The organism is Mammaliicoccus sp. RAM2 (genome assembly GCF_045897195.1).
Taxonomy (GTDB): domain Bacteria; phylum Bacillota; class Bacilli; order Staphylococcales; family Staphylococcaceae; genus Mammaliicoccus; species Mammaliicoccus sciuri.
Genome location: NZ_JBJNWI010000001.1, coordinates 288357 through 346027 on the forward strand (window position 1 = coordinate 288357; position 57671 = coordinate 346027).

68 protein-coding genes, 1 pseudogene and 1 riboswitch (2 of these 70 cut by a window edge) are annotated in these 57671 nt (G+C 31.7%); of the genes and pseudogenes, 12 read left to right on the forward strand and 57 right to left on the reverse strand.

Annotation, left to right across the window (positions count from 1 at the left end; translation table 11 throughout):
* The 8 genes from ACJTHF_RS01375 to ACJTHF_RS01410 all read right to left on the reverse strand — a co-directional run.
* On the reverse strand, positions 1-514 hold the 5' portion of the coding sequence (locus ACJTHF_RS01375) for an SDR family oxidoreductase (RefSeq protein WP_058591483.1). Its footprint begins 368 nt before the window's first position; only the first 514 of its 882 coding nucleotides appear in the window; the start codon lies at positions 512-514; its stop codon lies beyond the left edge, outside the window.
* Between the two features lie 129 nt (positions 515-643).
* On the reverse strand, positions 644-1012 hold the full coding sequence (locus tag ACJTHF_RS01380; protein WP_058591484.1) for a PaaI family thioesterase: 369 nt from the start codon (positions 1010-1012) through the stop codon (positions 644-646).
* A 23-nt stretch (positions 1013-1035) separates the two neighbouring features.
* The gene (locus tag ACJTHF_RS01385; RefSeq protein ID WP_256891563.1) at positions 1036-2349 is read right to left on the reverse strand and encodes a Na+/H+ antiporter family protein; all 1314 of its coding nucleotides are present in this window, start codon (positions 2347-2349) and stop codon (positions 1036-1038) included.
* Between the two features lie 205 nt (positions 2350-2554).
* On the reverse strand, positions 2555-4030 hold the full coding sequence (locus ACJTHF_RS01390; protein WP_106417857.1) for a M17 family metallopeptidase: 1476 nt from the start codon (positions 4028-4030) through the stop codon (positions 2555-2557).
* Between the two features lie 17 nt (positions 4031-4047).
* Complete coding sequence (locus tag ACJTHF_RS01395) at positions 4048-4368, reverse strand: YuiB family protein (RefSeq protein WP_025904686.1); 321 nt, start codon at positions 4366-4368, stop codon at positions 4048-4050.
* 65 nt (positions 4369-4433) lie between these two features.
* Positions 4434-5648, reverse strand: a complete 1215-nt coding sequence (locus ACJTHF_RS01400) for an NAD(P)/FAD-dependent oxidoreductase (RefSeq protein ID WP_048540146.1) — start codon at positions 5646-5648, stop codon at positions 4434-4436.
* A gap of 153 nt (positions 5649-5801) precedes the next feature.
* Positions 5802-6161 (reverse strand): HesB/IscA family protein, encoded by a 360-nt coding sequence (locus ACJTHF_RS01405; RefSeq protein WP_048540148.1) that lies wholly within the window; start codon positions 6159-6161, stop codon positions 5802-5804.
* An 11-nt stretch (positions 6162-6172) separates the two neighbouring features.
* Positions 6173-6409 (reverse strand): YuzB family protein, encoded by a 237-nt coding sequence (locus ACJTHF_RS01410; RefSeq protein WP_025904683.1) that lies wholly within the window; start codon positions 6407-6409, stop codon positions 6173-6175.
* A gap of 153 nt (positions 6410-6562) precedes the next feature.
* Between ACJTHF_RS01410 and ACJTHF_RS01415 the strand changes: the two genes are divergently transcribed.
* The gene (locus ACJTHF_RS01415; RefSeq protein ID WP_058591486.1) at positions 6563-7627 is read left to right on the forward strand and encodes an NAD(P)/FAD-dependent oxidoreductase; all 1065 of its coding nucleotides are present in this window, start codon (positions 6563-6565) and stop codon (positions 7625-7627) included.
* 208 nt (positions 7628-7835) lie between these two features.
* On the opposite strand, the gene ACJTHF_RS01420 is transcribed toward ACJTHF_RS01415, so the two are convergent.
* Positions 7836-8162, reverse strand: a complete 327-nt coding sequence (locus ACJTHF_RS01420; protein WP_048540152.1) for a YuzD family protein — start codon at positions 8160-8162, stop codon at positions 7836-7838.
* Between the two features lie 109 nt (positions 8163-8271).
* Between ACJTHF_RS01420 and ACJTHF_RS01425 the strand changes: the two genes are divergently transcribed.
* On the forward strand, positions 8272-8514 hold the full coding sequence (locus ACJTHF_RS01425; RefSeq protein ID WP_025904405.1) for a NifU family protein: 243 nt from the start codon (positions 8272-8274) through the stop codon (positions 8512-8514).
* Positions 8515-8582: 68 nt separating this feature from the next.
* On the opposite strand, the gene dltD is transcribed toward ACJTHF_RS01425, so the two are convergent.
* From dltD to ACJTHF_RS01465, 8 genes are all read right to left on the reverse strand, one after another.
* On the reverse strand, positions 8583-9764 hold the full coding sequence (dltD, locus tag ACJTHF_RS01430) for a D-alanyl-lipoteichoic acid biosynthesis protein DltD (RefSeq protein ID WP_106417856.1): 1182 nt from the start codon (positions 9762-9764) through the stop codon (positions 8583-8585).
* Positions 9761-9997: a D-alanine--poly(phosphoribitol) ligase subunit 2 gene (gene dltC, locus ACJTHF_RS01435; protein WP_048540156.1), complete on the reverse strand. Its 237-nt coding sequence runs from the start codon at positions 9995-9997 to the stop codon at positions 9761-9763. Before dltC ends, dltD begins: the two co-directional genes overlap by 4 nt.
* Positions 9998-10013: 16 nt before the next feature.
* Positions 10014-11234: a D-alanyl-lipoteichoic acid biosynthesis protein DltB gene (gene dltB, locus ACJTHF_RS01440; protein WP_232156544.1), complete on the reverse strand. Its 1221-nt coding sequence runs from the start codon at positions 11232-11234 to the stop codon at positions 10014-10016.
* Positions 11231-12691, reverse strand: coding sequence for a D-alanine--poly(phosphoribitol) ligase subunit DltA (gene dltA, locus ACJTHF_RS01445; protein ID WP_078355587.1), 1461 nt, complete (start codon positions 12689-12691; stop codon positions 11231-11233). The genes dltB and dltA overlap by 4 nt, the downstream gene beginning before the upstream one ends.
* A 15-nt stretch (positions 12692-12706) precedes the next feature.
* On the reverse strand, positions 12707-12850 hold the full coding sequence (locus ACJTHF_RS01450; protein WP_075577785.1) for a teichoic acid D-Ala incorporation-associated protein DltX: 144 nt from the start codon (positions 12848-12850) through the stop codon (positions 12707-12709).
* A gap of 241 nt (positions 12851-13091) precedes the next feature.
* Positions 13092-14060, reverse strand: a complete 969-nt coding sequence (locus ACJTHF_RS01455; RefSeq protein WP_084754941.1) for a 2-hydroxyacid dehydrogenase — start codon at positions 14058-14060, stop codon at positions 13092-13094.
* A 22-nt stretch (positions 14061-14082) separates the two neighbouring features.
* On the reverse strand, positions 14083-14850 hold the full coding sequence (locus tag ACJTHF_RS01460; RefSeq protein WP_025904399.1) for a TIGR01457 family HAD-type hydrolase: 768 nt from the start codon (positions 14848-14850) through the stop codon (positions 14083-14085).
* Positions 14837-15280: a DUF86 domain-containing protein gene (locus tag ACJTHF_RS01465; RefSeq protein WP_078355585.1), complete on the reverse strand. Its 444-nt coding sequence runs from the start codon at positions 15278-15280 to the stop codon at positions 14837-14839. Before ACJTHF_RS01465 ends, ACJTHF_RS01460 begins: the two co-directional genes overlap by 14 nt.
* Positions 15281-15388: 108 nt before the next feature.
* Here ACJTHF_RS01465 and ACJTHF_RS01470 point away from each other — a divergent pair, with 108 nt between their 5' ends.
* Positions 15389-15658, forward strand: a complete 270-nt coding sequence (locus ACJTHF_RS01470) for a DUF3055 domain-containing protein (RefSeq protein ID WP_048540166.1) — start codon at positions 15389-15391, stop codon at positions 15656-15658.
* Positions 15659-16007: 349 nt separating this feature from the next.
* Here ACJTHF_RS01470 and ACJTHF_RS01475 read toward each other — a convergent pair.
* The 11 genes and pseudogenes from ACJTHF_RS01475 to ACJTHF_RS01525 all read right to left on the reverse strand — a co-directional run.
* Positions 16008-16385, reverse strand: a pseudogene (locus tag ACJTHF_RS01475) (YutD family protein); the annotation flags it as partial.
* A gap of 12 nt (positions 16386-16397) precedes the next feature.
* Positions 16398-17315: a lipoyl synthase gene (gene lipA / locus ACJTHF_RS01480; protein ID WP_048540168.1), complete on the reverse strand. Its 918-nt coding sequence runs from the start codon at positions 17313-17315 to the stop codon at positions 16398-16400.
* A gap of 76 nt (positions 17316-17391) precedes the next feature.
* Positions 17392-18723: a bifunctional metallophosphatase/5'-nucleotidase gene (locus tag ACJTHF_RS01485; RefSeq protein WP_078355583.1), complete on the reverse strand. Its 1332-nt coding sequence runs from the start codon at positions 18721-18723 to the stop codon at positions 17392-17394.
* Positions 18724-18735: 12 nt separating this feature from the next.
* On the reverse strand, positions 18736-19557 hold the full coding sequence (locus ACJTHF_RS01490; protein ID WP_058591495.1) for a sulfite exporter TauE/SafE family protein: 822 nt from the start codon (positions 19555-19557) through the stop codon (positions 18736-18738).
* An 11-nt stretch (positions 19558-19568) separates the two neighbouring features.
* The gene (locus ACJTHF_RS01495) at positions 19569-20417 is read right to left on the reverse strand and encodes a DUF72 domain-containing protein (RefSeq protein ID WP_058591496.1); all 849 of its coding nucleotides are present in this window, start codon (positions 20415-20417) and stop codon (positions 19569-19571) included.
* A 299-nt stretch (positions 20418-20716) separates the two neighbouring features.
* Positions 20717-21349: an ATP-binding cassette domain-containing protein gene (locus ACJTHF_RS01500; protein ID WP_084754949.1), complete on the reverse strand. Its 633-nt coding sequence runs from the start codon at positions 21347-21349 to the stop codon at positions 20717-20719.
* Positions 21346-21708, reverse strand: a complete 363-nt coding sequence (locus tag ACJTHF_RS01505; RefSeq protein WP_084754951.1) for a YxeA family protein — start codon at positions 21706-21708, stop codon at positions 21346-21348. Before ACJTHF_RS01505 ends, ACJTHF_RS01500 begins: the two co-directional genes overlap by 4 nt.
* Positions 21708-23711 carry a hypothetical protein gene (locus ACJTHF_RS01510; protein WP_232156546.1) on the reverse strand — a complete coding sequence of 668 codons (2004 nt, stop codon included), beginning with the start codon at positions 23709-23711 and terminating at the stop codon, positions 21708-21710. Before ACJTHF_RS01510 ends, ACJTHF_RS01505 begins: the two co-directional genes overlap by 1 nt.
* 25 nt (positions 23712-23736) lie before the next feature.
* Positions 23737-24030, reverse strand: coding sequence for a lactococcin 972 family bacteriocin (locus ACJTHF_RS01515; RefSeq protein ID WP_058591500.1), 294 nt, complete (start codon positions 24028-24030; stop codon positions 23737-23739).
* Between the two features lie 254 nt (positions 24031-24284).
* Entirely contained in the window at positions 24285-25538 is a 1254-nt protein-coding gene (locus ACJTHF_RS01520; protein ID WP_084754953.1) for an N-acetylmuramoyl-L-alanine amidase, read from the reverse strand.
* A gap of 20 nt (positions 25539-25558) precedes the next feature.
* Entirely contained in the window at positions 25559-25879 is a 321-nt protein-coding gene (locus tag ACJTHF_RS01525; protein ID WP_078355576.1) for a phage holin, read from the reverse strand.
* A 142-nt stretch (positions 25880-26021) separates the two neighbouring features.
* Between ACJTHF_RS01525 and ACJTHF_RS01530 the strand changes: the two genes are divergently transcribed.
* Complete coding sequence (locus ACJTHF_RS01530) at positions 26022-26351, forward strand: helix-turn-helix transcriptional regulator (protein WP_025904388.1); 330 nt, start codon at positions 26022-26024, stop codon at positions 26349-26351.
* Positions 26352-26382: 31 nt separating this feature from the next.
* Positions 26383-26847, forward strand: a complete 465-nt coding sequence (locus ACJTHF_RS01535; RefSeq protein ID WP_025904387.1) for an ImmA/IrrE family metallo-endopeptidase — start codon at positions 26383-26385, stop codon at positions 26845-26847.
* Between the two features lie 54 nt (positions 26848-26901).
* Here ACJTHF_RS01535 and dgoD read toward each other — a convergent pair whose 3' ends face one another.
* The 5 genes from dgoD to ACJTHF_RS01560 are packed head-to-tail and all read right to left on the reverse strand — an operon-like array spanning position 26902 to position 31705.
* Complete coding sequence (dgoD, locus tag ACJTHF_RS01540; protein WP_232156547.1) at positions 26902-28050, reverse strand: galactonate dehydratase; 1149 nt, start codon at positions 28048-28050, stop codon at positions 26902-26904.
* A 14-nt stretch (positions 28051-28064) separates the two neighbouring features.
* Positions 28065-28691 carry a bifunctional 4-hydroxy-2-oxoglutarate aldolase/2-dehydro-3-deoxy-phosphogluconate aldolase gene (locus tag ACJTHF_RS01545; RefSeq protein ID WP_078355574.1) on the reverse strand — a complete coding sequence of 209 codons (627 nt, stop codon included), beginning with the start codon at positions 28689-28691 and terminating at the stop codon, positions 28065-28067.
* A gap of 13 nt (positions 28692-28704) precedes the next feature.
* Entirely contained in the window at positions 28705-29658 is a 954-nt protein-coding gene (locus ACJTHF_RS01550; RefSeq protein WP_078355573.1) for a sugar kinase, read from the reverse strand.
* A gap of 21 nt (positions 29659-29679) precedes the next feature.
* Positions 29680-30465 (reverse strand): SDR family NAD(P)-dependent oxidoreductase, encoded by a 786-nt coding sequence (locus ACJTHF_RS01555; RefSeq protein ID WP_058591505.1) that lies wholly within the window; start codon positions 30463-30465, stop codon positions 29680-29682.
* Between the two features lie 19 nt (positions 30466-30484).
* Complete coding sequence (locus tag ACJTHF_RS01560; protein ID WP_078355572.1) at positions 30485-31705, reverse strand: ROK family transcriptional regulator; 1221 nt, start codon at positions 31703-31705, stop codon at positions 30485-30487.
* 231 nt (positions 31706-31936) lie between these two features.
* Here ACJTHF_RS01560 and ACJTHF_RS01565 point away from each other — a divergent pair, with 231 nt between their 5' ends.
* Positions 31937-33304: a sugar porter family MFS transporter gene (locus ACJTHF_RS01565; protein ID WP_048540197.1), complete on the forward strand. Its 1368-nt coding sequence runs from the start codon at positions 31937-31939 to the stop codon at positions 33302-33304.
* Positions 33305-33371: 67 nt separating this feature from the next.
* On the opposite strand, the gene ACJTHF_RS01570 is transcribed toward ACJTHF_RS01565, so the two are convergent.
* Together ACJTHF_RS01570 and ACJTHF_RS01575 are read right to left on the reverse strand one after the other, a co-directional pair.
* Positions 33372-33671: a hypothetical protein gene (locus ACJTHF_RS01570; protein ID WP_232156548.1), complete on the reverse strand. Its 300-nt coding sequence runs from the start codon at positions 33669-33671 to the stop codon at positions 33372-33374.
* Between the two features lie 68 nt (positions 33672-33739).
* Positions 33740-34348, reverse strand: a complete 609-nt coding sequence (locus ACJTHF_RS01575; RefSeq protein ID WP_153653792.1) for a DUF3885 domain-containing protein — start codon at positions 34346-34348, stop codon at positions 33740-33742.
* 237 nt (positions 34349-34585) lie between these two features.
* On the opposite strand from ACJTHF_RS01575, the gene ACJTHF_RS01580 reads away from it, so the two are divergent.
* Positions 34586-34996, forward strand: a complete 411-nt coding sequence (locus ACJTHF_RS01580; protein ID WP_232156549.1) for an AAA family ATPase — start codon at positions 34586-34588, stop codon at positions 34994-34996.
* 163 nt (positions 34997-35159) lie between these two features.
* Here the strand turns inward: ACJTHF_RS01580 and ACJTHF_RS01585 are convergent, their stop codons facing one another.
* The gene (locus ACJTHF_RS01585; protein ID WP_232156550.1) at positions 35160-36053 is read right to left on the reverse strand and encodes a DMT family transporter; all 894 of its coding nucleotides are present in this window, start codon (positions 36051-36053) and stop codon (positions 35160-35162) included.
* Between the two features lie 109 nt (positions 36054-36162).
* Here ACJTHF_RS01585 and ACJTHF_RS01590 point away from each other — a divergent pair, with 109 nt between their 5' ends.
* Positions 36163-37572 carry a PLP-dependent aminotransferase family protein gene (locus ACJTHF_RS01590; protein ID WP_325878630.1) on the forward strand — a complete coding sequence of 470 codons (1410 nt, stop codon included), beginning with the start codon at positions 36163-36165 and terminating at the stop codon, positions 37570-37572.
* Positions 37573-37690: 118 nt separating this feature from the next.
* Here the strand turns inward: ACJTHF_RS01590 and sufB are convergent, their stop codons facing one another.
* The 5 genes from sufB to sufC are packed head-to-tail and all read right to left on the reverse strand — an operon-like array spanning position 37691 to position 42963.
* Positions 37691-39088 (reverse strand): Fe-S cluster assembly protein SufB, encoded by a 1398-nt coding sequence (sufB, locus tag ACJTHF_RS01595; protein WP_025904379.1) that lies wholly within the window; start codon positions 39086-39088, stop codon positions 37691-37693.
* Between the two features lie 46 nt (positions 39089-39134).
* Positions 39135-39575: a Fe-S cluster assembly sulfur transfer protein SufU gene (gene sufU, locus ACJTHF_RS01600; RefSeq protein WP_048540200.1), complete on the reverse strand. Its 441-nt coding sequence runs from the start codon at positions 39573-39575 to the stop codon at positions 39135-39137.
* On the reverse strand, positions 39565-40806 hold the full coding sequence (locus ACJTHF_RS01605; protein WP_078355570.1) for a cysteine desulfurase: 1242 nt from the start codon (positions 40804-40806) through the stop codon (positions 39565-39567). The genes sufU and ACJTHF_RS01605 overlap by 11 nt, the downstream gene beginning before the upstream one ends.
* Positions 40807-40831: 25 nt before the next feature.
* Positions 40832-42148: a Fe-S cluster assembly protein SufD gene (gene sufD / locus ACJTHF_RS01610; RefSeq protein ID WP_058591560.1), complete on the reverse strand. Its 1317-nt coding sequence runs from the start codon at positions 42146-42148 to the stop codon at positions 40832-40834.
* Between the two features lie 35 nt (positions 42149-42183).
* Positions 42184-42963 carry a Fe-S cluster assembly ATPase SufC gene (gene sufC / locus ACJTHF_RS01615; RefSeq protein WP_048540204.1) on the reverse strand — a complete coding sequence of 260 codons (780 nt, stop codon included), beginning with the start codon at positions 42961-42963 and terminating at the stop codon, positions 42184-42186.
* Positions 42964-43302: 339 nt separating this feature from the next.
* On the opposite strand from sufC, the gene ACJTHF_RS01620 reads away from it, so the two are divergent.
* Positions 43303-43536, forward strand: a complete 234-nt coding sequence (locus ACJTHF_RS01620) for a hypothetical protein (RefSeq protein WP_048540205.1) — start codon at positions 43303-43305, stop codon at positions 43534-43536.
* Positions 43537-43813: 277 nt separating this feature from the next.
* Here ACJTHF_RS01620 and ACJTHF_RS01625 read toward each other — a convergent pair whose 3' ends face one another.
* The 8 genes from ACJTHF_RS01625 to ACJTHF_RS01660 all read right to left on the reverse strand — a co-directional run bounded on the left by ACJTHF_RS01625 (position 43814) and on the right by ACJTHF_RS01660 (position 48899).
* Complete coding sequence (locus tag ACJTHF_RS01625; protein ID WP_058591561.1) at positions 43814-44419, reverse strand: short chain dehydrogenase; 606 nt, start codon at positions 44417-44419, stop codon at positions 43814-43816.
* Between the two features lie 130 nt (positions 44420-44549).
* The gene (locus ACJTHF_RS01630; RefSeq protein ID WP_048540210.1) at positions 44550-45371 is read right to left on the reverse strand and encodes a MetQ/NlpA family ABC transporter substrate-binding protein; all 822 of its coding nucleotides are present in this window, start codon (positions 45369-45371) and stop codon (positions 44550-44552) included.
* Positions 45372-45383: 12 nt separating this feature from the next.
* The gene (locus ACJTHF_RS01635) at positions 45384-46079 is read right to left on the reverse strand and encodes a methionine ABC transporter permease (protein WP_025904371.1); all 696 of its coding nucleotides are present in this window, start codon (positions 46077-46079) and stop codon (positions 45384-45386) included.
* Positions 46072-47097: a methionine ABC transporter ATP-binding protein gene (locus tag ACJTHF_RS01640; RefSeq protein ID WP_058591562.1), complete on the reverse strand. Its 1026-nt coding sequence runs from the start codon at positions 47095-47097 to the stop codon at positions 46072-46074. Before ACJTHF_RS01640 ends, ACJTHF_RS01635 begins: the two co-directional genes overlap by 8 nt.
* Before the next feature lie 76 nt (positions 47098-47173).
* A riboswitch (SAM riboswitch) is annotated at positions 47174-47280 on the reverse strand.
* A 29-nt stretch (positions 47281-47309) separates the two neighbouring features.
* The gene (locus ACJTHF_RS01645; protein WP_048540213.1) at positions 47310-47633 is read right to left on the reverse strand and encodes a thioredoxin family protein; all 324 of its coding nucleotides are present in this window, start codon (positions 47631-47633) and stop codon (positions 47310-47312) included.
* Positions 47590-47994 carry a toprim domain-containing protein gene (locus ACJTHF_RS01650; RefSeq protein ID WP_025904368.1) on the reverse strand — a complete coding sequence of 135 codons (405 nt, stop codon included), beginning with the start codon at positions 47992-47994 and terminating at the stop codon, positions 47590-47592. The genes ACJTHF_RS01645 and ACJTHF_RS01650 overlap by 44 nt, the downstream gene beginning before the upstream one ends.
* 103 nt (positions 47995-48097) lie before the next feature.
* Positions 48098-48478, reverse strand: a complete 381-nt coding sequence (gene gcvH / locus ACJTHF_RS01655) for a glycine cleavage system protein GcvH (RefSeq protein WP_025904367.1) — start codon at positions 48476-48478, stop codon at positions 48098-48100.
* 67 nt (positions 48479-48545) lie between these two features.
* Complete coding sequence (locus ACJTHF_RS01660) at positions 48546-48899, reverse strand: arsenate reductase family protein (protein WP_058612659.1); 354 nt, start codon at positions 48897-48899, stop codon at positions 48546-48548.
* Positions 48900-49040: 141 nt separating this feature from the next.
* Here ACJTHF_RS01660 and ACJTHF_RS01665 point away from each other — a divergent pair, with 141 nt between their 5' ends.
* Positions 49041-49361, forward strand: a complete 321-nt coding sequence (locus ACJTHF_RS01665; RefSeq protein ID WP_037588811.1) for a thioredoxin family protein — start codon at positions 49041-49043, stop codon at positions 49359-49361.
* Positions 49362-49412: 51 nt separating this feature from the next.
* Here the strand turns inward: ACJTHF_RS01665 and ACJTHF_RS01670 are convergent, their stop codons facing one another.
* The 3 genes from ACJTHF_RS01670 to ACJTHF_RS01680 form a co-directional block, all read right to left on the reverse strand.
* Entirely contained in the window at positions 49413-49952 is a 540-nt protein-coding gene (locus ACJTHF_RS01670) for a nitroreductase (protein ID WP_107609280.1), read from the reverse strand.
* A 129-nt stretch (positions 49953-50081) separates the two neighbouring features.
* Positions 50082-50819, reverse strand: coding sequence for a type I 3-dehydroquinate dehydratase (gene aroD, locus ACJTHF_RS01675; protein ID WP_058591564.1), 738 nt, complete (start codon positions 50817-50819; stop codon positions 50082-50084).
* Positions 50820-50931: 112 nt separating this feature from the next.
* Entirely contained in the window at positions 50932-51345 is a 414-nt protein-coding gene (locus ACJTHF_RS01680) for a universal stress protein (protein ID WP_048540223.1), read from the reverse strand.
* A gap of 271 nt (positions 51346-51616) precedes the next feature.
* On the opposite strand from ACJTHF_RS01680, the gene ACJTHF_RS01685 reads away from it, so the two are divergent.
* Positions 51617-52411, forward strand: a complete 795-nt coding sequence (locus ACJTHF_RS01685; protein WP_048540225.1) for a DUF4352 domain-containing protein — start codon at positions 51617-51619, stop codon at positions 52409-52411.
* A gap of 57 nt (positions 52412-52468) precedes the next feature.
* Here ACJTHF_RS01685 and ACJTHF_RS01690 read toward each other — a convergent pair whose 3' ends face one another.
* Positions 52469-52651, reverse strand: coding sequence for a CsbD family protein (locus tag ACJTHF_RS01690; protein WP_048540227.1), 183 nt, complete (start codon positions 52649-52651; stop codon positions 52469-52471).
* A gap of 86 nt (positions 52652-52737) precedes the next feature.
* Positions 52738-53700, reverse strand: coding sequence for a multidrug resistance efflux transporter family protein (locus ACJTHF_RS01695; RefSeq protein ID WP_232156552.1), 963 nt, complete (start codon positions 53698-53700; stop codon positions 52738-52740).
* Positions 53701-53839: 139 nt separating this feature from the next.
* Here ACJTHF_RS01695 and ACJTHF_RS01700 point away from each other — a divergent pair, with 139 nt between their 5' ends.
* Positions 53840-54256: an organic hydroperoxide resistance protein gene (locus ACJTHF_RS01700; RefSeq protein ID WP_025904358.1), complete on the forward strand. Its 417-nt coding sequence runs from the start codon at positions 53840-53842 to the stop codon at positions 54254-54256.
* A gap of 58 nt (positions 54257-54314) precedes the next feature.
* On the opposite strand, the gene ACJTHF_RS01705 is transcribed toward ACJTHF_RS01700, so the two are convergent.
* The 3 genes from ACJTHF_RS01705 to ACJTHF_RS01715 all read right to left on the reverse strand — a co-directional run.
* A complete protein-coding gene (locus ACJTHF_RS01705; protein ID WP_058591567.1) occupies positions 54315-55715 on the reverse strand; it encodes an MFS transporter in 1401 nt (466 codons plus the stop codon).
* 197 nt (positions 55716-55912) lie between these two features.
* Positions 55913-56845 carry a nucleoside hydrolase gene (locus ACJTHF_RS01710; RefSeq protein WP_232156555.1) on the reverse strand — a complete coding sequence of 311 codons (933 nt, stop codon included), beginning with the start codon at positions 56843-56845 and terminating at the stop codon, positions 55913-55915.
* 47 nt (positions 56846-56892) lie between these two features.
* Positions 56893-57671, reverse strand: the 3' portion of a protein-coding gene (locus tag ACJTHF_RS01715; protein WP_232156557.1) for a DUF4352 domain-containing protein. It continues 394 nt past the right edge of the window; only the last 779 of its 1173 coding nucleotides appear in the window; its start codon lies off the right edge, out of view; it ends in the stop codon at positions 56893-56895.

Consider the following 57671-nt stretch of genomic DNA (forward strand, 5'->3'; position numbering starts at 1 on the left):
GAAGCGATTCTTGTATTGTAGCTATACCAGAAAAAACATTCACTTCGAATGTATCTCTAAGATTATCTTCTGATAAATTTTGAATGTCATATTCATATTGTTGTATACCTGCGTTCAGTACAACTATGTCCAAGCCACCTAATTTATTTTGCGCTTCTTGGACGAGTTGCTTAGGGAAGTTTCGATTTCTTAAATCTCCAGGAATTAGTACACATTTTTGACCAGCTTTTTCTATAATACTTTTTACTTCTTCAGCATCTTCTTTTTCATCTTGAATATAATTAATCGCGACATCTGCACCTTCTTTACCATAAGCGATTGCAGCAGCACGACCTATTCCAGAATCTCCTCCAGTTACAAGTGCTTTCTTACCTTTCAATTTCTCTGAACCTAAATAGGACTCTTCACCACAATCTGGAACAGGATTCATATTTTTCTGAATACCTGGATAATTTTGTGGTTGTTTATCATATTGGTCATAATAGTAAGCTGTTAAAGGATTGTGCTTAGTCATAATATATCCTCCTTAAATTATATATACTATATGTATACCCTTTATTGAGATATTTAAAAATATATATACCAATAAGAATAAAAAGCGATCAATACAAATATATGATTGTTCGCTTTTTATATGATTAAATTATCTTTTTTGTTTAATTGCTATTGTTGCTCTTACTATGGAAATAAGTTGTTCTTTTTCGTCAATAACTTTAACATCCCATACTTGTGTTGTTCTTCCAATATGAAGTGCTTGACCTATTGCTCGAACTGTACCTGATCGAGTTGACTTTATATGATTTGCGTTGATTTCTAATCCTAACGGAATTTCGTCTTCACTTGAAGCGTAATGAGCACCCATTGATGCTGCTGTTTCTGCTAATGCTATTGTTGCACCGCCATGTAGGAATCCGAATGGTTGTTTAACTTTATCCGTTACTGGCATCGTCATTTCGATATAGCCATGTCTTGATTCGATTGTTTCTATTCCAAAGTTCTCTATTAAATCCATATGATTAATCCCCCTTAATCATACTATAATACCATTGCAGCAATAAATCCAAAAATAATTAACGGGATATTATATATTAAGAAGTTCGGTATACATGTATCTCTAATATGATCGTGTTCACCGTCAACATTTAAACCAGCTGTTGGTCCTAAAGTTGAATCACTTGCAGGACTACCTGAATCACCTAACGCGCCTGCTGTTCCGATAACTGCGATTAATGCCATAGTGCTAAGTCCAATTTCTTGTCCAAATGGAATAAATAAACTAGCAATAATTGGAATTGTCGCAAATGATGATCCTATGCCTAGTGTTACAACAAGACCAATAACGTACATCATTATAATACTGAATGCTTTATTATCTCCTGTAATTGATGCTAGACTTTCAACTAGTGAACCTACTTCATTTGTAGCGCTCATCACACCTGCAAATCCGTTTGCAGTTAAAATCACAACACCAATGTATGCCATGATTTGAATACCTTCAACTAATTTAGCATCTAATTCTCTCCAGTTATATAATCCTGAGAAGAAGAATATTAAGATCCCTGCTAATGCACCAAAAATCATAGATTCCGTTAATGTTTGAACAACGAATGTTCCTAAAATTGCTAAGCCCGTCACAATTAATGGATATGGCTTTAATGTCTTCGTTTCTTCGTCTTCTTCTACTTTAATTGTTTTATATGTTCTAGGTTTCCAGTACATAATAATCGCAACAATTAATCCAAATACATAGCCCATTGAAGGAATTAACATCGCTTTCCAAATACTATTGAATTCTATATCTACATTTGCTTTTCCAAATGCATCAAAGATAATAGATTGGAATATATGACCATAACCATAAGGGAATAAAATATAAGGGAAACATAGTCCGAAACCAATAACTGTAGCAATTAATCTTCTATCCATTTGTAGTTCATTAAATAAGCTTAGTAATGGTGGTATAAGAATAGGTATAAATGCGATATGGACAGGTATGATATTTTGACTGAGTACTGAAATTACTAGTAATACAGCTACTAATAATATTTTTATTTTTAATCTACTTTTCTGTGAATTTTCTTTTTTCATTGATGTAATGATTTTTCCTACGATGTAGTCAGTTATACCACTATAAGAAATCAGTGCTGCAAATCCACCTAATAATGCATAAGACAATGCAACTTCTGAACCATCAACGATTGTTTTACCAAATGTGGAAATGACTTTATCAACAGACATTCCACTTAATAAACCACCTGTTAATGCACCTATGAATATACTTAGTACAACATTTAAACGCATTAAACAAAGTATAATCATCACAATAACAGCTACTAATACTGCATTTATTTCCAAAAAGACCCTCTCCATTCTTTAGTTCTCTACCACGATAAAGTGAAATAATGAATTTATCATATCAGTTGAGAAATAGCATGTCAACATCTCAATAATTAGTCCGAATATTCAGAATCATATTTAGTCATAATTAAAGCGGGATCCAAACCTATCATAGTCCATAGATTTTTTATCCCGCTTTATATATGATTGACTGATTTTATTTATTTTTTAAGAAATGAAGTACTGTTGGTATCATAGCACCAGTCGCACCCTTTGAACCTTTGAATGAATCAGTCTCTGTTTCCCCTGAACCGGCAATATCAAAGTGTAAGTGTGGTATTTCATCACTAAAATGTGTTACAAATGCTGCTGCAAATAAAGCTTTACCGTTTTTATTTAAAATACAGTTAGTTAAATCTGCAACTTCTGAAGATTTAATATCTTGTTTCTCTTCATCTGTTATTGGTAATTCAAAACTTACTTCATTTGAATATTTTGCAGCTTGTTTCACATCATCAATGTATTGATCAGCATCGCTTGAGAATATCCCCGTTTTCCCTAAACCTAATGCTGCAACGACAGCTCCTGTTAATGTCGCAAAGTTCATAATAAGTTCTGGCTTATATTGTTTAACGAATGAAACAGCATCACCTAATACTAATCTTCCTTCAGCATCCGTATTTGTTATTTCAACTGTTTCTCCACTTAATGCAGTATATACATCATCTGGTTTCATTGCATTGCTTGAAATCATATTTTCAGCTAATGGTAATACTGCTACTACATGAATTGGTAATTGTAATTTGTTGATAGCATGCATCATACCTACTACGTTACTTGCACCACTCATGTCATATTTCATCGTTGGCATACCTGTTTTAGATTTAATTTGGTAACCACCTGAATCGTATGTTACACCTTTACCTACAAGCGCAATTGGATCTTGTGTTGAACCTTTATATTCAAGCACGACTAAACGAGGTGGATTTATAGATCCTTTACCAACTGCATCTAATAAACCAATACCTTCTTCTCTAATTTCATCTTCATTTTTAATCGTGACATTTACTTGTGAATCTTTAAAGTGTTGTTCAATTTCGTTTGCGAAATAATCTGGTGTTAAAATATTCGGTGGTGTTTGTGAATATGTTCTCGCTAAATTAACACTCTCTCCTAAAATTTCACCTTGATTAATAAATGTCGTGACATCTTCAGTTGTCGTTGTAACATAGTTAATAACTGTGTTAACATTTGCTGATTTGTTTGATTTATACGTATCAAATACAAATGTAGCTTGTGTGAATAACCAACCAAAACGATAAGCACGTTCTTGATTAGATACATTTTGTGATACAAACGTATCATCTAATAGATGTACTTCTTCAATTCTATTACTTTGTAAATATCTGCTTAAATTTCCGTACACAATTTGATAGTCATTTTCTTTAATTTCTTTTAAGTTACTTAACCCTACTGCAATTAATTTAACGACTTGTCCATTTATGATAATCGCTGTACTTGTGATTTTACCAAGCTCACTACTAATAATTTGTTGTTTTTTTAAATTTTCAAGTTGTCCGTCTAAAATTTGATTAATTTCATCAAAATTGTGCATTTGATTTAAGTGACTTGGACAACCGATTACAATCGGAAGTTCATTATAAGAATATGTTTCTTTAATTTTTATATTCATCATTATTATCCCCTTTGTTAAAACATTGAATAACCGCTTCTTCGTAAATTCCTTATAACAAATCCTGCGACAATAGCGCCAATCCATCCTGAACCAAGCATTAATATATCCGCAGTATGTATATGTGTTAAACCTGTAATAAGTTTTGAAAATGCAGTTGCTGGATCTGTAAAGTACATAGCAGTGGAAATTTTATCTACAATTGCAAAAATAACAAATGGATAAAGTACGACCATTAACCAAGTACCTTTTAATAGCATATTTAATATAAAAGCGATTCCAAAAAACAGAACAAAAAATAATGCCATAGATATAATAACTTGCGGTAAAGATATCATAGCTAACCTCCTTTAAAAAAAGAGACCCGCCTAATAGCAGGTCTCTACACTTAATAATGAATCAATTAGAATTTACCTTTTTTATAGGCTAATCCGATACCACCAATTTTGAAAATTGCACGAGTATCGATAACTTTTTTCATGAATGCTGCTTTTTTACCAGTAATTTCACGACCCATAACAACACCAACACCATCATGGCTACCTAATGAACATACAGTACCTTTGTCATCGTATGCGAATGGCTCTGTTTTCTCACCATTGAAGATGTTTTTAATGTTTTTAGCAAGGTGTTCACCTTGTTGCATAGCGATTTGTGCTGTTGTTGGAAGTGGACGCTTGTTGTCTCCTTCACCAGCCATAACAGCTGAACAGTCACCAATTACGAAGATATCATCATAGTTGTCGATTGATAAATCATCTTTAACTACGATACGACCACGTTTAACGCCGTCAAATGATTCTTCCATCAATTTACTACCTCTAACACCTGCAGCCCAAATAGCTGTGTTAGCTTCTAAAGTTTGTTCTTCGTCATTAACTTTAACTACGAAACCTTTTTCATTACAAGCAACGATTGGAGTAGAAATTTTGAATTCAACGCCACGTTCTTCTAAATATTTAACAACGTAGTTCACTAAGTTTTCAGAGAACATAGGTAACATTTTTGGAGCAGCTTCAACACAAGTGATTTTAACTTTAGATTGATCTACACCGTATTTTTTACATAATTCAGGAATACGTTCTGTTAATTCACCTAATAATTCAACACCAGTGAATCCAGCGCCACCTACTAAGATTGCTAAATCATTTTCATCTTTTTCTTTAGATGCAGCATAATTAGCAAATTTATCTTCGATATGTTTAGCAATACGACGAGAAGTGTTAATGTTTTCGATTTGTAAAGCATGTTCTTTCATACCTTCAATACCGAATGTTTCACTTTCAAATCCTAATGCAACAACAAGAATATCATATTCGAATACACCGTTAGATGTTTCAACTGTTTTAGCATCTTTGTTGATTTTTGTTACTTCTGCTTTAACGAAGTTTACTTTATTTCTGTCGATTACATTTGTAATTGGGTATAAAGCATCCTCATAGTTTAAAGTACCTGCAGAAGCTTCGTGTAACCATGTAGCTTCGTAGTGATAATCGTTTTTGTTGATTAATGTAACATCAACGTCTTGGTTTGAAACTAATTTTTGCAATTTAGTTACTGTTTGTAAGCCAGCGTATCCTGCCCCTAATACTAGAACTTTTTTACGTTCAAATCCCATTATTTTCACCTATACTTTCTAAATTTTGTTTGACACTTATAGGAAAGTTGTGTCACTTTGTGTTTTTCCTCACAAATAAAGATAATACTATTTACATACAAGTTTTATTGTATATTTTTATAAAGATAAATTCAAGTGTGACATATCAATTCCTTAGCATTGTTCTGGCGTACCTGAAACGTCTCTTGTCTTAAATGAACTTCCGCAACCACAAGCTGCAATAGCATTAGGGTTTTCAATCGCAAATCCGCCACCCATTAAAGATGTCTTAAAGTCAATTGTTGTACCATTTAAAATTGGTGCATCGTTTTTATCTACTAACACTTTCACACCATAAAACTCTAGAACTTCATCATTCTCAGCCGGTTCTTCTTCTGCTGACATTCCGTAAGAAAGTCCTGTACAACCGCCACCTTTAACAGATACTTTCAAATAACCATTTGGCATATCGTTATTTTTCATCATATCTTTAACTTCATAAGCTGCTGCTTCAGTTAATATAACAGTTGACATATTTATTCCTCCTAAAAAATCCAATTTTCTTCTATATGACTATATATATTTTCAAGTAATTCTTCTGGTGTTTCTCCCTTGACCATATCTCCATTGACTAATGCATATAACCCTCTAGCACATGGTCCACAATTTTGTAGACAACCGTATTCCAATACATCTACTTCTGGATCATTGTCGAGCTTGTTAAACACTACATCAGCACCTTTGGCCAAGTTTGAAATACAAAATTCGACAATTGGGTTCAATGTGTTCACCTACTCACTTTTTATTCATTAAACTATTTTAACATTCATTGTAGTTTATGCCAAAAACGATTATACTAAAAGTATACTTATATATTATAAAATATATACATACAAATTTGTAGAAATTTGATTTATGGACAAAGGAGAATAACGATGAAAAGCTTAGTATTATTAGGGGGCGGATACGGTAATATGCGCTTAATGAAAGAAATACTTCCTAGCACATTACCTTCCGATTATTCAATTACGCTGATTGATCGTATGCCATTTCACGGTTTAAAAACAGAGTTCTACGCATTAGCAGCAGGCACAAAACCAGATAAAGATATTCGTGTTCAATTTCCAAAAGATAAAAAAATTAATACAGTATACGGGGAAATTACTGATATTGATTTAGACAATCAAATTGTTTCAGTTGGAGATACACGAGTTGATTATGATGAACTTGTAATAGGTCTAGGTTGTGAAGACAAATATCACAACGTACCTGGCGCAAAAGAATATACCTATAGTATTCAAACTGTACAAAACGCACGCAAAACATACCAAGCAATATGTGACTTACCAAGTGATGCAACTGTAGGTATCGTCGGTGCAGGATTAAGTGGTATAGAACTTGCAAGTGAATTACGTGAAAGTAGACAAGATATTAAAATTAAACTTTTTGATAGAGGTTCACGAATTTTACCTGCATTCCCAGAGAAATTAAGTAAATACGTAAAAAAATGGTTTGATAAACATAATGTAGAAGTTGTACCAAATTCAAATATCACTAAAGTTGAACCCGGACAACTTTATAACAATGAAGATATTCATAACGTTGATTTAGTTGTATGGACTGCCGGTATACAACCAGTTGAAATCGTTAGAAATCTTCCAGTTGATACAAACGACGGTAGAAGGGTTATCGTAAATCAATATCATCAAATTCCAACATATCCAAATGTATATATTGTAGGCGATTGTGCAGCATTACCTCATGCACCAAGCGCATATTTAGCAGAAATACAAGCTGATCAAATCGCTGAAGTCATGAAATTACAATGGGCAAACAAACCATTACCTGAAAAGATGCCAGAATTGAAACCACAAGGATTTGTAGGTTCACTTGGTGAAAAACAAGGCTTCGCTTATTTAATGGAACAAACCGTAACAGGTCGTTTAGCAAGAGTCATTAAATCAGGTGTTCTATGGTTATATAAATATCATAACGGATAAGAAAAAAGTAGCAGATTACTCTGCTACTTTTTTTCTATTGTATGTGGGGGGGTGGTTGGAAGTGAAGATGTGAGTTAACTGCCTCTTTAACTCACATCTTTGGCGAGCTCTTGGCTTTATTCAGGAGTTAAGCCATGACTTGACTTTTCTCACATCTATACTCTACCCAACTCACCTGTCCCCAATTAACTCCCTAAATTATTCATTTTTATTGTTCTACTGCTACGTGTTCATCTATAAATTTTGTTACTGGCTTTAATTGAACATAACCATCTGCTACGTATTCATCATTGATTGTTACAAGTGGATAGAAAAGTTCGTCTTCGTTTATTCTTTCGATAAATTGTTGGTCGTGATCTGTTAAATTTTCTGTTTGTTTCATAATATCAATATATGTGTATTCAAGGTTTAACTCTGGATATTTTCTTCCTAAAATTGCTTGTAACCATTCAAATGTGTCTTTAGATGATGGTGCATTTACACAACTTGCACATACAACATCAGCTCCATAAATTACTATACTTGCCTTGGACATTTTAGCATCCCCCTAGTTTCATGAATAGATTTTTTACCTTATTTCTATTATAATAGATAAATAAGATTAATGTATCTAATAACACTTGATGAGAGGAGTATTAATATATATGGCTACCGAACAACAAACAATGTTTGATCAAGTTAGTGATGTACTCGAAAAGTTAAGACCATTCTTATTACGTGATGGTGGCGACTGTGAATTAGTAGATGTTGATGACGGGATTGTTAAATTACGTCTACTTGGTGCTTGTGGTACTTGCCCAAGTTCTACTATTACGCTAAAAGCTGGCATAGAACGTGCTTTATTAGAAGAAGTACCTGGCGTAGTGGAAGTAGAACAAGTATTCTAACTTCATAATTAATAAAAAACAGGACATCGTTTATAAACGATGTCCTGTTTTTTATTTCCTAGGTAATATTAATGATACTGTCTACTCACTTTTCCATCATATGTTCCATTGATATGTTGTATCATTTGTTCATTAATATATACCCAGCCTTTCCATCCTATATGAACGGCGTCTGTTATTACATACGGTTCATATTCTTTATCGGTTAAATCGTATACTTTCATATCATTCTTTTGAATCATGTGATTGATTTTCTCATATACCGCTTCACGTTTTTCTTTATCCACATGAATATGATCATACCATTTTCCATTTGCTGGAATCACAATAAACAATGGGTCTGCTTTAGCTTCTTTTAAAGTATCGATTAATAATTGTAAATCATCAAATTCTTTCGAATGCATATTAAACTCGTAATTACGATTATATCTTTTACGTTGCTGTTTTAATAAATGCCAATATTTATCATTCATACCAAATTTGTTTGTTCTTGAATGTTGTGCGCCATATTCTGATGCGTATAACTTCAAGTCATTCCAATTCATATGATTAAAATGATGGTGTTCTTTTCTATGTAACTTTGCTTTTTCTTGTCCAAAAATTGATTTCAAAGCGTCGTGTTTTTCATAGATATTTTTTTCAAAATCATTCATAAATGTACCTTCATCATAATGATGATTTTCTTTTCCTATGACTGATTTCAAGTATGGGTCTGATTTTAATTGTTTAAATTGCGCTAATCTTTTAGCAAAACGATCTTTAATTTCTGGACTTAACACTTTATTTTTAAATAAGTGATTAGCTTGTAATGGTGAAAAGCGAGCACTAAAGTTATCATTTGTCAGTCCATGATCTGTAAACCATTGTGGCGAAATAATAATCGCTATTTTTTTACCTTTTAGATTATGTGCTTGGCTTCCCATATTAATTGCATGAATTAAATCAGTTGATCCACCCGTACCTATTAGATATGGTTGCAATTTCGCTTTTTTGTCATTCAAGATATACGCTGGATGGAAGATGTCTTGTTTTTCCAATTCACTTGACCCAAAGATTGGATAGAAATTTTTACTTAATAACATTTCTTCTTGTGAGTGCACACCTTTTAGTACTGTATCATCTAAAGATATCGCTTCGTTATTAATACTGTCATACTTTGAAAATGATTTAATCCATTCTACTGGTACGAGTAAAAATAAACCGAATAATAAACCACTTATTAATAATGGTAACAATAACTTTAATTTCATTGTAATTCCTTAAGTACTGCTATAATTTTATTTGGTGTTGCCCACTCATCTCTATCAAAATCAGTAATTGTTACATCAATGCCTAAATTATTTTGAATTTCTAATAATAACCCTACTGTCGCAAATGAATCGATAATGCCTTCTTCAAATATTTCAATATCAGGATTTTCTTTAACGATATCATTTTCTGCAACTTCTGCTAAAATATTTAAAACACTCTCTTCAAAATTCATAATATAACTCCCTTATTTAATGTATTAACTTGCCTGAGAAAAGTAAAAATCCAAATGCTATACAATGGAATGTAATTAAAATTGCTACTATGTTCATAATGCTTGGATTCATCTTTATAGGATGTTTTTTACGCCATTGTTCGTAATAGCCATACCCAATAAATAGCAATGCATGATATAAACCATACAAAATATAATGCCATTCAATACCATGCCAAATACCCATAATAAAGAAATTCAAGAAAAATCCTAAATTAGATATTAATGATTTATCTTTTAATAATTTTTCTTTAGATACCCAAAATACAAATCGCATATATACGCAATCTCTAAACCAAAATGATAAACTCATATGCCATCTATTCCAGAAATCTTTAATATTTTTAGCTTTAAATGGTTGGTTAAAGTTAACAGGTGTTTGCACACCAAATAAATAACTAAATGCAATTGCAAATAAACTGTATCCTGCAAAATCAAAGAATAAATAGAAACTATAACCATACATATAATATAAGTAATTTAAAAATGTTGGATCCGTGTCTATTGGTACAACTTTTATTACATACTCATTTATGTAATAAGCAATGATATATTTATACAAGAATCCCATAAACACCATATGTATGGCTTTGATAAGCATGTCATAGTACTTTTCAGGTTCTATTGTCTTCTCTTCATCTTTAATAAAGCGTTTATATCGATCTATTGGACCAGATGAGATTGTTGGAAAGAATGTAATAAAATCGATTAATTTCATCGTATCAATAGACTTAATTCGACTATCACGAATTTCCATAATGAGTTGAATGCTCTTAAATGCAATATAAGAAATTCCTAAAAATCCAATAAATTCAATGACTCTATTACCATGTATTGTAAGTTGATGTGTTCCAAGCCAACTACTTTGTAATACTTTGACAATAATTAAAGGTAATATAGATAAAAATATTGCACTCACATATAACTTAAAGTTGTTTGTTTTCTTTACGAGCGTGTTATAAGTTCTAATCAAAACAACTTGATAACATACATACAGTGCAAAGAAAATGAGTTGATAACTTAAATATTGATTATCGAATAAATTTTTACTGTCATCCGAAAATATTAAAACAAGCATAATTAAGGTTATTACTCTATTGTATATAAGACTTTTCTTACCGATTAATCCTAAAATAATAACGGGTAACATTAAGATTAAACAGATGTAGAAATAAGTAAAATCTCCATATGGTGTCATGAATTTAACCTCTCTAATACTTTGTTGCGATCTAATTTACCGTTAGACGTTAAAGGTAGCTGTTTAGCATAGCTAAATTTTCTAGGAATCATGTATTCAGGTAAATGTAATTTCAATTCATGTTTCAAATGCATTGTCATATCATTTTCACTTTCTAACTCATCAGCTATCGGCACAATTGTTGCATGTAAATATTGGATTTTCTCACCCTGTTTGATTGGTGAAATGACAGCTTGTTTAACATCTGGTAAGTGTTCAAGTACGCTTTCAATTTCTTCAAGTTCCATACGATAACCATTGATCTTAATTTGAAAATCAATTCTTCCGTTAATGAACCAATAACCATCTCGATAAGTTGCTTTGTCACCTGTATGATAATTTAATTGGCCATCAATGATTTTAAACACTTTATTATGTTTTTCTTCATCTTTTAAGTAACCTTGGCTCACACTTTTGCCTATAATAATTAATTCACCTTCATCTGTTAACTTCAATTCACTATTTGGGCGTACTTTGCCTATTGGTAAAGGTTTAAATTGATCCAGTATTTCTTGCGTGATTTGTATACTCGTTACAGCAACTGTAGCTTCAGTTGGTCCATATGTATTATAAATAGTTGATGTCGTAAACAAATCATGTAATTTCTGTGCTGTTTTATGACTTAATATCTCTCCACAGAAGAAGAACTGCTTTAATTTCGGATGTTGTGTTTCATTAAAATTAGGCAATAACAGACACATTTCTAAAAATGAAGGTGTAGATACCCAGCTTTCTATTGCTTTATGTTCGAGTAATTCATATAATTGTTTAGGCTTTTCAATCATCTTCTTATCGACAAGTTGAAGTGTACCGCCAGTCATTAAACACGGATAAATGGCCATAACAGACAAGTCAAAAGAAAACGGCGCTTGATTTAACCACATTCTATGCTCGCCTATTTGATTTAATTCCAGCATCCATTCTGTAAAATCAACAAGACTTTCATATCTTATTTGTACACCTTTTGGTAATCCTGTAGATCCAGATGTAAATATTGTATAAACAATGTCTTTATCAATTATTCTCTTGAAGTCTTGATCCACTGATTCAACAGCAAGTATTTCTTCTATCGTTATTTGCTTTACATGTAAATTATTCAATAAATTTCCAGTTGTGTTCAAAATAAAAACAGGCTCAACCTTCTCAATGATATGCTCTATTCTTTCTAATGGAATAGAAGTATCAATTGGAACGTAACCAATGCCTGCTTTCATACTCGCGATCATTCCCACAATCATATAAGGTGACATATGACCATAAAGTACTATAGGCTTTTCAGAACTTTTAATTAAAGTAGCTAATTTATTAGAATAAAGATCTAATTCACCATAAGTCATTACTTCATCTCTATAGTTTATCGCAACCTTATCAGCATGCCACTTATTCATAAATGTTACTTTTTCTAAGATGTCCCTCATAAACTTTCTCCTTCATCAAAATTCATTATATATAAAATCATTACTTGCACTTCCACCAGCATAAATCCAAAATAACACAATCATGATTAGTAAATAGAAAATCGTCAAACCAATCAATTTAAAGTTTTCAGAGTTTATAATGTCCCTAATTTTTTCCATTGTTAATCTCCTTGTGTTTTAATTTTGTAATTATTCTATTTCATCATTATATTCTATACGTAATCGAATATCAAGAATTATATGTAAAATTTTAGCAATATATGGCAATAAAAAATGAGTGGAACAGAAATCTACTTTGTAAAAAAGATTTCGTAGTCTAGCCACGGCAAGGATGACTAGAGACTAAAACAGACTGAGACATTATGTCCCAGCCTGTTTTTTCTTTATTAATTTCGTTTGATTATTTTAACTTAACCGGCGTTATTGGATCTTGGTTAGACATAATTTGTTTAGCATTATCCACGCATAGCTGCACCATTTTATCTCGTGTTGCAATTGAACTACTGCCGATGTGTGGCACAACGATAACTTGATCCATTTTTAAAAATGGATGATCATCTGAAATAGGCTCATTTTCAACAACGTCTAATGCTGCACCTAAAATTTCTTGTTGTTCAATTGCTTCAATTAAATCAGATTCTACGATGTGACCACCACGTCCAATATTAATTAAAATTGCTGAGTTTTTCATTTTTTTAAAAGTTTCTCGATTGAATATACCTTTTGTTTCAGGTGTTAATGGCGCCGTACAAACTACGAAATCACTTTCATTAAGCAATTCATCCATTGTACGATATTCAACATTTAATTGCTGTTCAGCTTCTTCTTTTCGAGAACGATTATGATAAAGTACTTTACAATTAAAGCCTTTCAATCTTCTAGCAAAAGCTTCTCCAATTGAGCCCATTCCATAAATACCAACTGTTGAGCCGTGGACATCTTTTCCTGCTAAAAGATATGGACCCCAACTTTTCCATTCACCATTATGTACATATTGAACCGCTTCAACAATTCTTCTTGCTGCTGTTAACATTAACGTAAATCCTAATTCGGCAGTCGTTTCTGTTAAAACTTCTGGTGTATTTGTAACATCAACACCTTTTTCTTCAGCAAGTTCCACATCAATATTATCAAAGCCAACAGCTAAATTGACGACACCTTTTATGTGCGTTGCATTGTTAAAAAATGTTTCATCAATTTGCTCGCTTAATGTCGTAATGACAATTGTAGCGTCTTGAGAACGTTCTAAAAATGCTTCTCGAGGCATTGGTTCTAATTCGCTGTTCCAAACATCTACTTCTGCATATTCTTTAATCTGATTGATAAACTTTTCTGGTAATTGTCTTGCAACAAGTACTTTCTCATTCATGTTCTCAGCTCCTTATGTGAATTTACTTAATCACTTCAAATAAATTCTTAACGCTATATGTTGGTAATACTTCTTTTTTATTAATTTCTTCTAAAGAAGTTACACCAGTTTGTACATGTAATGTATCAATGCCACTATTGATTCCAGCTAAAATATCAGTGTCATATAAGTCACCAATCATGACACAATCTTCTTTAGCATGACCAATTTTTTCAATTGCTTGTTCCATAATTATTGTTTCTGGTTTACCGATGAATACTGGCGTCTGTCCAGTCGATACACTTACAACGCTTGTCAACGAACCATTTCCAGGTAAAAATCCTCTTTCATTTGGAATCGAAACATCTTTATTTGTAGATATGAATTTCGCACCATTTCTAACGGCTAAACATGCTACTGAAAGCTTTTCATAAGAAATATTCACATCTAAGCCCATTACGACATAATCAACATGTTCATCTTCTTTCACAACTAAGCCAGCATCTTTTAAAGAAGTTTCTAATCCACTTCCGCCTACCATATATACTGATGCGCCAGGAGAAGCTTCACTTATATATCCAGCAGTTGCCATTGCAGAAGTAATCACATGTTCACTTGAAGTATGAAAACCCATATTATTTAATTTTTCTGCTACTTCAGCAGGTGTTTTTGAAGAGTTATTCGTAACGAATAAATAATCTTTATTATTTTCATTTAAATAATTTATAAATTCGATTGCACCTTCAATAACTTCCGTACCTTTATACATTGTACCGTCTATATCAATAAAATAACCTTTATAATCTTTCATTTTTATCTCCTTCACCAAAAGCTGTTACGGGAACATTTTCATTTTCTAAAAAATGTTTTGTATCTTCAATTGCTTGTTTATAAAATGGCGTCGCAATTTCAAAAGCTTTTCTTAATTGATCATGATCAATATTTTCATAATTTCTAATAAGTTCTTTTCTGTAATCAATAGATGTTCTAATCGCTTCAGCAGATGAAGGTTGGAAGACTTTTTCAAGTTCCATAATATCAATCACATCTTTATAATTACCAGGATCTCTTAAAATAAATGCATCAATAATCAAATTCCCAATATCAACTACAGATTCAATCATCATATGTGCGATTCTTTCTAAAGCATATGGAGAATTTTTCTCGGTTTCAAAATCTACCGTTAATTTTTCTAAATAATTTAGTTTTAAAGTTAAAGTTTTGCTATCTACGAAATACATGTAGAAGACCTCCTATCCATATATCATCATATCATAATTTTGAATTGTAGGGCATTGCTCTGTATACTATACAAGTAAAGAAAGATTTTTAAAAAGGAGTCGCTAAACATGATAGATATGTTCTTATATGACGAGCAAGATGAAGCGAAAATACAATTTGTAGGATTTGTCGGTGAACACAGTCGCTATGACTTAACACTGATTTATACAGATAGACATTATGGAAAAACAATGGTACTTAATACCCAAAACAATACATTTGGTATTATCGGTAAGGATGACTTAGAAGAAGATGGCTATATAAGTCACATCCTCGGTTTAACAAAAGAAGAAGGCGAAGAAGTAACAGAATATTTACATGATGTTATAGATATATAAAATTGAATTGCGTTTGTAATTAATATAGTGTGAGCGTTATTTGCAGTTCTGGTCGAAAGTGCAAATAAGAAGTCCAGTAATTACAATTCTCAGTAGTTTTGTAAATAAGACACTTCATAGTTACACTTCGACCGATTTTTGTTACTAACGCACCTATATTATATAAACAACTTCATACAAAAATATTCACAATCTCGCTATAGCTCAATACAAAAGAGCCCGGAAAAATTCCGGGCTCTTTCGTTTATAAATAATCTTTTAAAGTATTTTTAGATGTAGGTTGTTCTTCAATTGCGTCTTCTTCTATTTCTACTGTTTCAGCTTCTTGTTGTTTGTTTTGTTGCTCTTGTTTAGTATTTTGCTGAATTGTTGGCTCTATTTTAACATCTTCTAATTTATGTTCTTCATCTATGAAAGTTGCTTCTTCTGCTGTTAATTTAGATATCTCAGATTTAGATAATCGTCTCAACACAAAATATTTACATCCAAAATTACAATACTCTAATATATAATCTTGAATAGCAGAGAATCGCTTATTTGCATCACTTTTTTTATTAGAATCATGATAAAAGCCTTTTAAACGAAGTTGCTCATAACCAAAGTCACCAACAATAAAATCATATTTATCTAGAATTTCAGAATAACGTGATGTAAATTGTTCTTCATTGAAAGATTTCTGATCATCTTTAATCACTTCAAAATAGTTATTTTCTATTTTAGTTAACATTCAATCACCTTATTAGTTATTAAGTGCTTGTTCACCTAGAATATGTTTTTGTTTAGCAGCTTCATTAACTTGTTCATCTGCGTGATAAGAACTACGTACCATTGGACCAGCTTGGCAATGTTTAAAGCCTTTTTCCATAGCTACTTTTCTTAATTTACCAAATTCTAAAGGTGTGTAGTATTTTTGCACATTTAAATGTTTACGTGATGGTTGTAAATATTGACCGATTGTCATAATATCTACGTCGTTTGCACGTAAATCATCCATTGTTTCATAAATTTCTTCAACTGTTTCACCAAGTCCAACCATTAAGCTAGATTTTGTAGGAATATCTGGGTACATTTCTTTAGATCTTCTTAAGAATTCTAATGTACGATCATATTTTGCACGTGCTCTAACTCTTGGTGTTAAGCGTCTAACTGTTTCGATATTGTGGTTTAAAATATCTGGTTTAGAAGCCATTAATGTTTCTAATGCTTCATAACTACCACCCATATCTGATGGTAAAATTTCAATCGTTGTATATGGATTTAACTCTCTTACTTTACGTACTGTTTCTGCATAAACGTTAGAACCAGCATCTTTCAAGTCATCTCTTGCTACTGCTGTAATAACAACGTGTTTTAAGTTCATAAGTTGAACTGATTCTGCTACACGTTGTGGTTCATCTAGATCTAACTCATTTGGAAGACCTGTTTTAACTGCACAGAAACGACATGCTCTCGTACAAACTGCACCTAAAATCATAAATGTAGCTGTACGTCTTTCTCCCCAACATTCGTGAATATTTGGACATTTAGCTTCTTCACAAACTGTATGAAGATTCTTCTCACGCATCATTTTTTTCAAGCCTGTGTAGTTCTTATTCGTGTTTAATTTTATTTTTAACCAGTCTGGTTTACGTAATATTTCTTCATTTTTAGTAGCCATATACGTGAACACCCTTCTATTATTAATTTTCATCTTTATATATTATAACGAATATACATATAAATTTAAATGCTCATTACACTTTCTTTTTATGTTGTAATAACTTTTGTTCAAAAATATTTCTTAAAAACTCTGGCATAATATAATTTACATTCATATCTTTCAATATTGGAAAGTATCTTCCGAATGTGTACATATCAATAGTACCGAGCTTATATTGTTCGTGATCTTCTATTTCTTTTCCATTCACAAAACATTGACCTGTAGACTCAATATAGCCGATATTTTTAAATACATATCCTCCAAAAATATCTCCTCTAAAGCCAAATCCAAATGCTACTTCATCCATATAGGACTGTTCCATCGCTTTATATATAATTTGTTTAAGTTCCGCGCCTCTTAAATCTACTGAAACAGTGTTTATAGGATGCGGTAACATTTGATGAATATCGTATTCTGTTAACTCATTACCCGTCTTACCTTTAACGATAAGACCTGCATTAATAATTGCACAGTCTGCTCCTGTAAAATCTAATACACTTTCGCATAATAAGTCCGTTGTATAACTTGCACTGTTAAGACGACGTGGTAATGAAAAAATACCTTTAAGTATCGGTTTATTTAATAATGCCTTACCTTTTTCTTCATAATCATTTGGTACTTCTTCAATTAAGTCAGAATTAATAATTTCCGCTTCTTTATGAATAACTTTTTGATTTTCAATAACTAAATCTACTTTACCAACATAATGCCCATATTTACCAGCTGCAGCCATCAACACACCATTTTGTTCTTCACCATTTTCAAAATAATGATGTGTATGTGCGCCGAAAATAATGTCTACTTCCGGACATTCTTTGCAAATTTGCTCATCAAAGAAGATACCGACATGACTTAAAACGAGCAGTACATCATATGCTTCTTTCACTTGTTCTATTTCGTTCTTTAGTGCAAGTAATGGTGACGTCACTTTCCAATCAAGTCTTTCATAAATATGATTAAAAGGTGCTGTCAAACCAATCATACATACTTTAATACCATTAATATCTTTAACAACATGAGAAGTTATATGATTCGGTAAATTGCCATCTAAATCAAATAAATTACAACAAGTAACATCGAACTGAGCTTCATCATATAAGTGATTCAAAGCATCATGAGATATCGTCATACCTTCATTATTACCTATTGTGACAACATCTACGTGACTATCATTTAAAATATTAACATTTTCTCTACCTTGTGATGCTTCTGTTAAAGGATGAAATAAATCTATATGATCACCTATATCAATATATAGTGTATCATGCTGACATCGACTTCTTTCATCTTTAATATACTGAGATATTTTGGCATATGTATTTAAATGACTGTGTATATCATTTGTATGAAATATCGTGAGCTTCACAAATCCAACTCCTTATAAAACACTTTTTATAATCAAATATATACCTAAGATTAACATTGTAAATCTTAAAATTAAAACGACAGTGTCTGACTTCATTCTACTATTTATTCTTACGCCAATTTTTGCACCAAAGTAACTTGAAATAATCAATACAATCGCATGTACCCAAAGTACATTACCTTGCACAATGTGGCTGACAGAACTTGATAAACTTGAGAAGAATATCATCATCATACTTGTACCAACAGCAACATGTGGTGGGAATCTAAATACAATAATCATTAAAGGTGTCATCAGTGCACCCCCACCGATACCGAATAAACCAGTCGTTATACCAACAATAAATGATGAAACAATAGCGACAAACGGTGGAACACCGTATTTATGATGTTCACCATATCTATCTGTAAATGATTTTAAATACTTTTCTCGTTGGAAGTACTTTATTGGTTTCACATGATTACGTATCATTAATACGATAGAAATAAAGATTAAGAAAATACCAAAGTACAAATTAAATGAATCTAAAGTAAAATACTTACTTAAATATGCACCAAGTAAAGCCCCTGGAATAATACCAATCAAGAATATTAATCCATTTTTTACATCAACTTGCTTCGTTTTCAAATAGCCTAATGTTGCTGTTAAACCCGTTGTAATTAATATAACAGATGATGTACCAATCGCTCTTTGTGGTGTCATACCAGACAATAATTGATGGTCTATACCAAAGTATACTAGTGAAGGAACAATAATAATTCCGCCACCAATTCCAACTAGCGCCCCTAATATTGCAGACGATACACCTATAATAATTAACACTAAATATGCCATACCTGTCACCTCTAAAATAATTTAAGTTGCTTAGGCGCTAAACCTTCGTATTCTATATCTAATAACTTTTGGTAAGTTTTGGCATTTTGTGCAGCATGTCCACCAGAATTATTATTAAATACTACATAAACATCTTTCGCTTTATGCTCTAAAATTTTAACTTTATCAGCTAACTCTTTAAGTTCTGCTTCATTATAATTATATAAATATCTGACATCACGCCACTCTTGATCTGTCATATCTTTCTTCGTCCATCCGTTTACATTTCTACCATGGTAACGGACGAAAGCAACATCATGCGTAATACGATTTATAAGTGGTATAGACCCTTCTCCACTCTGCGGTTCATCACAAACGCTATGAATAAATTTCATTTCGGTTAAAAATTCCAACGTATACTCTTTAACATCTTCTTTAAACCAAGTACGATTACGGAATTCGATACAAACATCAAAATCTTTTAATTGCTCACGTACATAACGTAAATAATTAATATTTTGAGGTTGTAAATCAAACCAAGGTGGAAACTGTACGAGAATCATCGCTAACTTTCCTGATGCTTTTAACGGTGCCATCGAATCTTTAAATAAATTAAACAATGTCATTTTGTCTTCAGCAAAATCAGTTACCTCAGCATGACCTGTTAACGCCTGATGAATCTTAACAACAAACTTAAAATTATTAGGCGTTTCCCGAATCCATTTTTCAATATTTCGTTGCGGTTGAATCGCATAATAAGTTGCATCTAATTCCACAATAGGAAAATGAGCAGCATATGCTTTTAACTTATCTTTTTTATTAGACAGGTCTTCATATAAAGAATCATGATCTCCCCATCCAGTTAGGCCAATTTTTATCATATCTCATCACCATACTCATCATACCACACAGAGTATTTTTAGTTCAGTTTGTTTGATTAAAATTATGTAAAACTATGAATGAGCAGTAAAGAATTGTATGTCGTTCGTTATACTTCTTATGCGTTTTGTAATTATAGGCTGTCTTAGTTACACTTCGTACGATTTTTGTTACTATGGACCTCCTTAGTTACACTTCCTACGACTTTTGTTACTAAACCCACCATTCTTTTCAATTCATAAAAAATAACGGCTATGACAAATAATAATGTCCTAGCCGTTTTATATGTGTATCAACTCATTCATGTAGCAAGTTGTATATTTCTATCACAATATTTCATAACTTCCTCGTCATGCGTAACAATTAATATAGTAGATTTACCTTTAAATTCTGATAAAAGTTCAAGTATTTTATATTTATTATCATTGTCTAAAGCACCTGTTGGCTCATCTGCAAAAATTATTAGAGGTTCTTTTAATAGTAACCTAGCAATTGCGACTCTTTGTTGTTCTCCTCCGCTTAACGTATAAATCTTAGTATTAAGTGGTTTATTTAATCCTACTTTTTTCATGACATCATTTTTCAATACTTTTTTCTGAGATTTACTCAATTTTTTATAAGTTAGTACGATGTCCAAATTATATTCAATCGTTTCATGTGTGATAAGTGCGTAGTTTTGAAACAAATAGCCTAACTTATTTCGATACAATAGCATCTTATGTTTACGTTTCATCTTAGTTATGTCATCACCATCAATATAAATAGTACCACCATCAATTTTTTCTAAGCCACACATACAACCCAATAAAGTAGATTTTCCCGAACCACTTCTCCCAGTTATGGCGACCATTTCACCTTTGTTAATATTCAAACTCAAATCACTAAATAAATTAACACCATTAAATTGTTTTCTTAAATTATTTAAACGGATCATTGTTTAATCATCTTCTCATACTCAGATTTACTGATATATTCTATAAAATAAACCCATTTACCTTTGTGATCAATTTTGACATATTGTTCAGAAGGGCTATAACCTTTAAAGTCCAATAAGTAGTTATTTTTACGACCATTTTCATCATAAGATTCAATATCTTTATAATCTTGGATATTTATAATTTCTTGCTTACTTAAATGTTCAGCATCGCTGCTATATGGAACCTTAGCATAACTCCAACCTCTTTTAACAAAGGGATTTACTACATCCAATTTTTCATCAATATTTTTCATCGTAAATAAAATTATACAAATTATCATAATGCTTGCTATTAATGTATAAATTAACTTTTTCATTATTGAGTCTCACCTCTTCTTGCATCTTTCAACAAATGATATTCATATCGATTAATAAAAATCATGACAGTAAGTAATTCGAATAGAATAATTGAAATCATTAATTTGAATGAAATTTCTACAATATCAAAAAAATTCACAATAAATAATGCTATAAAAGTAGAAACTAAACTATTTATCACAAAACTTATATGCTTTTTAAAAAAAGAATCTCCATGAATAGTTCTTACAAATATCACTTTTTTCTCTCTATCACAATAAATATTAATAATAAATAGATATACTGAAATTAATATTATGATTCCTAGTATAGAGGTAGTAACAGAAACAAATAGATTACGTTTTATTTTATTATATTCAGTCAATACACTACTATAAGCATTAGTCAAACCTTGAATTTCTGTATCAAACTTATTATGATCTAGTTTACTTTTAATTAGATCATAATCATTAAAGAGCAATAACCCTTGTGATGTAGCAGAACTATAGAAAGAAATTGGATAATAACCTTTAGGTAATATTATTATTACTGGATTATAAGATATAACCTCTTTACTATATACACCTGTACTATAGTTAAATAAATTATAATTATTTTTTATTTTATGAACTTTGATATCTAGATACCTTTGTTTATTAGGAACTTTCTCAATTTCATCATAAAATTCAATCTCTTCTTGTAAATCTTTTTTAATTTTATTTATATTCTCTTTGGAAAATCCTTTATCAGGAATTAGTGCTGTAATTTTTGAAAAATCTACTGATTCTTTGTTTTCTATACTAATTTTATTTCTATCAATAAAAGTCTTATTTACATAGATAGCATTATCTAAATCATATTTCTCCCCAGATTTTTTCCAATTATAATGTCTATGAAATGTAAGCATCCAATTCTTTTCAGGAATTTTGTTTAATAAATTTATCACTTCTTGATCTGAATATTTAAACTGTTTCTTACTTGTTTCTATTTCATTTGTTGTCAATTCAGCAATATATAAATCTTTATTCTTAAACCAATGCTTTTCACTGTTCACAATGTCAAACGCTTCTATGTAGTTATGTATTGAAATCGATATAACAATGAGTAAAGTTAAAGTTACTATTAACTTAATTATATTTGGCAAGTATTGAAACCTATTGCCGACACCTTCAAATTTTATATATTTTTGAATATTAAAAGTTTGTTTAGATACTAGCCAGTAAGACATTAGCGATACCATAATCAAAATAATATAAAAAATTACTACACAAATTAAATATGACCAAAAAATATATCTAATTTGTGCCAATTGATTATATAAATATAATCCAATAGTTACTATTAAAGTTATTATTATGAAATGTGAAACAAAGATTTTTGTAATTTTTAATAATTGTAAAGCTATAATTTTTGCCGATGTGAATCCATGTATTCGTTTAATAGACATTTCTTTCACTGAAGCAAGTTGATCATATAAAATAGCTATGAAAATTATTACTAATAAAATTATGAAAGTAGAAGGTAATTGATGGGTACTTATATATTCCAATATTATTAAATGTAATGGAAATTCATAATCTTTAGTAGTTAAACCTTTTTCTTCTAATGTTTCATAAAAATCACTCTTGGGATTCTCTTTTATAAAAAAAGTTGTTCCAACCAAATTTAATTTACCCAAAATTTTATTATCTGGTTTTATAATTTGATATTTCTTGTTACGATTAAATGCTTTTTCATTAAAATTAAGTTTCTCGTTCAAATTATATTGAGATAAATATTTAGTTTTACCATTATCATCATAATTCCCATTTACTCGAATCATCGAAATATTATGTTCAGTAGAAAGCTTAACTAATAACCTATTTATTTCTTCTTTATTATGTTTCTTGTCCCACTTTTCTATGACTAATGCCTTGTTGTATCCTGGCAATTTAATATCATCTATATAATTATAAAAATTTAAGAATATAAAAGTTATAATACAGAATATAAGAAATATAGTTATCTTTGTAATTTTCTTCATTTAATAGCCTCATTAATAAAATTCATTAATAGAAGCCGTAATATGCTTTATTTACTTTCCAAATTTGCCAACCTGGTCGTTTTTGAGCCGATACCTTAGACCATCTTCCTTTAGGTGTATAACCTGAAGTAGCCCAATAACGCCCTCTTACACTCGTATAATGTGTTTTCTTTCCATGGTAATAATTAGACCATACATATTGACTTGAAACACCATAATTCCATGTACCACCATCAACATTAACTTGGTATGCTTTAACAATCCCTGCACCAGAAGCAATTATAATTGTTAATAATAATGTTATAAAAAATTTTTTCATTAATAAACACTCCCATTTTTCAAAATTCACGACGTCTTAAGAATAATATATTTAATTCATAATATTCTGTCAATTACTTTTTATACAATTTTTTACATTTAAAACCCTCGCTATTTGTTTGTTGATAGCGAGGGTTTTGTGTTATATTTAATTTATTCGGATACCTTACATAATTTTATTTAATGATGGCCGTCATTGTATAAATTTTATGGTTAAGGTATTTTTTTCTGCTTTTTTATTCATCGTTTTGTCTCCTATTTTAACTTCAATACTTGTCCGATTTGTATGACATCTGATGTTAATCCGTTCAATTTCTTTAATGTTGCTACGGTAACGCCTGTTTTTTGACTGATACTCCATAGTGTATCTCCGGCTACGACTGTATAGGTTGTTGGATTCGTATTGATGGCTCCTCCATTGATGGCTTCTGCTAGTGATTTTGTATATGCATTTAAATTATTTTTAATGTAATTCATATCTTTTGTTGAGGTAATAAATCCTAACTCTACTAATCGATAATTGATATATTCTGCTTTAGCTACGTTGCAATGTAATAGGTCACTTCTTTCTGTAATGCCTCTAATAGTACCTACATGTTTTTTCACGGCTGCTTGTAATGCTTTATCAATACTGTCTGCTGCTAATCCACTTGGAATAATAACATGACCTCCTGTAGCTGATGCGGCTGCTGAATCTAAATGAAATTCTACTACAATTTCATAACCTTGTGATTTAACCCAGTATAATCCGTAATCTTTTTTATTTCCGACCTGATCACCGTATGCTGTATCTTGATACATATCTTGGTCTTTGCCGTATACTGCAACTTTATGGCCTGCTTGTTTTAAATAATTTGCTACTCTGTCTACGATATTCGTTCTAATAAAATCTCTTTCATTTGTTCCATTTCCTACTGCGCCTGGATCATTATACCCGTGCCCTGCTACAATCATAATTTTTCTACTCATTTTAACGGCTCCTTTATTGTTAGATTGATCTAATTTTTGATTGAGTTTGGATATGTCATAATTTTCAATTGGCATACCACTACACACTCTTGTTACTTCTTTAGAAATGTCTTCACCTTTTTGACGTAATTGGATATGCAAATGTTCACTCATCGGATTATTGTCATAATTACTATTGCCTTGTAATCCAATAATGTCACCTTGAATGACTTTATCACCTTTAGAAAATTGCAATGTATCTCTTTGCATATGCCCGTAAATCCAATCATTGCCATTATTATCTCTAATTTCAATTGTGCCTCCGAAATTACCAAATGGTTCACTTAATATAACTGTTCCACTAGTAACTGCTGGAATTTGATTCGTTTCATTACTATAGACATCAAATGCTCTATGATAACCACTACAATAGGCATCATAATTTATGCCATCTTCTGTGTAATTTCTATATCCATAGTTTTTTGGATATTGATTGTACGTTCTTGGGTCTGATGAAATTTCCCATCCTTTTTTAGTTAAATATGTTATAGCTGTTAACATTCAATCATCCTTTCTCATTTTTATTTTTTACCAGATTGTTTTAAGAACTTTTCTTGTTCACGTGATTGATTTGTAAAAATGAATGTGTTTTTCCAAATACCATAAAGCACAAATACAATAGGTATCCCTGTGTTTAATACGTTCATCCATGCATTTAACTTTTGAGGGTTCAACCATTCTACCGAAAAACCAGATGCATTCAATGCTAAATATAGTGCACCTAAGAACCCACCTATCATTGCGATAAATTGTTTAACTTTGTCTGGTTCAATTGGGATTCTGTTATCTTCTTCGGAATAATTCAAATTCACTTTATCTGTTTTGAAGTTCATTTTAACCATGTGTATCACCTCCTTGGTTACACTATAATATAACTTTCGGTTGACGTCAATAACTTTTAGTTATATTTTTCTGCAAAATTATTGATAAAATATAACTATAGGTTATAATAATAGTATCAATCATATAAGGAGCGGGAAACTTATGGTGTCTCAAAATAAACTCTCTGAACAAATAAGTTTATTAAGAACGAAAAATGGATGGACGCAACAAAAATTAGCAGATGCGTTACAAGTTTCAAAACAATCCATTTCATATTGGGAAACAGGAAGAAAAGCACCAAAGATGAAGAAAATAGAAGAAATGGCAAAGTTATTTGATGTAAGTGTCAGTTATATTTTAGACGGGGAAGCTAAACAAACTTATAACTCTACTGCAGAAACGATTGCCGCACATTTAGATGGAGAATTAACAGAAGAAGAATTGAAGAAAGTATTAGAATATGTTGATTTTCTAAAGCATCAAAACAAATGATTTATTAAACGGAAAATATGGTGGGGATAATTTGAATAGATATGAAAAAACACTTATCAATAATGAACACATCGTGATTAAAGAAACAAGTAACCTTCCGAATCAACTGAAAGGTTTATATGTAGATGGATTAATTTTATTGAAAGATGATTTATCTAACAAAGAAAAGTTAGAAGTGCTAGGAGAAGAGTTAGCCCATCATGATATATCTTATGGAGATATTCTCGATACAAGTGAATTATGGAAATGGAAATTTGAGCATAAAGCAAGAAGATTAGGATTTGAAAAAATTATACCTCTAAAAAGTATTGTGCAAGCGTACCAATCAGGCGTCCATAATAAATTTGAACTGAGTAATTATTTAGACGTATCTGAAGGCTATATAGATGAAGCTTTAGAACATTACAAACAAAAATATGGATTAAGTACATGGTATGATCATTATTTAATAAAGTTCAATCCACTTCAAGTTTATGAATATAGAGAAATCAATTAAAGGCTGAGACGTCATTGTCTCAGCCTTTAATCATGTTATGAACAAACGTTATATTTACCATTCTGCAATGCTTCCATCTTTATGTCTCCAAATTGGGTTATGCCAATCATGCCCGACTTCCGCCATTTTTCTAACATGTGCTTCATCAATTTCTACACCAAGGCCAGGCTTTTTAGGAATATCTACATATCCATCTTTAAACTCAAATACTTCTTTGTTCGTAATATAATCTAGAATATCACTGTCTTTATTATAATGAATGCCTAAGCTTTGTTCTTGTATAAAAGCATTGTGACAAGTTGCATCCACTTGTAAACATGATGCTAAAGCAATAGGTCCAAGTGGACAATGAGGTGCAGCACCTACATCATAAGCTTCTCCCATAGAAATAATTTTTTTACATTCCGTTATACCACCAGCATGTGATAAATCAGGTTGAATGATATCGACAAATCCACTTTCTAAAATAGGTTTGAAATCCCATCTAGAAAATAGCCTTTCACCAAGCGCTATTGGAATAGTTGTCGTTTGACTAATTTCTCTAACCGCTTCTATATTTTCACTTAATACAGGTTCTTCTATAAACATTGGATTGTATGGCTCTAATTCTTTAGCTAATACTTTAGCCATTGGTTTATGAACACGCCCGTGAAAATCAATACCAATACCTAACTGATTGCCAACCGCTTCTCTAATACCAGCAACACGTTGAACAACACTTTCTATCTTGTCATAACTATCTATATACTGTAATTCTTCAGTTGCATTCATTTTGATTGCTTCAAAACCATTTTCAAAAGCTTTTTTAGCAGCGTTTGCAGTATCTTGAGGTCTATCACCACCAACCCATGAATATACTTTCATAGATTCTCTACATGCCCCACCTAATAATTCATGAACAGGCGCGTTATAATATTTACCTTTAATATCCCACAATGCTTGGTCTATACCTGAAATGGCACTCATTAAAATTGGACCACCTCTATAAAAGCTACTTCTATACATCATGTTCCAATGATCTTCAATATTTAAAGGATTTTTGCCAATCAACTGTTGCATAAATTCATCAACCGCTGCACCAACAGTCTGAGCTTTACCTTCAATTACAGGTTCGCCCCATCCGACGATACTTTCATCCGTTGTAATTTTTAGAAACAACCAACGCGGTGGTACTTGAAACAACTCATAGTCTACAATCTTCATGTTAGCACTCCTCTTTAATGTACTTTGTTATAAAATGCTTGTGCTTTTTGTTCTAGTTCCTCAAAATACGCTTTATTCGTTTCTACTTTCGTATTTACTAAAGCACTTCCTAAACCGACGCCAACAGCTCCCGCTTCAATAAAGTCTGTAACATTGTCTATACTTACACCACCTGTTGGTAAAAGTGGGATATGCGGTAGTGGACCTTGTAAATCTTTAATATATTCAGGACCTAAACTTGTTGTTGGAAAGACTTTAATAATATCTCCACCGTATTCATAAGCTTCTAGAATTTCTGTTGGTGTCATAGCACCTGGTATACTTACGGTACCATATTTTTTACTCATGCGAATCGTATCTTTATCTACCGTTGGCGACAGTATAAACGTTGCACCACTTAAAATAGCTAACCTTGCCGATTCCGCATCTAAGACTGTACCTGCTCCGACTACAACTTTTCCCTTCATTTCATTAGAGATCAGTTCAATAGATTCTAACGCTTTAGGTGAATTCATCGTAACCTCTATCGCACGAATACCTGCTTTATATAATGTTTCTACGATTGGTAAAATATCATTGGGATTTGCATTTCGTAAAATTGCGATTAATTTAGTTTCTTTGATTGTTTGTAATGTATCTATTTTAGACGCCTCCTTATCTAATCACATCATCTACATGACCTGTATGTTTCATTTGTTCAATTTCTTCTTTAGTTGGTAAGCCTTCAACATCCCCTTTAACCGTTGTCACGAGTGCTCCTGCATTGCAAGCTTGTTCTGATGCTTCATGAATGGATAATCCTTCGATAATACCTGCAATTAAACCTGCCGCAAAGCCATCTCCAGCACCAACAGGATCAACGACTTCTATTTCTTTTGAAGCTTTTGCATAACCTGAAATATCTTCATGTACATAGTAAGCACCTTTACTTCCTAATTTAACAACTACTGTTGATGCACCTAAATTTATAATCTTTTGAGCGATTTCTTCTTCAGATTGTGTATTGAATAAAAATGCCCCTTCACTCGTTCCTGGCAACACAATATCACTTAAAGCGATTAATTGTTTTAATGTCTCTTTCGCTTCATCTTCAGACCATAATTTGAGTCTTAAGTTTGGATCGAAAACAATTTGTAAGCCTAATGATTTTGCTGTCGAAATGAGTTTAAATATTGTTTTTTTACAAGATGCACTTAAAGCAGGTGTAATACCTGTGACATATAAATATTTAAATTGAGCGACATAACTTTCATCTATATTTGCTTCAGACATTAGACTGGCTGCTGAACCTTTTCTATAATAATGGACGCGTGTTTGATCTTGTCGAAATTTCTCTTTAAGAAAAATGCCAGTCGGTGCTTCAGATATTAATTTTACAGAATCTACATTAATACCTTCACCACGAACAAAATTTAAAATCTTCTGCCCTAATTCATCATTACCTAATTGACTGATCCAGCCAGTTTTAACACCAAGCTTTTCTAACCCAATAAGCGTATTTGTTTCAGCCCCAGCTATATGCGTTGAAAAGTCTTGAGCATATCTCATTGGTCCTACTCCTTTAGGTGCAAACACAACCATCGTTTCTCCAATAGACAATACATCCATCTTCATGACCCTCCTTATAACTTAATAGCCGTTTGCGTTGTATAAACGTGCAGATAAACCACCATCAATGACTAAGTGTTCACCAGTCATCATTTCAGAATCATCAGATGCTAAATATTGCGCTAATTTACCAATATCTTCTGGTTCATTAATTCTTGATGTCGCGTGTAAATCTAAGACGCCTTGTCTCACTTCATCTTCGTTTTCCATTGAATCAAACCAATTTTTCAAATGTGATGTGTTCGTAAATCCAGGACATATCGCATTTACACGAATATTGTATTTACCTAAACTTAACGCCATACCTCTTGTCATCGCATTAACGCCACCTTTAGCAGCAGCATACATATCAGTATCTGGTAAAGTCGCGATTGAATGGTTTGAAGAAATATTGATAATTGAACCGCCACCTTGTTTCTTCATTTCAGGGATGACATGTTTCGAACATAAGAATGTGCCTCTTAAATCAATATTGATAATAGAATCCCAATCTTCAACTGTTGCTTCTTCAATTGATTTAAACACTGTGATACCTGCATTATTAACGAGTGTGTTGATTTTTCCATAATGATTTACTGTTTCATTAACCATATTAATAATACTTTCTTCTTTAGATACATCTGTTTCAACAAAGTATGCGTCGCCACCGTTATCGATTATTTCTGCTACTGTTTCTTTACCAAACTCTGGATCAATTGTAGCAACGACAATCTTTGCTCCTTTACTGCCAAGTTGTTTTGCAATACCTTTACCGATTCCTTTTCCTGCGCCAGTTACAATAATGACTTGTTCATTTAATTCACTCATTTATAATTCCTCCTTATAATCATTTATTTGGTTTTGGTAGTGAGAATATTTCTTCTACTATTAAAGATGCTGCGCCAATCGTATATAAATCGTCCCCTAAAGCAGAAGTTACGATTGGAGTCTCTTTCGCATCTTCACCCATTACTTTTAACCGAATGATTGCTTTAATTTCTGTTAGTAAGAGATGACTAATTTTTGTTAAACTACCACCTAATACAATAAATTTTGGTCCAAATAAATTTATTAATATTGCAAAGCCTAAACCAAGGTTCCTACCAACTTCTTTAGCAATTTGGACACATAATTCATCGCCTTGATTCACTGCCTCATAAAAATCTTCAATACTTAATTCATCAATTTCAGACTGCATATTTAATAATTGACTTTTACGACCAATTTTTAATTGACGCTTAATCATTTTTAAAATTGCTGTTTCTGAAGTCAACGTTTCTAAACAGCCATAGTTACCACAAGAACATAATGGACCGTCTGGATCTATCGTGACATGTCCAATTTGACCTGTAATGTGGTGATTGCCTTTTAAAATCGATCCATTATTGATAATACTTGCACCTACACCATAGTCCACGATGACCGATATAAAGTTTGTTTCTTCTTTACCTTGGCCAAACCACATTTCCGCAAGTGCTGCACTATTACAATCATTATCAATTACGACCATCAAGTCTGTTTCAGATTCTAATATCGATTTAATTTCGATATTTCTCCATCCTAAGTTTGGCGCAAAGATATTTGTACCATTTTGAGTATCGACCAACCCGTGCATACCTACTCCAATACCAAGTACTTCAATTTGTTGTGCTGAATATTCTTCTGCAATTAAACGAATTTCTTGTCCTAAATAAACAATCATGTCATTCGGACCTTTTCGTAAATCCATTTCTATTTGTTTCTCAAATAAGATTTCTGCTCTCAAATTGCTGACAATTATACTCGTTCTATATGCACCAATTTCTAAACCAATCATCACTTTTTTCTCTTTATTAATATCAAGTGGTATAGGTTGTCTGCCTCTAACTTTTCTTTCCATTGCCTTCTCTTCTATCCATTGTTCATCAATTAATATTGAAACAATTTCTGAAACTGAAGGTCTTGATAAATCAATTCTATTCGCAATTTCTACTCTAGAGATTGGTCCATACTTTTGAATCGTCCTTAAAACAAGTTGCTTATTATAATCTTTCATTAAATTAATATTGATCCGAGATGATTGCTTCACGACAACCCTCCTTAACTTTAAGTAATTTATAATAACTAAAATAAATATTTTTATTCGTATTTTACTTGATTTTCTATTTGAAAAGGCTTACATTAATAATTAAATCAGATTCAAAGAGTAATTACAACTTTTTTAGTTATCTTAAATAATTAAATATCATCAACGAACCTCAAAATTTTATTTTAACTAAAGTTTCTGATGGCGTTATTAAAATTACATGGGGGTAATAAAATGGAAGCAAGCAATTATAGAACGAAGTTAATTTTCTTCCTAGGTGCTCTAGGAGGATTGCTTTACGGGTATGACACGGGTGTTATATCTGGCGCGTTGCTTTTTATAAAAAATGATATACCACTCACAAGTTTCACTGAAGGTTTAGTCGTGAGTTCAATGTTAGTCGGTGCAATATTTGGTTCAGGATTCAGTGGACCACTATCGGATAAACTTGGACGAAGAAAGCTCGTATTTGTTATTGCGATTGTCTTTATCGTGGGCGCATTAATTCTATCATTAGCACAATCAATGGTTATCCTAGTCATAGGTAGATTTATAATCGGATTAGCAGTCGGAGGCTCTACTGCAATCGTGCCTGTCTATTTATCAGAAATGGCACCTACTGACACAAGAGGTTCTTTAAGTTCATTAAACCAACTGATGATTACTATCGGGATTCTCGCTTCATATTTAGTTAACTATGCTTTTGCAGATATGGAGGCTTGGAGATGGATGGTTGGATTAGCAGTTGTCCCTTCTGTCATCTTAATGATCGGTGTTTACTTTATGCCAGAGAGCCCTAGATGGTTACTTGAACATAAAAGTGAAAAAGCCGCTAGAAAAGTTATGGCCATTACAAGAAAACAATCAGAAATTGATAAAGAAATTGACGAAATGAAAGAAATCATTCATATATCAGAAAGTACATGGACAGTCTTAAAATCTGTTTGGCTAAGACCCGTACTTGTTATAGGCTGTATATTTGCACTACTCCAACAAATCATCGGTATTAATGCCATCATTTACTATGCACCAACAATCTTTAGTAAAGCAGGTTTAGGAGATGCAACAGCTATTCTTGGAACAGTCGGCATCGGATCAGTCAATGTAATTGTAACGATATTTGCAATATATATAATGGATAAAATTGACCGTAAAAAACTACTTATTACAGGTAATATCGGCATGGTTTGCTCATTACTTATTATGGCAACACTCGTATGGACAATCGGATTACACTCAACAGTCGGTGCATGGATTATTGTCGCATGTTTAACATTATTCATTGTCTTCTTCGCATTCACTTGGGGACCAATCTTATGGATCATGTTACCAGAACTATTCCCAATGAGAGCAAGAGGCGCAGCAACAGGTATCGCGACATTATCCTTATCAATAGGCAGTTTATTAGTTGCACAATTCTTCCCACTACTCACATCAGTGATGGGAATCGAACAAGTATTTCTAATCTTTGCAGTCATCGGTATACTCGCAATGATATTTGTCATCAAATACTTACCAGAAACAAGAGGTAGAAGCCTTGAAGAAATCGAAGTAGACTTAAGAAATAGAACATCATCCGTTACATTATCTAAAATAGATTAAGGTATTGAAAAGCCCCGTAGAAATTCTACGGGGCTTTCTTTATCTGGTAGTATTATAAATCCAAAATTCACTTCTTTTCTATTATCATAAATAAGACATAAAACAATAAGAGAACTGAAAAACCTAATATAATAAAAAAGATTGATAATATAAAATTAAAATCATAAACTAAATCTCCAGCAACAATCAATACTGTTCCCAAAAATAAACAAGTAGAAAATATGTATGAGATTTTAGCTATATTTTCTGGATTTACTTTATCATATTCTATAGAAGCAATAATATTTATATTTTTAGATATTGCAACGTATATAGAAATGGTTAAAGAATCTACTAATATACATATATCTAGTACAATATTAAACACTGTCTACCTCCAAGCATTAATTATTATTGATTACTTTTTGAAATAAAGACACCTTATTATATGATAAATTAAATTTCATCATTATCAATATCCAATATTAAATGACTATACTTCTTAGAATATAGTAGATAATCTTCACTTTTATAAAAAGCTACCCAAAGACCTCTATCATCATATAAATGATATATTAAGTTTTTAGTATTATTGATTATATATATTTCTGAATAATTATAGTCCTGATTAATATTTGGAACTAATCCTTTAAAATCTTGATTGGAAATAGCCTTTAATAGCTTTTTATATTTTATATCTTTCCTTGAACAATTATATGAAAACTCTTCACACATAATATTATCATCATTCGTTTTTATGTATTCTTTAAAATAAGACAATTCATCTATAGTTAACGAAGTGAATTTCTTTATAATATTCGTTTTTTTGTAAGGCTTATTATAAACATATACAACATGAACTAAATTTATAGAATCTGAAGGTGAAAATAATTCTTCAAAAATGTTTATTGCATTTTTATATACAGTTAAAAAATAATCATTGTTAATAGTGACGCCATCTTCTAAAAGTTGATACTTATCATCACTTAAATTTAAATGAATAGCCTTTTGTAAATCTCTAAAATTCAATAATTTAATGTCCACGCTATCTGCATCAAAATACATAATATTCAGCACCTAATTTCCTATAACTTTTTAAATAAATATCCAATTATTAAGGAATTACTACTCAATAAACAAATATAAATACCTTTAATAATCGAATATTACTAATTCATATCATTCATTAAATTACAAATAATGTCAATATTCGCTTTGCATTTTTTAATATGAACAAATAGGCTATGATATAATAATAAATTATAAAACGAATATAGAATTTCTGTTTGGGTGTGAGATCATATGAAGAAAGTTGTTATACTTGGTTCAAGTGGTTCCGGAAAATCATATCTATCTAAAAAACTATCTAGAGAATTAAGTATCGAAGTGTATCATTTAGATAATTTAATGAGAAAATCAGACTGGAAACCTGTTAGTTATAAACAAAAGTGTGATATACAAAAGAAAATACTTAGTAATGACACTTGGATCATAGAAGGTAATTACACTAACATTCTAGATGAAAGATTATTAGAAGCTGATACTATCATCTTTTTAAATATTAATAAGTATAAATGTATTTTTAATGTAATTAAAAGAACATTTATCTATAGAAATAAAGATAGACCAGATAAGCCATACAATGCAATTGATAAATTAAACTTACATCTATTGATATGGACGTGGAATTTTGATAAAAATGAAAACCTGTAATTATAAAAAAAGTAAATAAGTTTAGTAAAACAAAACGCATAATCATATTAAATACTATTAAAAACATTAATAATTACTTTAATAATGTTACAAAATAGATAAACAGCTATAAGATTTGATTTAATAATAATTTCAAAAAACTCTCATTCAAATGAGAGTTTTTTTAATTTCTTTCTTTTACTGATATTAGAGTTACTCCAATAATAGTTATAATACCGCCAATTATAGCTAATTGTGATGGTATCTCTTGTAGTATCAAATAAGATAATATTAATGAAATAACTGGTCTTAAATAAAGAGACATTGTGGCTTCAGATGTACCAATTTTCTGTATTGTATAAGCTAAAGCAATATATGGAATCACACTAGGAAATATACCTAGATATATGACAGCTAAAACAGAAATATTACTTGCTGATTGTAATTCATTAATTGCATCAGGTAAAAATATAATTGTAAATATCGTACCAGAGATAATCGTATAAATTGTAAAAGGAATAAAACCATATTTATTCAAAAACTTATTTTGAAAAACGAAGTAAATGCTCTCACCTAACGAGGCAATCAAAACTAAAATAACCCCAAACCCCATTACTTTATTATTGCCACTACTTAAGCTTAATAATCCAACTCCCAAAAAAGCAATACATGAACCATACCATGATTTTTTTGTAAATCTTTCTTTTAAAAAATACTTTGCAAGTATAGCTGAGAAAATTGGAGTAGTTGAAACCAATAAACTTGCTACGCCAGCACTAATATAATATTCACCAAAACTTAATGCCACATGATAGATAGTAAATCCACTAAATCCAAGCAACATTATTAATGGGATATCATTTTTTTCAGGAAGTGGGTATTTTTTTATAACTGCCAGCACTATTAACACTATTGAGGCAATAAATAATCTTATCGCAGATAAATTCTCAGCTTTAAAATCTGCTAGAGCAATTTTAATCATTGGAAATGCAGATGCCCATAAAATAATGGTTAATGAAAAAGCGAATAATATGTATGGATCATATCTTGCATAACTATTCTTTTTAATTAAACTCATTTTATCCACTCTTTTCTTCATAAGATATTCTTATATTAAGGAAAATAATGTAAAATAAGTACAACCAATTATATTTATAATCATACAACCAATTTTTGAGAGGTGATTTATCATTAAATATAAAGAAATAGCTTCATATATACGGGATAAAATAATGCGTGGTGAATGGTTTTATGGAATGCGTATTCCTTCCCAAAGAGTTTTAGCAAAACAATTTAAGGTGAATAGAGTAACTGTTATCAAAAGTATAGAGTTATTAGAAGCAGAAGGCTTTGTTTATACTATGATTGGAAGTGGTACTTACGTAAATAACTATTTTGATGAAGGTTACATTTCAACTAAATGGACAGAAATGATGAAGTGGTCTTATAGTAGTAGGAGTGATTATACAGTACAATTAATTAATAAATTTGAAACTGATTTAAATTACATTCATATTAGTAAAGGTGAGCTATCTGAAGATCTACTACCTCATTTATATTTAAAAAATGCTTTAAAAGAAGTTTCAAAATATATAGGTAATTTATCTTTTGGCTACAATAATGGATTTGGATATAATAAATTACGTAAATTAATAGCAAATAGATTAAAACATGAAGGTATAAATGTTACCCAAAATAATATCCTTGTAACTTCAGGGGCACTTCATGCAATTCATCTATTAACAACTGGTTTTTTAAGTCAAAACGCATTAGTATTTTCGTTTACTCCTTCATACATTGATTCAACTCATATCTTTAACACGTCTAATTTAAAACAAATAAAGATTCCATATAGCAATAATCAACAATTTAATAAGACAATTCAAAAATATCATCACTATAAAGACAAAGTAATATATGTAGAATCTACATTTAACAATCCTACTGGTCAGTCTTTATCATCTCATAGTAAAGAAAGCATCATTAAGTTAAGTTGTCGGCACAATATACCTGTAATTGAGGATGATATCTATAGAGATTTATGGTTTGAAGAAAAGCCCTCTCCTCCATTAAAATCATTTGATAATATTGGTAAGGTTTTTTATATAAGTAGTTTTTCAAAAACTCTTGCACCTGCATTAAGAATTGGTTGGATCGCCGCTTCAGAAAAAGTTATAGAACAATTAGCCGATATCAGAATGCAAAGTGATTATGGTTCTAGTATATTATCACAAGCAGTTGTATATGAAATGCTTAAAAGCGGTGACTATGATATTCATTTAACAAGACTAAGAAAAATTTTAAAAGATAAACAAAACTTTATGCTAACAATATTAGATAAACTATTCTCTACAATAGCTACATGGCATATACCATTAGGAGGATTTTTTATATGGATAAAGTTTAAAGATGATGTAAATACGAAGAAATTATTTTTAGACTTACTTCATAAAGAAAAAATTTTGTTGAACCCAGGATTTATCTATGGTGGCGAAGAAAATACTATTCGATTATCTTATTCATATGAAACTACAGATAATATAGAGTTCGCACTTCATAAAATTCATGAGTACGTAAAACATTGCATAGATAATTAACCAAATAAAAAAGCACGATAGATTACACAAATTTGACAACATTTATAAAGTAAATGGTATCGAATTGGTATCAATCGTGCTTTTTTTATCTACAATAGTATTGGAATATGGTTAAAACTTATCCAATTGAACCTTCCATTTCGAATTTGATTAGACGGTTCATTTCTACTGCGTATTCCATTGGTAATTCTTTTGTAAATGGTTCAATAAAGCCCATTACGATCATTTCAGTTGCTTCTTCTTCTGAAATACCACGGCTCATTAGGTAGAATAATTGTTCTTCAGATACTTTAGAAACTTTCGCTTCGTGTTCTAATGAAATGTTATCGTTCATGATTTCATTGTAAGGAATTGTATCTGATGTAGATTCGTTATCCATAATTAATGTGTCACATTCAATGTTTGAACGTGCGCCAGTTGCTTTACGTCCGAAGTGTACTTGACCACGGTAAACAACTTTACCGCCATTTTTAGAAATTGATTTAGAAACAATTGTTGATGACGTATTTGGTGCTTTATGAATCATTTTTGCACCAGCGTCTTGAACTTGTCCTTTACCTGCAAGTGCGATAGATAAAGTCATACCTCTAGCGCCTTCTTCAAGTAAGAAACAAGATGGGTATTTCATTGTTAATTTAGATCCTAAGTTACCATCAATCCATTCCATCGTACCATTCTCATATACGAAAGTACGTTTTGTAACTAAGTTATAAACATTGTTAGCCCAGTTTTGGATTGTTGTATAACGGCAGTATGCATCTTTCTTAACGATAATTTCAACTACAGCTGAGTGTAATGAATTAGTCGTATAAACAGGTGCTGTACAACCTTCTACATAGTGTACTGAAGAACCTTCATCAGCAATAATTAATGTTCTTTCAAATTGACCCATGTTTTCAGAGTTAATTCTGAAGTAAGCTTGAAGTGGTGTTTCTAATTTTACGCCTTTTGGTACGTAAATGAATGATCCACCAGACCAAACTGCTGAGTTTAATGCTGAGAATTTATTATCTGCAGCTGGAATAACACTTGCGAAATATTCTTTGAATAATTCTTCATTTTCACGTAATGCTGAATCAGTATCTTTGAAGATAATACCTTGTTCTTCTAAGTCTTGTTCCATGTTATGGTAAACAACTTCTGATTCATATTGCGCAGATACACCTGCAAGATATTTTTGCTCTGCTTCAGGAATACCTAATTTATCGAAAGTATTTTTGATTTCTTCTGGTACTTCATCCCATGAACGCTCTGAACGTTCTGATGGTTTAACGTAGTATGTGATTTCATCAAAGTTTAACTCTGTTAAATCGCCACCCCACATTGGCATTGGCATTTTGTAAAATTGTTTTAATGATTTCAAACGAAAATCAAGCATCCATTGTGGTTCGTCTTTCATTTCAGATATTTTTTTAACGATTTCTTCTGTTAAACCTCTACCTGAACGGAAAATAGAAACGTCTTCATCATGGAAGCCATATTTATAATCTCCAACTTCTGGTGATTTTTTAGCCATTTTCTTCACTCCTCTTTTATAATAGCGTTCGCCCATTTTTCAAAAGTTACGCGTTATTTTGCTCTTTTGTTCCTTTTTCAAATGCTTTCCATGCTAAAGTAGCGCATTTGATTCTTGCTGGGAATTTAGATACACCTGATAGTGCTTCTATATCTCCCATTTCTTCTGTAATTTCGTAGGATTCACCAAGCATCATGTTTGAGAATTCTTGACTCATTTCTAATGCTTCTTCAATTGTATGACCTTTAACCGCTTCAGTCATCATAGATGCGCTAGACATTGAAATAGAGCAACCTTCACCTTCAAACTTAGCATCTTTAATAACATTATCTTCTACATCTAATGTTAAGCGGATGCGATCTCCACATGTCGGATTGTTCATATCTATTGTTAGAGAGCCATCTTCAAGAACGCCTTTATTACGAGGATTCTTATAGTGGTCCATAATGACAGAACGGTATAGTTGATCTAAATTGTTAAAATTCATAAGAGAAAAACTCCTTCGCGCCATTTAGTGCCTGAATGAGTTGGTCAACATCTTCAGTAGTATTATAAATATAGAAACTTGCTCTTGCTGTTGAAGATTGGTTTAACCATTTCATTAATGGTTGTGCACAGTGGTGACCTGCTCTTACAGCTACGCCTTCAGAATCTAATGCTGTTGCTAAATCATGTGGGTGAACACCTTCTACATTAAATGTAATTAATCCAGCTCTTTTTTCAGGTGTAGGTCCATATATTTCAAGTCCATCAATTTTAGACATTTCATTGTAAGCATAATTCACAAGATCATACTCATGTTGATGAATGTTATCTAAACCGATAGCATCAATATATTTAATCGCTTCAGCTAAAGCAATTGCTTCTGCAATAAGCGGTGTACCAGCTTCGAATTTCGTTGGTAAGTCTGTCCATGTTGCATCTTCTAATCCAACAAAATCAATCATATCTCCACCAAATTCGATTGGTTCCATCTTATCTAATAAATCACGTTTACCATATAAGACACCTATACCAGTAGGGCCTAACATTTTATGACCACTAAAGCTAAAGAAGTCTACATCTAAATCTTGAACATCCACTTTCATATGTGGTGCTGACTGCGCACCATCTACTGCAATAACAGCATTATGACGATGTGCGACTTCTGCAATATATTTAACATCATTGATTGTACCTAATACGTTAGACACATGAGCGACTGCGACAATTTTAGTTCGATCATTTATCGTACTTTCGATTGCGTCTCTTTCAAGTTCGCCACTTTCTGACATTGGAATAAATTTAAGTTTAGCACCTGTTCTTTTAGCAAGTTGTTGCCATGGCACGATATTCGCATGATGTTCCATTTGTGTGACGACAATTTCATCATCTTCAGAAATATTTGCATCACCGTAACTATGCGCCACTAAGTTGATTGCAGTTGTAGTTCCTCTTGTGAACACAACTTCTTCAAAATATTGTGCATTTATAAATCTTCTAACAGTTTCTCGTGCTTTTTCATAAGCATCCGTAGCAAGTGTACCAAGTGTATGCACACCTCGGTGAACATTAGAATTATAACGGTTGTAGTAATCTACAATGCTATCAGTGACTTGAGTAGGTGTTTGACTTGTGGCTGATGAATCTAAATACACGAGTCTACTACCGTTAACTTGTTGTTCTAATATCGGAAAATCTTTTATAATTTTTTCTACATTAAATGTTGATTCGGCCACATTATCAGACCTTTCTGTGCCTTTTTTATATTTGTGTTGTTACTTTTAATTCAATAACTTCACGTAATTGACGTTTAACGTCTTCGATTGGCAATGCAGATACAACTGGATCAAGGAAACCGTGAATAACTAAACGTTCTGCTTCTTCACGAGAAATACCTCTACTCATTAAGTAATAAAGTTGAGTTGGATCTACTCTACCTACTGAAGCTGCGTGTCCTGCTGTTACATCATCTTCATCAATTAATAAGATTGGGTTTGCATCTCCACGTGCTTTTTCAGATAACATAAGAACACGAGATTCTTGTTGAGCATCTGCTTTCGTACCACCGTGTTTGATATAACCAATACCATTAAAGATTGAAGAAGAACTATCTTTCATAACACCATGTTTCAATATATGGCCATTAGATTCTTTACCATATTGAATAATTTGTGTTGTAAAGTTTTGTTTTTGTTCTCCACGACCAACTACGACTGTTTTTAAGTTACAGTTTGAACGATCACCCATTAAATAAGTCGTGTTGTCGTTAATTGTACTACCATCATTCATTAAACCTAAAGCCCAATCAATTGTAGCATCAGCTGCTGCTGTACCACGACGGATAATGTGACCAGTAAAGCCTTTATCCATGAAATCAACTGTACCATAAGTAATGTTTGAGTTTGCACCAGCAATTACTTCAGAAACGATGTTTAATTGACCTTCGTTTGAAGATACTGTAGATAAATAGTTTTCAACGTATGTTAATTCTGCACTTTCTTCAGTTACGATAATCGCATGGTTGAAGAAACTTGCATCACTATCATCATGTAATACAACGTATTGAACAGGATCTTCTACAACAACATTTTTAGGTACATATACAAATACACCACCGTTAACTAATGCTGCGTGTAAAGCTGTTAATCTATGTTCATCAACTTTAACTGCGTCAGTCATGAAGTATTTTTGTACTAATTCACTATTTTCAATTAAAGCTGTTTTTAAATCTTTAATAACAACGCCTTGTTCGACTAATTTTTCATCTACTTTAGTAAAAGCAGGTGTATTATTATGTTGAACAATTAAGTTTGTAGCATTTTCAGTATCGATAATTTTACGAACTGATTCTGGTAAATTGTCGATAGTATCAAATGTTTCACTTGTAACAGCATGTGTTTTGAATGAATCAAAATCCCATCTGTCAATTTTTGTTTTGTCTGGTTTAGGCATTTCTAATGTATCTAATTTTTGAAAACTTTCTTTTCTTAAATCAGTCATCCATTGTGGTTCATTTTGAGATGCTGAATAATTAACTAAGTCTTCAACGTTAATATTTAACTTTGTTTCAGTTGCCATTTATACTCCTCCTACTTGACTATCATGATCATATATTATTCAGCGTTAATTGTTTCGTCTTCAATATTAAGTTCTTCTTTAATCCACTCGTAACCTTCTTCTTCAAGACGTTTTGCTAATTCTTCGCCACCTGATTTAACAACTCTACCTTGCATCATAACGTGTACAAAGTCAGGCGTAATATAGTTTAATAATCTTTGATAGTGAGTAATAATTAAACAACCAAAGTCTTCTCCACGCATTTTGTTAATACCTTTTGATACAACTTTTAATGCGTCAATATCTAAACCTGAGTCAATTTCATCTAAAATTGCAAATTTAGGTTCTAACATCATTAATTGAAGAATTTCGTTACGTTTCTTCTCACCGCCAGAGAAACCTTCATTTAGGTATCTTTGAGCCATATCTTGGTCCATTTCTAATAGATCCATTTGTTTATCTAATTGCTTAATGAATTGCATTAAGTTAATTTCGTCGCCTTCTTCACGTTTAGCGTTAATTGCAGAACGTAAGAAATCAGCATTTGTTACACCAGAAATTTCTGATGGGTATTGCATAGCTAGGAATAAACCAGCTTGTGCACGCTCGTCAACTTCCATTTCTAATACATTTTCACCATCAAGAAGAACTTCACCTTGTGTTACTTCATAACTAGGATGGCCCATGATTGCTGATGATAAAGTTGATTTACCAGTACCGTTAGGTCCCATGATTGCGTGGATTTCACCTTGTTTGATAGTTAAATCTACACCTTTAAGAATTTTCTTACCTTCGATTTCTACGTGTAAATCTTTGATTTCTAATATTGATGCCATATTATTTTTCCCTCCAGAGAATTTATTCACATTTAAAAAAGATAACCCTACATTATCTTTTCTAGTTTATAATAATTTTAATGTAACGTCAAAGTTTGCTGTGAATCTTTACCCTTAATATTATAACGTAGTTACACGGGCAAATAAACATTTTCGCTTTATTTATATAGAAGAAACTGTTCATATAAAGTATTTTTCTGAAATGTTTTTCAAATGATAATCATTTCAATTAATTCTCAATTTATAAATATTCTATTTCAACATCTTCCGAATGCCTTTCTATCCAATATATACTATAATGATGATAAATAAATATGCAGTTTATGAAAGGAAAATTACATGAAACGCTATGAACAATTTGCATTCGTTATAAGTGCAATATGCGCATTTATACTTTTATTAAATTTAGTCAATGTTATTAATTTGAGTAGTCTCTTAAACACATTATTAACTGCTGCTACTATTATTACAATCGCTACATTCAACGTTAGGAATTACAGATTTGTCGGTATCATATTATATGCCATTGCGGTATTTATGCTGATTATTTATTTCTTTAACGGATATATTTAAGTTTTGATTATCTCACGATATTTACCAGTCTTCGTGCAGTTCGGCTTTATTTTTACCCCTTTCGCACGATATCTCTCAGTCTTCGTGCGTTTTGCCCTATTTTCGTACCCTTGCGCACGATATCTACTAGTCTTCGTGCAGTTGGTCCTAATTTTATACCCTTGCGCACGATATCTACCAATCTTCGTGCAGCTACCCCCATATTTTCATCCTTATCAAAACAAAAAGCAATCGACTCTCCATTTACCAAGGGAGAACGACTGCTTTTTATAAAATATTATTCATAAATTCGGTATGTTTGTCCGGAATGAATACCTTCTACACTTTTCAAGTATGCTTTAGCGGCTTTTTTAGCTGGGACTGCTTGATAACCTTTAAAGAAATCACCATAATCTTCGAGTGCTTCTTCAATTACATTTGGACTTACATTATTAATTCTTAAATCACGTTTTAATTCATATGCAGCTGATTTCACAAATGCTTGAATACCACCACCAGCCATTGCTGATGAAACGCCACCTTTGATTGGTTCGTCCATAATAACACCAGTTGTTAATGTGAAACTTCCACCATCATTAATATAATGTTGTCCGATCAGTACTAAGTTGATTTGTCCAAGTAATTTACTTGTAACTGCAACTTCATTTGATTCAGGTGTTAAGTCAGATAAATCATCAAAATTCGCTGCACCTGCAGTAGAAACAACTGCATCTACATTTTGAATTTGTTCAAACATTAACTTAATATCTTCTACATTCGACATATCCATTTGATAGTCACCTGAATTACGTCCAACTTTCACAACTTCATGTCCATTTGACGCAAGCTCTTCTGCCACTGCTGAACCAATAGTACCATTAGCACCAACTAATATAATCTTCATAATTTACCACCTTTTCATTTAATTAAATAAATTTTATCTATAAATGAAAGCATACACAAACATAATGTTCAAAGATGAGTCATTATACAAAAAACATCTAACCTTATGGCTAGATGTTTTTTCAAACTTATTACTTAGCTGCGATTACAGCTCCGTCGTATTTCTTGTTGATGAAGTCTTTAATTTCTTTAGATTGTAAGACTTTCATTAAAGCTTTAATTTGTTTGTCGTCTTTATGACCTTTTTGAACTGCAATTAAGTTTGCATATGGTGAATCTTTTCCTTCTACTGCAATTGAATCTTTAAGTGGATTTAATCCTTGTTCGATTGCAAAGTTAGAGTTGATGATTGTAGCGTCACCTTCGTCTGCTTGATAAGATTTAGGTAAAAATTCTGCTGATTGTTTATTGTTGAATTTAATATTTTTCTTGTTTTCTACAATATCATCAAATGTTGCGTCAACTGGTTTAACGCCATCTTTAATTTTGATTAGTCCTTCTTTAACGAAGAATGATAAGAATCTACCTTCTTCAGCTGGATTGTTTGAAACATAAACTGTTGCATTTTTTGGTAAGTCAGATAATTTTTTATATTTCTTAGAGTAAACTGCCATTGGCTCTAAATGTACGTTACCTGCTGATTCAATTTTATATCCTTTTTCTTTTGATTCAGTTTTTAAGTATGGTGTATGTTGGAAGAAGTTAGCATCAAGTTCACCTTTATCTAATAATTTGTTAGGTGTTGTGTAATCATTGATTGTCTTGATTTCTAAGTCATAACCTTCTTTTTTAAGAAGTGGTTTAGCTTCTTCTAAAATTTCAGCATGAGGTGCTGGTGATGCACCAATTTTAATTGTTTCGTTCTTTTCTTTCTTGTCGCCACTACCGCCACCACATGCTACTAGTACGACTGTTAAAATTGAAATAAATAATAACCCAAATACTTTTTTCATAAAAAACACTCCTTAACGTTTATCAATTCTTTTTACAATTAAATCTCCAATAAATTGGATGACAAAAACAATAATTAAAATAAAGATTGTTGAAATTAAAATGACGTCATTTTGATTTCGTGTAAATCCAGTTAGGTAAGCTAAGTTACCTAACCCCCCTGCACCAATTACACCGGCTATAGCAGTTGATCCAACTAAAGCAATAGCTGTAACTGTGATTCCCGATACTAAAGCAGGTAATGATTCTTTTATTAATACTTTTCGAACGACTGTCCAAGTAGTAGCACCCATTGAAACTGCCGCTTCAATAACACCTTTATCAATTTCTTTCATGCCGATTTCAACAAGTCGCGCATAAAATGGTGATGCACCAATAATCAATGCTGGTAAAGCGCCTTTAGGTCCACTAATTGTACCTAGTAAGATGTCCGTAAAAGGTAGTAATAATAATATTAAAATGATAAATGGAATAGCTCTAAATAGGTTCACAACAAATGAAACGATTGAATAGAATACACGTGAACTTTTAGATGTTCCTCTTGATGTTAAAAATAGTAAAGTTCCTAAGATTAATCCAAATACTAAAGTAAATACTGTAGAAATAATCGTCATATATAACGTTTCATACAATGCTTCCCATACAGCATCCCATCGTACGTTAGGCATCGTGACCATTTCTGTTATGATATCTCCAAATGATTTATTCACCTACGTTCACCTCTACTTTCACGCCTAGATTATTCAATTCTTGCTTAATTGCTTCTTTAGAATAATCTCCTTGAGGTAAATGAACGATCATATGTCCAAATGTACCATTTTGAGTTAATTTAACGTCACCTTCAATAACGTTAATATCGATATTATAAGTTTTTATAATTTTCGCTAACACTGGATCAGAACTTGTTCCACCAACGAAGTTTAATTTCCAAATTTCACCATTTGATTGTTCTTTCTTAAAGTCATGTAAAGTTCTTTGTAAATCATCTGCTTTAAGATCATCTTTAACGAATCGTTGTGTAACATAAGTTTGAGGGTTATTAAATACGTTAATAACTTCTCCCTCTTCAACAAACTTACCGTTCTCCATGACTGCTACGTGGTCACAAATTTTTCTAATGACATGCATTTCATGTGTGATTAATATGATAGTTAAATCCAGTTCTTTATTAATATCTACTAATAAATCTAATATTTCATCAGTAGTTTGCGGATCGAGTGCACTTGTTGCTTCGTCACATAATAAGACATGTGGATCATTAGCTAGTGCACGGGCAATACCAACTCTTTGTTTTTGCCCTCCTGATAATTGTGAAGGATATGCATTCTCGCGTCCTTCTAATCCAACTCTTTTAATGAGTGCCTTTGTTCTCTCATTAATTTCACTTTTAGATACACCAGCGATTTCTAATGGAAATGCGATGTTATCTTTAACTGTTCTAGACCAAAGTAAGTTGAAATGTTGGAAAATCATGCTTACTTTTTGTCTTTTTAATCTGAGGTCTTGCTTTGATAATTGACCGATATTCGCACCGTCTACAATTACTTCTCCCTCAGTTGGTGTTTCTAGGCCATTAAACATACGTATAAGCGTACTTTTACCTGCACCAGAAAAACCAATTACACCATATATACTTCCTTTATCTATGTTTAAGTCAACATGGTCAACAGCTGTTATGTTACCCTTTTTTGTTTTGAAAGTTTTAACAACTTTATTTAATTCGATCAAATCTGCTGCCTCCTAATCTCTAAATTAAAAACGCCTCACTCTTTAAAATAAGAGAAAGGCGTCAAAAATTGTCTTTCTCTCATCTCCAAAAGTTAACACTTTTTGTGAATTGGCACCATTTCATATTTATATGACGGTTGCCGGGCTTCAAAGGGCACATCCCTCCACCACTCTTGATAAGAGTTATTACGTATTTAATTAAATTCATACTATCATGATAAGTTTTTATCGTCAATAACTTTTTGAATATTCTCTACAATATACGGAACAGACTGAAAGGCATAAATGCGACGGATAACTTGATCTTTATGCATGATAAAAAGTACGGGTACTGACATGATTTCAAATTCTTTACAGAATTCTGGGTAAAAATTCAAGTCACACTTATTAATAGGTAATTGTGTCACTTGGTTTGCAATATCTAACATGCGTTCTGATATTTTGCACGTTCCACATGTTGGCGTATATCCAAATAATAAATGGATATCTTTATCAAAATGCTTGTATATATCGTTCAATATTTCTGTGTGTTTCATGGTAACGATACTTCCCTTTCAATACAAAATCATTCTTAACAATAAATCCATGATAGTTTAACACATTCGCTAAATATTGTCTTGGACAGCGCGCTACTTCAGAAAATGTAGAATCTATATAAATATGCTGACTTTCACTTGCATATTTCTTAAACCATTTTCTAATTTTCTTACCTTCTTTATCTTGATCTACTAAGACATATACTTGAGAACCATATATCTCTTCAAGTAGCTCATCCATTTTTTCGACACCCATCGTTCCATGGGTACAAATGATATGAACATGATCATTTAATACTTCTTCCACTCGTTTTTTATCAGAAATACCTTCTACGATTATAATCTTTTTAATCATCGCCATGAATATCACCTTCTACAAATGAGATAGTATTGCTGTTCAGTTTCATAATAAATATTTCAAAAAAACTCCATGACACATCAGTATCGTGGAGTTTAATGTTATGTTATTCACCTATCATTTCACTATAAGCGTCTGCATCTAATAATTCATCTAATTGAGCTTTATCAGATAGTTCAACTTTGACCATCCAAGCTTTATCATATGATGATTCATTAACAAACTCAGGGCTGTCTTCTAGTTCTTCGTTTACTTCAACGACTTTACCAGATAATGGTGCATATAGTTCAGAAACTGTTTTAACAGATTCTACACTACCGAATGAATCTCCACTAGTTAATTCGTCACCTTCTTCTGGCAACTCAACAAACACAATGTCCCCTAATTCTGATTGAGCAAAATCAGTAATACCGATAGTTACGATATCTCCATCTACTTTTACCCATTCATGTTCTTTTGAATATTTTAACTCACTAGGCACTGTCAAAGTAATCCCCTCCTATATGTAATTCAATTATAATCATGACATAAAGCCATTATTCAAGCAACTATTTTTATAACCAAGTTTGACGATATTCCTCTTCATTAAAACCAAGTGTCACTTTATTTCCTAAAACGGCTAAAGGTCTTTTAATTAACATGCCATCAGATGCTAATAAATCAAACTTTTCGTTGTCTGATAAATCATCCATTTTATCTTTTAATCCCAATTCGCGATATTTAGCGCCTCGAGTATTAAATAATTGATTTACATTGATGTCTGTACCATCAATGATATCTTTTAATTCTTTAGCTGTTGGTGTTAATTGAGTAATATCAATCGGTTCAAAACTGGCACCGTTCATTTCTAAGAACTTTGCTGCTTTTTTACAAGTTGTACAATTAGGATATTGATAAAATTTTATCATGTCTTTACCTCCATATGTCTATTTAATTTCATTATAACAATATTAGTACAGAACATGTAGTAATGAGTTAAATATTTTTTTAAATATTAGAAATAAGATATACTTACCTTATAATCATTATTTCTAAGGAGCAGAATAAATATGAGAACAATAAGTCAATATGCTGAATTTGAAGAGATTACACAAAGTGATGAACCAGTTGTCGTTAAATTCTTCGCAGATTGGTGCCCAGATTGCACTAGAATGAATCAATGGATCGATCCAATTATTGATGAATACAATCAATACAATTGGTATCAAATTAATCGTGACCAAGTTCCTGAAGCAGCAACTGAAAATGATGTAATGGGTATTCCAAGTTTATTAGTATTTAAAAACAACGAAAAACTTGCACACTTACATTCAGCAAATGCAAAAACACCAGAAGATGTTAAAGCATTCTTAGCTGAGAACTTAAAATAATCATATTAAAACCCACAATTGAGCTCACGAACTCATTTGTGGGTTTTCTTTTTACCATTCAGTAATTAATGATTTATTTTTTCTTTCCATCACTTTAACACTTGAATCTTTTTCAGTTAAATATAAAAATCCACATACATCTTCATCATCATGAGCGCCGACTGTTTTTCTAAATGATGGATTAAAGATAAATGCAGGTGTTTTCCAACATGAGCCCATTCCCTCATCATGCATTAGTAACATTAAGTTTTGTACAAATGCGCCGATTGCCATTTGATTTTCAAGGTTTTCTTTTTGTCTTGAGTCTCGTTTTGACAATATGACAAACATGCCACCAACTTTAGTAACTTTATTAATATATTTTTCTTGTTTAGCTGGATCATTAACAAATGCCGATTCAGCAACTTCTTCAGCAAATTCAGGAATTTGTTTTTTATGAATATACACAAGTCTCCAAGGTTCTCTCATACCATGGTTCGGCGCGTATGTTGCTAAATCAACTAAAGAAAATACTTTTTCTTCGTCTATATACATTTCATAATCATAATTTTTGACGCTTCTTCTTTCTTTAATCGCTTTCTTTAATTCCATTATTTACACTCCTAATTCATTGATAATTATTATCAATTGTATCATAAAATAAAGAAGCGAGATAGAAATCTAAAATTGTCTCAAAAGATTTCTACACTCGCTTCATAATTATTATGCATAATGCAGTGATTAATTTTGATATAAAGCTAACTGCTCTTTAATATCTTTAACATGAATTTGACCTGGTGCTGCTTCTTTACCAACAAAACCGTAAGTAAATTTAGATCCAAACATACCACCAGTAATTCTTGTCATCTTACCTAATTCACCCATCGAGATACCGATCACATCAATATCCAACTTATGATAAGCTCTGTTCATAGCATTTAACATCGATAATAAATGACGTTCATTTTGTGGCATCACGGCTAACTTGCCAATATTCGCACCTAACTCTGCCATTTTCTCATATGTGACAAACATTTCTTCAACATCTGGCGTCGACTTAAAGTCATGATGTGAAATAATAATTTTAACATCATGATGCTGAGCTTTTGTAATACAATTCATAAGATTATCTTCATACGTATCGAGTTGAATATCGACGTATTCAGCTTTTTTGTTACATATAATATCTTGCATAATCTTGTAATATGTTTCATGATCAAAGTCACCATGACCGCCTTGTCCTACTGAACGATAAGTGAACAAAATTGGCGCATCATGATATGCACTTTTAAATTGCTCTAATGTTTCGTTAATGTTTTCAATTGAAGTATTTTTTAAAGTATCTGCTCTAAATTCAACAATATCTATTGAATCTTTGTGAGCATTGAGTTCTTGCACTGTTTTTTCAATATCATCTTGAGTTTCTAATGAAATCGTTGCAACGATATACGGAAACGCTTTCTTTTGTCCATCAGTCATAGTCATTCCTCCAATATGCTTCTATTTTCATTTTACATGAGTCGAGGACTTTTTTCTATGAAACGATGCATGATGATTCAAGAAATCTATTACTTAAATCAATATACTCTTACTATTTAACAATTAATACAGGAATTTTAGCTCTTTTAGCTACTTTATGGCTGACACTACCTAATACCATTTTATCTGTGTCTTCTGCTTTTCTATTACTTAACACAATAATATCAAAATCACCACTATTTGCTCTATGCACTAATTCTGTTTTAGGATTTCCTTTCGCAAATTCAATTTTATATTGAATGTTGTGTTCATGAAAATAGTCTAAGATATGCTTCATCGATTCTTGACGTTTTTCTTGTATTTCATCTAAATGAACACCCATTCTAACTGAAGCTTGTAGGTCTTTATCAGCGACCACATTAAGTAATGTAACTTCAGAACCTTCTCCGACAAGGTGATTAATTTGTTCTAAAACCTTTTGATTTTTCATTTCTGTATCAATGCCAAACAAAATATTTTTATACATATTTATCACTCCTTTATAACTATATTACCCCTTTTTGCATAAAATTTACAAATATTCATATTCTACAAAATCATTAAATATTAAAGTACTATTAAATTTTTATAAATTTAATAATAAGTCTAGATTTATTTCCCAGTTTACTATAAACTAAAAACAATTAATAATTAACACAATTGTTTATCAATAGTTGAAAACTTTCGCACAAGAATTTCGATTATATGAAAACAATAATTTTTTATTAAAATAAAGTAATGAATAAGGGGGAAATATTATGGCTAATTCTAATCAATCAGATCAGAATCCTTTTAATCAAAACACCTCAGAACAACAAAATAATCCATTTAACGAAACAAATGGTAATAATCAGCAACAACAATCGGGAGACGGTAATGGCTCTAGTATGAAACCTTGGTTATTCGGCTGTGGTGGATGTTTAGTTATATTCATTATTTTAGCTGTTATTTTAGGCGCATGTGCTGCTGGTCCAATCAAAGACCAAATCGATGAGTTTACGAACAAAACAGAAGAAAAATCAACTGAAGAGAACTCAACAGAAGAAGAAACAACTGAGGAGTCTACTGAGGAAGAAACGACTGAAGAGTCTACTACTGAAGAATCTACAACAGAAGAAAATACAGATGAAGATGATAACGATTCATCTATCGTCGATAGACAAACATCAGTTGGTAACGGGATTAGTGCAATCGGTACTAAGATTACAGTTGAAAGAGCCGAATATGTTAACCCACCATCTGATGGTACTAAACCATTAAAAGATAAAATATTAAAAGTTAACTATAAACTTGAAAACATTAATAACTCTAGCTTAATCGTTGGAGATGCTAACTTCGGTGTTACAGCTGATGGAAGCAGAGTTTCAAAATACTATGGTATGAATGACAAAAATGACGGATTCTCATTCAGTCTTAAACCTGGAGAATCTGACACTGGGTATGTATACTACGATGTTCCTGAAGCGGATCAATATGACGTACAATTACAATTACGTTCATCAGATAAACGTTACAAAATGAAATGGGAAATCGATAAAGACGATGTAAAGTAACTAAAAAGCCATTAGACAGTCAACGTGTCTAATGGCTTTTCTTATGTTAAAAATGTTTTATTTCTTAAATTTATCGATAACTTCGTTTGCTTTATCTTTAACATTTTCTACTGCTTCTTTAGCTTTACCTGAAGCTTTATCTTTTTTACCTTCAGTTTCTAAGTCTTTGTTATCTGTTGCATTACCAACTGTTTCTTTAATGTTACCTTTTGCTTGTTCGAATTTGTTTTCGTCTGCCATTTTATATCACCCTTCATTAAACTTTATTGAATGATTGACCATTCATTTATGTTTTACCCTGTGAAAGGATTTTTAAACACCTCACGTCATATTTTTTTGAAAAATTTCCCAAAAGAAATATGATCGATAAAACTATATATAAACATACCTATTATAATGAGCGCTATACCTATCATACTTAAACCATTTGGTAACGGTAAGCCTAGTAGTATCATTTCACCAATAATGGCAAATACAACTTCTAATGACTGCGTTGCTTCAACTGCTGCTAATTGTTCTTGGTTATCCTTTACAATATTTGTAGCATAGAAAAATAGAATTGTTGCGATAATGCCTGAAAATAGTGCGACGATAAATGCTTGTACAACTTGACTAGAAGAAGGTAATCCTTCTTTAAGTACGCCAACAACAAATATAACAATCCAAATAGGCAATGTGACTAAAGTCATACCAAATACACGTTCAATTGTACCGAGCTCACCGTTCACAACTTGCATCATTTTTCTATTTCCCAAAGGATAACTAAATGCTGCAATTAATATCGGTAAGAAACCTAATAAAAATAAGTTCAATTTAATCTGACTTGCTTGAGGAATTTGGATAATGATAATACCGATAAACATAATGCTTGAAATCAATAATGATCGCCATGGGATTTTATGTCTAACGATTGTTTCTTTACCATTTATCACAACTGTCTCTACAAATAATGGCGCCAATATCATGCCACAAATAATTGTTATTTGCCAAGTACCTGAAATCAACCACCCCGGGCTATACTCTGCTGAAAAAGTTATAGGTACATAAAATAATACAAAACCTACTGTACTCCATATGAACCAAGCCTTTTTCTTTTGTTGAATATGCTTTAAAACAAATTTTGTTCTTCCCTTAATGAGTACAAACAAATATAAAAATGGCAGCATAAAAATAAAACGTAAAGAGGAACTAAAATACCAACTTCCGCCATCATTAGCCATCATATGATTAACGACAAATGTAACTGCAAAAAATAAAGCTGCCAAGACACCTATTAAGATTGCTTTCATGTTGTGACCTCTCTTATTTTGATATTGTATATTATTTCATATTTCCGACAATTTATATATGCTAATTTATAATTTATAGATGATTTAAAAAATAATATACGGGTAAATAGATAATATACTTTAAAGGAGGTATTTTTTTATGGCAACTCATTATGAAACAAAAGCTACAAACACAGGTGGACGTAAAGGTCATGTTTACACTGACGATAAAGCAATCGATGTAGATGTACTACCACCGCAACAAGCAGATGGTAATGCCACTAATCCAGAACAACTTTTCGCAGCAGGCTACGCTTCATGCTTCAACGGTGCTTTTGATTTAATTTTAAAACAAAACAAAGTTCGTGATGCTGAACCAGAAGTTACGTTAACAGTTCGTTTAGTAGATGACGAAAATGCTGAAAGTCCTAAATTAGAAGTAGATATTGCCGCAAAAGTAAAAAACGTATCTCAAGAAGACGCAGAAAAATATTTAAAAGCAGCGCACGATTTCTGCCCATACTCTAAAGCAACACGTGGAAATATTGACGTGAATTTAGAAGTAGAAGCTGTTTAATTGAATATAAGTCACATAAATAAAGACTGAGACAAATTTTGTCTCAGCCTTTATTTTTTTATGATTTATTTGTTTCTTCGTGATTCCACCAAAGTGCATCTTTCGGATTTTCATATACTTCTTGTAAGTCTTCTTTATTATCAACATTTGGATAAGATCCTCTTAATGACTTATTAGACGTTGTCTTAAACATAAATAAGAAGATGACAAGTCCAACGACATTAATCAATGTTAAATAATAAGATGGTGCAATTTTTTGACCAGTTGTTTCGACTAATGTTGTTAAAATAAATGGTGTTAAACCACCAAATATCGCTGCACCAATATTGTAAACAAGTGATAATGTTCTTAGTCTCACTTTTGTATAGAAAATACTTGGTAATACAGATGGCATAACACCTTCAAATGTAGACATAAACAGTGCAATGATAAATAGTCCTAAAATAACAACTGGTATTGAAGGAATACTCATTAACCAGAAGGCTAGTACTGAGAATAAACTAAATCCTATTAATCCAAATAAAATGGTGTTTTTATTCCCAACTTTATCACTGTACCAACCAAAGAAGAATACTGCTGGGATCATTGCTGCCATCGTTAACGTACTTAATAAACTACTCATCGTACCACCTAAATCTAAAGTGCCATTTAAGAATGACGGCATATATGATAATACCATGTAATTAGCAACGTTTAAAAAAGCTACACCAGCGAAACATACTATGATATCTCTCCAATATTTTCTGAAGATATCTTTATAAGAGTATTCAAGCTCTTCTTGTTCTTCAAGCGTTGTTTCATAAGCTGGACTTTCATCTAAATTATTTCTTAAATACACACCTATAATACCAAGTGGTGCAGCTATAATGAATGGAATTCTCCAACCCCAAGCTGCCATTTGATCATCACTTAATAGTGCATACATAATTCCTACTAAAGCAGCCGCTAAAATACTACCTGATAAAGTACCAATTTCAAGTCCACTACCGAGTCTACCTCTCGTCTTATCTGGTGATATTTCTGCAATATATGTCATCGCACCAGCATACTCACCACCAGTAGAGAATGATTGAATCATTCTAATAATTAATAATAAAATTGGTGCCCAAATACCGATTTGGTGTTGTGTCGGTAATAGTCCTAGAGCAAGTGTAGATAAAGCCATCATAATTATTGTAGTTGAAAGGACGACTTTACGACCATGTTTATCTCCTAAATGACTAAAGAATATACCACCAATCGGTCTTACTATAAATGCAAAAGCAAATACCGCAAATGTTGATGCAAGTTGAATTTCTTTCGGCATATTACCAAAGAAATTCATACTGATAATGACGGCTAGCTGAGCGTATAGACCGAAGTCAAACCACTCTATCGCATTACCAATACCTGTTGCAACGACCGTTTTTTTCGTTTTACTGGCGTCGACAACATTAACGTTCTTTCTTTTAAACTTCATAATTATAAACACTCCCCATTTTGTCTATATAATCATATAACCTAATAAAATGGTTTTAATCAGAAAATTCAATATTTTATTAGTTGAACAGTGTTGAGCCCTATCATTATGCAATTTAAAATTTTAATTTTTTCATAAAAAAACTTCATTCAACTCGTTATTTTTACGTAACGACACCGAATGAAGTGCTTATTGTGTTATATTTTTTTAGCTAATTCTGTCATGTAATCAAAGAATCCATCTCTATCAACATCATTAATGATATTAATCATTCTACCTTCATCACTTTTGAATGTTCTACCTTGACTAGGGCCATCTGTAATGACGGATACTTTTTGCGATTCTTTCTTAACGAGTTCAGGTTTCCCTACGTAAGCTGTTGTTAATACATCCCATAAGAAATAAGTTGAATTTGTTACAAAATGCGTTAATGGTGGCACTAGCGCATAACATATACCTAAGAAATCAACACCTTCATATTGTCTTTCATTCGCCCATCGTTTACGTACATCTGGTGTTAAAGGTACTTTATTCGTACTTTCTAATGCTACAATATCAATCGGTAATGACGTATCAAAAACAGTCTTCACTGCTTCTGGATCCCAAAAAGCATTCCATTCAGCTGTACCATCATGTTCAGGTTCTTCAACATTACCTTTATTCAGCAATGTGCCACCCATCCATACAACTCTTTCAATACGACTTTCAATTCTTGGTTCAACTTTCAAACTTTTTGCTAAATCTGTTAACGGTCCCGTAAACAGCATCGTTACCTTTTCAGAACTATTCATTACTTTTTCAATGATATCTTCATATGCTTCTTTTTCAGAAATTGTAGAATTTACTTCAACATCTTCATTTAACATTGGCATCGCATCTACAAAGAATGCATGCATTCTCCAATCTTTAGGAAATGGATTTTTCCCTCTTTCTTTCGAAGCTGCAATATTTAGTTTTTGTGATGAAAATCGGTTGATAATCTTACAAGAAGCATTTGTTGCAGGTTCTACATAGCTATCTGCGCCAATTGCACTTACACCAATTAAATTAACGTCTTCCATCTGTAATAATAAAAATAATGAAATTAAATCATCTACGCCACCATCATGGTTGAAATATACTGTCGTCATTTAGTTACCTCTTTCTTATGTTACGCATAAATTGTTCATTTATTTAACTAGCGTTCTTTTTGTTCATTTGAATTATTTTGAGATTGTCTTTGCTCTGTTGATCTTTCTTTTGCTTTTTGTGCTGCATCTTGAGCTGCACGATCTTTCTCTCTTTGGGCCTCTTGATCTCTTTGTTGTTGCTGTTGTTGTTTTTCACGTTCAGCTGCTGCTTGTTCATCACGTTTTTTCTGTTCAGCTGCTTGTTGAGCTTTTTCTTTTGCAGCTTCTTGTTGTTTCTGTTCAGCTTCTTCGGCTTTTTTATTCGCTTCTTCTTGACGTTTTTCTTCTTCCTCTTTAGCTGCCTTTTCTTCTTCCGCTTTCTTATCTGCTGCTTCTTTATCTGCTTTTTCTTTTGCAGCTTTATCCGCTTCTTCTTGTTTACGTTTTTTCTCATCTTCTGTAGCTTTCTTCTCTTCATCAGCGTTATTATTTGGTTGTTGAATTTTTCTTTGTTCATAAGTTGGCGCTTCTTGTGTCGAATTGATTTCTTCAGTTGGATTTTCTTCAGGTGTATTATCTTTAATGTCTTTATCATTAATGCGCCAATTAGCATTATACGTTTTCTTAGAAGTTTCATAATTCATTTTGACTTCATATTTATCAGATTCCGCTACATCATAGTATAAATAACTTGTTTTACTTTCACCTTTATCAAGTTGATGTTGAAATCCACCTTTATTGTCTTTCATACCATTAAATTGAGGTTGTACCTCATCATCAATCGTAAGTTGAAAATTAGAATTATCGATTAATTTTTTACCTTTTTCTAAATTTTTGAACTTATAAT

Excerpts from the sequence above, each read along its gene's own strand:
- ACJTHF_RS01415 (WP_058591486.1), top strand. The coding sequence starts at position 6,563 with ATGAAAAGCTTAGTATTATTAGGGGGCGGATACGGTAATATGCGCTTA.
- ACJTHF_RS01630 (WP_048540210.1), bottom strand. The coding sequence starts at position 45,371 with ATGAAAAAAGTATTTGGGTTATTATTTATTTCAATTTTAACAGTCGTA.
- sufC (WP_048540204.1), bottom strand. The coding sequence starts at position 42,963 with ATGGCATCAATATTAGAAATCAAAGATTTACACGTAGAAATCGAAGGT.
- ACJTHF_RS01670 (WP_107609280.1), bottom strand. The coding sequence starts at position 49,952 with ATGGAATTAAAGAAAGCGATTAAAGAAAGAAGAAGCGTCAAAAATTAT.
- sufD (WP_058591560.1), bottom strand. The coding sequence starts at position 42,148 with ATGGCAACTGAAACAAAGTTAAATATTAACGTTGAAGACTTAGTTAAT.
- ACJTHF_RS01500 (WP_084754949.1), bottom strand. The coding sequence starts at position 21,349 with ATGATCCGTTTAAATAATTTAAGAAAACAATTTAATGGTGTTAATTTA.
- ACJTHF_RS01690 (WP_048540227.1), bottom strand. The coding sequence starts at position 52,651 with ATGGCAGACGAAAACAAATTCGAACAAGCAAAAGGTAACATTAAAGAA.
- ACJTHF_RS01550 (WP_078355573.1), bottom strand. The coding sequence starts at position 29,658 with ATGGATGTATTGTCTATTGGAGAAACGATGGTTGTGTTTGCACCTAAA.
- ACJTHF_RS01680 (WP_048540223.1), bottom strand. The coding sequence starts at position 51,345 with ATGTATAAAAATATTTTGTTTGGCATTGATACAGAAATGAAAAATCAA.
- dltC (WP_048540156.1), bottom strand. The coding sequence starts at position 9,997 with ATGAATTTTGAAGAGAGTGTTTTAAATATTTTAGCAGAAGTTGCAGAA.
- sufB (WP_025904379.1), bottom strand. The coding sequence starts at position 39,088 with ATGGCTAAAAAATCACCAGAAGTTGGAGATTATAAATATGGCTTCCAT.
- dgoD (WP_232156547.1), bottom strand. The coding sequence starts at position 28,050 with ATGAAGATTGTAGACTATGAGTTGTTTCAAGTACCACCGCGTTGGTTG.
- ACJTHF_RS01495 (WP_058591496.1), bottom strand. The coding sequence starts at position 20,417 with ATGATAAAAATTGGCCTAACTGGATGGGGAGATCATGATTCTTTATAT.
- ACJTHF_RS01400 (WP_048540146.1), bottom strand. The coding sequence starts at position 5,648 with ATGGGATTTGAACGTAAAAAAGTTCTAGTATTAGGGGCAGGATACGCT.
- dltA (WP_078355587.1), bottom strand. The coding sequence starts at position 12,691 with ATGAGGGACATCTTAGAAAAAGTAACATTTATGAATAAGTGGCATGCT.
- ACJTHF_RS01380 (WP_058591484.1), bottom strand. The coding sequence starts at position 1,012 with ATGGATTTAATAGAGAACTTTGGAATAGAAACAATCGAATCAAGACAT.
- ACJTHF_RS01585 (WP_232156550.1), bottom strand. The coding sequence starts at position 36,053 with ATGAGTTTAATTAAAAAGAATAGTTATGCAAGATATGATCCATACATA.
- ACJTHF_RS01450 (WP_075577785.1), bottom strand. The coding sequence starts at position 12,850 with ATGGAAAAAATTAGGGACATTATAAACTCTGAAAACTTTAAATTGATT.
- ACJTHF_RS01490 (WP_058591495.1), bottom strand. The coding sequence starts at position 19,557 with ATGGCATATTTAGTGTTAATTATTATAGGTGTATCGTCTGCAATATTA.
- ACJTHF_RS01650 (WP_025904368.1), bottom strand. The coding sequence starts at position 47,994 with ATGGCGATGATTAAAAAGATTATAATCGTAGAAGGTATTTCTGATAAA.
- ACJTHF_RS01620 (WP_048540205.1), top strand. The coding sequence starts at position 43,303 with ATGAAACGCTATGAACAATTTGCATTCGTTATAAGTGCAATATGCGCA.
- ACJTHF_RS01625 (WP_058591561.1), bottom strand. The coding sequence starts at position 44,419 with ATGAAGATTATATTAGTTGGTGCTAATGGTACTATTGGTTCAGCAGTG.
- dltB (WP_232156544.1), bottom strand. The coding sequence starts at position 11,234 with ATGACACCATATGGAGATTTTACTTATTTCTACATCTGTTTAATCTTA.
- ACJTHF_RS01465 (WP_078355585.1), bottom strand. The coding sequence starts at position 15,280 with ATGTATTTCGTAGATAGCAAAACTTTAACTTTAAAACTAAATTATTTA.
- ACJTHF_RS01665 (WP_037588811.1), top strand. The coding sequence starts at position 49,041 with ATGAGAACAATAAGTCAATATGCTGAATTTGAAGAGATTACACAAAGT.
- ACJTHF_RS01705 (WP_058591567.1), bottom strand. The coding sequence starts at position 55,715 with ATGAAGTTTAAAAGAAAGAACGTTAATGTTGTCGACGCCAGTAAAACG.
- ACJTHF_RS01425 (WP_025904405.1), top strand. The coding sequence starts at position 8,272 with ATGGCTACCGAACAACAAACAATGTTTGATCAAGTTAGTGATGTACTC.
- ACJTHF_RS01645 (WP_048540213.1), bottom strand. The coding sequence starts at position 47,633 with ATGAAACACACAGAAATATTGAACGATATATACAAGCATTTTGATAAA.
- ACJTHF_RS01565 (WP_048540197.1), top strand. The coding sequence starts at position 31,937 with ATGGAAGCAAGCAATTATAGAACGAAGTTAATTTTCTTCCTAGGTGCT.
- ACJTHF_RS01395 (WP_025904686.1), bottom strand. The coding sequence starts at position 4,368 with ATGATATCTTTACCGCAAGTTATTATATCTATGGCATTATTTTTTGTT.
- ACJTHF_RS01515 (WP_058591500.1), bottom strand. The coding sequence starts at position 24,030 with ATGAAAAAATTTTTTATAACATTATTATTAACAATTATAATTGCTTCT.
- ACJTHF_RS01455 (WP_084754941.1), bottom strand. The coding sequence starts at position 14,060 with ATGAATGAGAAAGTACTTGTTGCAAGACAATTACCAGAAAAGTTTATC.
- ACJTHF_RS01520 (WP_084754953.1), bottom strand. The coding sequence starts at position 25,538 with ATGTTAACAGCTATAACATATTTAACTAAAAAAGGATGGGAAATTTCA.
- lipA (WP_048540168.1), bottom strand. The coding sequence starts at position 17,315 with ATGGCTACTAAAAATGAAGAAATATTACGTAAACCAGACTGGTTAAAA.
- ACJTHF_RS01420 (WP_048540152.1), bottom strand. The coding sequence starts at position 8,162 with ATGTCCAAGGCAAGTATAGTAATTTATGGAGCTGATGTTGTATGTGCA.
- ACJTHF_RS01530 (WP_025904388.1), top strand. The coding sequence starts at position 26,022 with ATGGTGTCTCAAAATAAACTCTCTGAACAAATAAGTTTATTAAGAACG.
- ACJTHF_RS01405 (WP_048540148.1), bottom strand. The coding sequence starts at position 6,161 with ATGTCAACTGTTATATTAACTGAAGCAGCAGCTTATGAAGTTAAAGAT.
- ACJTHF_RS01510 (WP_232156546.1), bottom strand. The coding sequence starts at position 23,711 with ATGAAGAAAATTACAAAGATAACTATATTTCTTATATTCTGTATTATA.
- ACJTHF_RS01575 (WP_153653792.1), bottom strand. The coding sequence starts at position 34,348 with ATGTATTTTGATGCAGATAGCGTGGACATTAAATTATTGAATTTTAGA.
- ACJTHF_RS01660 (WP_058612659.1), bottom strand. The coding sequence starts at position 48,899 with ATGATAAAATTTTATCAATATCCTAATTGTACAACTTGTAAAAAAGCA.
- ACJTHF_RS01685 (WP_048540225.1), top strand. The coding sequence starts at position 51,617 with ATGGCTAATTCTAATCAATCAGATCAGAATCCTTTTAATCAAAACACC.
- ACJTHF_RS01505 (WP_084754951.1), bottom strand. The coding sequence starts at position 21,708 with ATGAAAAAGTTAATTTATACATTAATAGCAAGCATTATGATAATTTGT.
- aroD (WP_058591564.1), bottom strand. The coding sequence starts at position 50,819 with ATGACTGATGGACAAAAGAAAGCGTTTCCGTATATCGTTGCAACGATT.
- ACJTHF_RS01700 (WP_025904358.1), top strand. The coding sequence starts at position 53,840 with ATGGCAACTCATTATGAAACAAAAGCTACAAACACAGGTGGACGTAAA.
- ACJTHF_RS01525 (WP_078355576.1), bottom strand. The coding sequence starts at position 25,879 with ATGGTTAAAATGAACTTCAAAACAGATAAAGTGAATTTGAATTATTCC.
- ACJTHF_RS01580 (WP_232156549.1), top strand. The coding sequence starts at position 34,586 with ATGAAGAAAGTTGTTATACTTGGTTCAAGTGGTTCCGGAAAATCATAT.
- ACJTHF_RS01710 (WP_232156555.1), bottom strand. The coding sequence starts at position 56,845 with ATGACGACAGTATATTTCAACCATGATGGTGGCGTAGATGATTTAATT.
- sufU (WP_048540200.1), bottom strand. The coding sequence starts at position 39,575 with ATGAATTTTAACAATTTAGATCAACTATACCGTTCTGTCATTATGGAC.
- ACJTHF_RS01555 (WP_058591505.1), bottom strand. The coding sequence starts at position 30,465 with ATGAGTGAATTAAATGAACAAGTCATTATTGTAACTGGCGCAGGAAAA.
- ACJTHF_RS01390 (WP_106417857.1), bottom strand. The coding sequence starts at position 4,030 with ATGAATATAAAAATTAAAGAAACATATTCTTATAATGAACTTCCGATT.
- ACJTHF_RS01695 (WP_232156552.1), bottom strand. The coding sequence starts at position 53,700 with ATGAAAGCAATCTTAATAGGTGTCTTGGCAGCTTTATTTTTTGCAGTT.
- ACJTHF_RS01460 (WP_025904399.1), bottom strand. The coding sequence starts at position 14,850 with ATGAAAGATTATAAAGGTTATTTTATTGATATAGACGGTACAATGTAT.
- ACJTHF_RS01470 (WP_048540166.1), top strand. The coding sequence starts at position 15,389 with ATGATAGATATGTTCTTATATGACGAGCAAGATGAAGCGAAAATACAA.
- dltD (WP_106417856.1), bottom strand. The coding sequence starts at position 9,764 with ATGAAATTAAAGTTATTGTTACCATTATTAATAAGTGGTTTATTATTC.